General features: G+C 41.0%; 42 protein-coding genes and 1 tRNA gene (2 of these 43 cut by a window edge). 29 read left to right on the forward strand and 14 right to left on the reverse strand.

Going from position 1 to position 57671, the window contains the following annotated elements; genetic code table 11:
- Both EJ995_RS04370 and EJ995_RS04375 read right to left on the reverse strand, forming a co-directional pair.
- Positions 1 to 112: the 5' end (the start) of a 50S ribosomal protein L25/general stress protein Ctc gene (locus EJ995_RS04370; RefSeq protein WP_126445977.1), read on the reverse strand. It extends 539 nt beyond the left edge of the window; 112 of the gene's 651 nt are visible here — the first part of the coding sequence; its start codon is at positions 110 to 112; its stop codon lies beyond the left edge, outside the window.
- 30 nt (positions 113 to 142) lie between these two features.
- Positions 143 to 1084, reverse strand: a complete 942-nt coding sequence (locus tag EJ995_RS04375; protein ID WP_126445979.1) for a ribose-phosphate pyrophosphokinase — start codon at positions 1082 to 1084, stop codon at positions 143 to 145.
- A gap of 132 nt (positions 1085 to 1216) precedes the next feature.
- On the opposite strand from EJ995_RS04375, the gene EJ995_RS04380 reads away from it, so the two are divergent.
- Positions 1217 to 1298 (forward strand) — tRNA-Leu (locus tag EJ995_RS04380).
- A gap of 115 nt (positions 1299 to 1413) precedes the next feature.
- Here EJ995_RS04380 and EJ995_RS04385 read toward each other — a convergent pair.
- On the reverse strand, positions 1414 to 3708 hold the full coding sequence (locus EJ995_RS04385) for a tetratricopeptide repeat-containing hybrid sensor histidine kinase/response regulator (RefSeq protein WP_126445981.1): 2295 nt from the start codon (positions 3706 to 3708) through the stop codon (positions 1414 to 1416).
- A 168-nt stretch (positions 3709 to 3876) separates the two neighbouring features.
- Here EJ995_RS04385 and EJ995_RS04390 point away from each other — a divergent pair, with 168 nt between their 5' ends.
- From EJ995_RS04390 to EJ995_RS04405, 4 genes are all read left to right on the forward strand, one after another.
- Complete coding sequence (locus EJ995_RS04390) at positions 3877 to 5898, forward strand: TonB-dependent receptor family protein (RefSeq protein WP_206482266.1); 2022 nt, start codon at positions 3877 to 3879, stop codon at positions 5896 to 5898.
- 75 nt (positions 5899 to 5973) lie between these two features.
- Entirely contained in the window at positions 5974 to 6561 is a 588-nt protein-coding gene (locus EJ995_RS04395) for a HupE/UreJ family protein (RefSeq protein ID WP_126445985.1), read from the forward strand.
- 76 nt (positions 6562 to 6637) lie between these two features.
- Positions 6638 to 7069, forward strand: a complete 432-nt coding sequence (locus tag EJ995_RS04400) for a deoxycytidylate deaminase (RefSeq protein WP_126448865.1) — start codon at positions 6638 to 6640, stop codon at positions 7067 to 7069.
- Positions 7066 to 8646 (forward strand): S41 family peptidase, encoded by a 1581-nt coding sequence (locus EJ995_RS04405; protein WP_126445987.1) that lies wholly within the window; start codon positions 7066 to 7068, stop codon positions 8644 to 8646. Before EJ995_RS04400 ends, EJ995_RS04405 begins: the two co-directional genes overlap by 4 nt.
- Here EJ995_RS04405 and EJ995_RS04410 read toward each other — a convergent pair.
- Both EJ995_RS04410 and EJ995_RS04415 read right to left on the reverse strand, forming a co-directional pair.
- On the reverse strand, positions 8643 to 8840 hold the full coding sequence (locus EJ995_RS04410; protein WP_126445988.1) for a hypothetical protein: 198 nt from the start codon (positions 8838 to 8840) through the stop codon (positions 8643 to 8645). The genes EJ995_RS04405 and EJ995_RS04410 overlap by 4 nt on opposite strands.
- A 2-nt stretch (positions 8841 to 8842) precedes the next feature.
- Positions 8843 to 9445 carry a MarC family protein gene (locus EJ995_RS04415; protein ID WP_126445990.1) on the reverse strand — a complete coding sequence of 201 codons (603 nt, stop codon included), beginning with the start codon at positions 9443 to 9445 and terminating at the stop codon, positions 8843 to 8845.
- 484 nt (positions 9446 to 9929) lie between these two features.
- Here EJ995_RS04415 and EJ995_RS04420 point away from each other — a divergent pair, with 484 nt between their 5' ends.
- Together EJ995_RS04420 and EJ995_RS04425 are read left to right on the forward strand one after the other, a co-directional pair.
- Complete coding sequence (locus EJ995_RS04420; protein WP_126445992.1) at positions 9930 to 10502, forward strand: DUF3109 family protein; 573 nt, start codon at positions 9930 to 9932, stop codon at positions 10500 to 10502.
- A gap of 72 nt (positions 10503 to 10574) precedes the next feature.
- The gene (locus EJ995_RS04425) at positions 10575 to 11498 is read left to right on the forward strand and encodes a hypothetical protein (protein ID WP_126445994.1); all 924 of its coding nucleotides are present in this window, start codon (positions 10575 to 10577) and stop codon (positions 11496 to 11498) included.
- Between the two features lie 259 nt (positions 11499 to 11757).
- On the opposite strand, the gene EJ995_RS04430 is transcribed toward EJ995_RS04425, so the two are convergent.
- Positions 11758 to 13548: a ribonucleoside-diphosphate reductase subunit alpha gene (locus EJ995_RS04430; RefSeq protein WP_126445996.1), complete on the reverse strand. Its 1791-nt coding sequence runs from the start codon at positions 13546 to 13548 to the stop codon at positions 11758 to 11760.
- 2 nt (positions 13549 to 13550) lie between these two features.
- Positions 13551 to 14825, reverse strand: coding sequence for a ribonucleotide-diphosphate reductase subunit beta (locus EJ995_RS04435; RefSeq protein ID WP_126445998.1), 1275 nt, complete (start codon positions 14823 to 14825; stop codon positions 13551 to 13553).
- A 622-nt stretch (positions 14826 to 15447) separates the two neighbouring features.
- Here EJ995_RS04435 and EJ995_RS04440 point away from each other — a divergent pair.
- The 5 genes from EJ995_RS04440 (at position 15448) to EJ995_RS04460 (ending at position 23778) form a co-directional block, all read left to right on the forward strand.
- On the forward strand, positions 15448 to 15894 hold the full coding sequence (locus EJ995_RS04440; protein ID WP_126446000.1) for a ferritin-like domain-containing protein: 447 nt from the start codon (positions 15448 to 15450) through the stop codon (positions 15892 to 15894).
- 213 nt (positions 15895 to 16107) lie between these two features.
- Positions 16108 to 20460 (forward strand): DNA polymerase III subunit alpha, encoded by a 4353-nt coding sequence (dnaE, locus tag EJ995_RS04445; protein ID WP_126446002.1) that lies wholly within the window; start codon positions 16108 to 16110, stop codon positions 20458 to 20460.
- A gap of 661 nt (positions 20461 to 21121) precedes the next feature.
- Positions 21122 to 21442, forward strand: coding sequence for a thioredoxin (trxA, locus tag EJ995_RS04450; protein ID WP_126446004.1), 321 nt, complete (start codon positions 21122 to 21124; stop codon positions 21440 to 21442).
- A 225-nt stretch (positions 21443 to 21667) separates the two neighbouring features.
- Positions 21668 to 22669 carry an NADP-dependent oxidoreductase gene (locus tag EJ995_RS04455; RefSeq protein ID WP_126446006.1) on the forward strand — a complete coding sequence of 334 codons (1002 nt, stop codon included), beginning with the start codon at positions 21668 to 21670 and terminating at the stop codon, positions 22667 to 22669.
- Positions 22670 to 22851: 182 nt separating this feature from the next.
- A complete protein-coding gene (locus EJ995_RS04460; protein ID WP_126446008.1) occupies positions 22852 to 23778 on the forward strand; it encodes a DUF58 domain-containing protein in 927 nt (308 codons plus the stop codon).
- Positions 23779 to 23827: 49 nt separating this feature from the next.
- Here EJ995_RS04460 and EJ995_RS04465 read toward each other — a convergent pair whose 3' ends face one another.
- From EJ995_RS04465 to EJ995_RS04485, 5 genes are all read right to left on the reverse strand, one after another.
- Positions 23828 to 24061: a hypothetical protein gene (locus EJ995_RS04465; protein WP_126446010.1), complete on the reverse strand. Its 234-nt coding sequence runs from the start codon at positions 24059 to 24061 to the stop codon at positions 23828 to 23830.
- 236 nt (positions 24062 to 24297) lie between these two features.
- Positions 24298 to 27030 (reverse strand): alpha-amylase family glycosyl hydrolase, encoded by a 2733-nt coding sequence (locus tag EJ995_RS04470; RefSeq protein WP_126446012.1) that lies wholly within the window; start codon positions 27028 to 27030, stop codon positions 24298 to 24300.
- Positions 27031 to 27093: 63 nt separating this feature from the next.
- Positions 27094 to 28203, reverse strand: coding sequence for a SusE domain-containing protein (locus EJ995_RS04475; protein WP_126446014.1), 1110 nt, complete (start codon positions 28201 to 28203; stop codon positions 27094 to 27096).
- A 19-nt stretch (positions 28204 to 28222) separates the two neighbouring features.
- Complete coding sequence (locus EJ995_RS04480; RefSeq protein WP_126446016.1) at positions 28223 to 29824, reverse strand: RagB/SusD family nutrient uptake outer membrane protein; 1602 nt, start codon at positions 29822 to 29824, stop codon at positions 28223 to 28225.
- A gap of 12 nt (positions 29825 to 29836) precedes the next feature.
- Positions 29837 to 32749 (reverse strand): SusC/RagA family TonB-linked outer membrane protein, encoded by a 2913-nt coding sequence (locus EJ995_RS04485; RefSeq protein WP_126446018.1) that lies wholly within the window; start codon positions 32747 to 32749, stop codon positions 29837 to 29839.
- 190 nt (positions 32750 to 32939) lie between these two features.
- Here EJ995_RS04485 and EJ995_RS04490 point away from each other — a divergent pair, with 190 nt between their 5' ends.
- From EJ995_RS04490 to EJ995_RS04525, 8 genes are all read left to right on the forward strand, one after another.
- Complete coding sequence (locus EJ995_RS04490; protein WP_126446020.1) at positions 32940 to 33959, forward strand: LacI family DNA-binding transcriptional regulator; 1020 nt, start codon at positions 32940 to 32942, stop codon at positions 33957 to 33959.
- Between the two features lie 116 nt (positions 33960 to 34075).
- Positions 34076 to 35521, forward strand: a complete 1446-nt coding sequence (locus tag EJ995_RS04495; protein WP_126446022.1) for an MFS transporter — start codon at positions 34076 to 34078, stop codon at positions 35519 to 35521.
- A complete protein-coding gene (gene pgmB, locus EJ995_RS04500; RefSeq protein WP_126446024.1) occupies positions 35514 to 36176 on the forward strand; it encodes a beta-phosphoglucomutase in 663 nt (220 codons plus the stop codon). Before EJ995_RS04495 ends, pgmB begins: the two co-directional genes overlap by 8 nt.
- A complete protein-coding gene (locus EJ995_RS04505; protein WP_126446026.1) occupies positions 36176 to 38479 on the forward strand; it encodes a glycoside hydrolase family 65 protein in 2304 nt (767 codons plus the stop codon). Before pgmB ends, EJ995_RS04505 begins: the two co-directional genes overlap by 1 nt.
- A gap of 3 nt (positions 38480 to 38482) precedes the next feature.
- Entirely contained in the window at positions 38483 to 40600 is a 2118-nt protein-coding gene (locus EJ995_RS04510; protein WP_126446028.1) for a glycoside hydrolase family 97 protein, read from the forward strand.
- 23 nt (positions 40601 to 40623) lie between these two features.
- A complete protein-coding gene (locus tag EJ995_RS04515) occupies positions 40624 to 42564 on the forward strand; it encodes an alpha-amylase family glycosyl hydrolase (protein ID WP_317126816.1) in 1941 nt (646 codons plus the stop codon).
- A gap of 2 nt (positions 42565 to 42566) precedes the next feature.
- Positions 42567 to 44912 (forward strand): alpha-amylase family glycosyl hydrolase, encoded by a 2346-nt coding sequence (locus tag EJ995_RS04520; protein ID WP_126446030.1) that lies wholly within the window; start codon positions 42567 to 42569, stop codon positions 44910 to 44912.
- A 43-nt stretch (positions 44913 to 44955) separates the two neighbouring features.
- Entirely contained in the window at positions 44956 to 46386 is a 1431-nt protein-coding gene (locus EJ995_RS04525) for an alpha-amylase family glycosyl hydrolase (protein WP_126446032.1), read from the forward strand.
- A gap of 53 nt (positions 46387 to 46439) precedes the next feature.
- Here the strand turns inward: EJ995_RS04525 and EJ995_RS04530 are convergent, their stop codons facing one another.
- A complete protein-coding gene (locus tag EJ995_RS04530; RefSeq protein WP_126446034.1) occupies positions 46440 to 46628 on the reverse strand; it encodes a hypothetical protein in 189 nt (62 codons plus the stop codon).
- A gap of 172 nt (positions 46629 to 46800) precedes the next feature.
- Between EJ995_RS04530 and EJ995_RS04535 the strand changes: the two genes are divergently transcribed.
- The 9 genes from EJ995_RS04535 to EJ995_RS04575 all read left to right on the forward strand — a co-directional run bounded on the left by EJ995_RS04535 (position 46801) and on the right by EJ995_RS04575 (position 57281).
- A complete protein-coding gene (locus EJ995_RS04535) occupies positions 46801 to 47136 on the forward strand; it encodes an arsenosugar biosynthesis-associated peroxidase-like protein (RefSeq protein WP_126446036.1) in 336 nt (111 codons plus the stop codon).
- A gap of 459 nt (positions 47137 to 47595) precedes the next feature.
- Positions 47596 to 48669, forward strand: coding sequence for an arsenosugar biosynthesis radical SAM (seleno)protein ArsS (arsS, locus tag EJ995_RS04540; protein ID WP_126446038.1), 1074 nt, complete (start codon positions 47596 to 47598; stop codon positions 48667 to 48669).
- Between the two features lie 160 nt (positions 48670 to 48829).
- Positions 48830 to 49423, forward strand: coding sequence for a TIGR04282 family arsenosugar biosynthesis glycosyltransferase (locus EJ995_RS04545; protein ID WP_241234689.1), 594 nt, complete (start codon positions 48830 to 48832; stop codon positions 49421 to 49423).
- Positions 49424 to 49473: 50 nt separating this feature from the next.
- A complete protein-coding gene (locus EJ995_RS04550; RefSeq protein ID WP_126446042.1) occupies positions 49474 to 52686 on the forward strand; it encodes a SusC/RagA family TonB-linked outer membrane protein in 3213 nt (1070 codons plus the stop codon).
- 71 nt (positions 52687 to 52757) lie between these two features.
- Positions 52758 to 54212, forward strand: a complete 1455-nt coding sequence (locus EJ995_RS04555) for a SusD/RagB family nutrient-binding outer membrane lipoprotein (RefSeq protein ID WP_126446044.1) — start codon at positions 52758 to 52760, stop codon at positions 54210 to 54212.
- Between the two features lie 211 nt (positions 54213 to 54423).
- Positions 54424 to 55773 carry a sodium:solute symporter family transporter gene (locus tag EJ995_RS04560; RefSeq protein ID WP_126446046.1) on the forward strand — a complete coding sequence of 450 codons (1350 nt, stop codon included), beginning with the start codon at positions 54424 to 54426 and terminating at the stop codon, positions 55771 to 55773.
- Positions 55755 to 56600: a metallophosphoesterase family protein gene (locus EJ995_RS04565; RefSeq protein ID WP_126446048.1), complete on the forward strand. Its 846-nt coding sequence runs from the start codon at positions 55755 to 55757 to the stop codon at positions 56598 to 56600. The genes EJ995_RS04560 and EJ995_RS04565 overlap by 19 nt, the downstream gene beginning before the upstream one ends.
- Positions 56600 to 57091 carry a rhodanese-like domain-containing protein gene (locus EJ995_RS04570; protein ID WP_126446050.1) on the forward strand — a complete coding sequence of 164 codons (492 nt, stop codon included), beginning with the start codon at positions 56600 to 56602 and terminating at the stop codon, positions 57089 to 57091. The genes EJ995_RS04565 and EJ995_RS04570 overlap by 1 nt, the downstream gene beginning before the upstream one ends.
- 4 nt (positions 57092 to 57095) lie before the next feature.
- The gene (locus EJ995_RS04575) at positions 57096 to 57281 is read left to right on the forward strand and encodes a hypothetical protein (RefSeq protein WP_126446052.1); all 186 of its coding nucleotides are present in this window, start codon (positions 57096 to 57098) and stop codon (positions 57279 to 57281) included.
- Here the strand turns inward: EJ995_RS04575 and EJ995_RS04580 are convergent, their stop codons facing one another.
- Positions 57282 to 57671, reverse strand: partial view of a hypothetical protein gene (locus EJ995_RS04580; protein ID WP_126446054.1) — the 3' portion only. Its footprint extends 1122 nt past the window's final position; the window shows 390 of its 1512 coding nt (coding positions 1123-1512); its start codon lies beyond the right edge, outside the window; its stop codon occupies positions 57282 to 57284. It abuts the gene before it with no gap.

The following is a 57671-nucleotide window of genomic DNA, read 5'->3' on the forward strand; positions in this document are numbered from 1 at the left end:
GCTCGTCTCCTCCGTAGATTACACAAGGTACCAATCCAGCATTACGTAGGGCTTTAGTTGCCTTTTTGCCCACGCTTTCTCTTTTAGATCCTGAGATCGTGATTGATTTCATTTTGGGTTATTTAATTATTAATTGATTTACTTACATTATAAAATTATCGCTGATGCTCTCATTGTTCTGGACGCTCTTCATAACGCCTGCAAATAAGGCTGCACAGCTTAGTACTTTGATTTTTTTGCTCTCTTTCTTGAGCGGTATAGAATCGGTAACGATAAGCTCTTCTAGCTTAGAATTTTCAATGCGCTCATATGCTTTTCCAGAAAGTATCGCGTGTGTACAAATCGCACGTACGCTTTTTGCACCACGCTCCATCATGACATCAGCAGCCTTAGTCAATGTTCCTGCAGTATCTACCATGTCGTCCACGAGCACTACATTCTTTCCAGTCACATCGCCTATCAGTTCCATGTGTGAAATGATGTTAGCCTTTTGACGTTGTTTATAACACACAACTACATCGCTCTCAAGAGTCTTAGAGTAGGCGTAAGCTCTCTTTGAGCCACCCATATCTGGTGACGCAATCGTCAAATCGCTCAGGTTCAAATCTCTTAAATAAGGGATGAATAAAGACGATGCAAATAAGTGATCTACTGGCTTTTCAAAGAAGCCCTGAATTTGATCTGCATGTAAGTCCATAGTCACGATGCGAGTTGCACCAGCTGCTTCAAGAACTTTGGCGATCATCTTGGCACCTATGGGTACACGAGGCTTATCCTTGCGATCCTGTCGTGCCCAACCGAAGTAAGGTATCACAGCTGTGATATGACGAGCGCTAGCCCTTTTTGCCGCATCAATCATGAGCAACAGCTCCATCAAGTTGTCGCTACTAGGATGTGTGGATCCTATTAAAAAAATACGACGACCTCTTATGGATTCCTCAAAACTAGGCTGGAATTCTCCATCACTAAAGGTGGTAAAATTTACCTGACCTAGAGACGCGCCGTACTTATCTGCAATTGCTTGTGCAAGATCCGTGCTTTGACGGCAACCGAATAATTTTGCTTCTGATACGGAGTAAGGCATCTTAAAGATCTTTTAGTGTCCTGATTTTAAGGCTGCAAATGTAAAACTAATTTTAATCACGGCTTTAAAATTGCCTAAGAAATATGCTATTTGAAAAAGATATTTTGTTACTTTTGCCATCCCAATTTTAATGCCTCAGTGGTGGAATTGGTAGACACGTTGGATTCAAAATCCAATGCTTCACGGCGTGCCGGTTCGATTCCGGCCTGAGGTACTTTTTAATTAGAGAACCCTAGCAATATCAATTGATTTGATAGCTAGGGTTTTTTATTGGAAAGAACTGTGGTAAAAAATAATGTGAATAGTCTGATGGTATTAGTTGCGAAACCCTAAGAAGCAGTAAGCGCATTTTTCTTGCGCTCCTTGTATTCTTGTGAATAGCGTATGATCGTTTGTTGAAACTCTTTTAAGTCATAGGGTTTTACAATGATGTCATCCATTCCAGAATCTAATATCTGCGCTCTCATTTCTTCCAATTCTACTGCGGTCAAGGCGACTATCGGGACATCACTGTATTGCCTGATGATGCTTGTTGCTTCTATACCATCCATAATAGGCATGTTTACATCCATTAATATAAGGTCGTATGCTTTATTCTGAGTCATATTGACGGCGATCTCACCGTTTTCGGCAATCTCGCACTTGACATCAAACTTTTCAAGAATTTTTTTAGTAACCATCTGATTGATCTTGTTGTCCTCAACGATCAAAACTTCTAGCTTGTTCAATAATTTTACTGGATATACTTTTTTAACTTCAGTATTCTCAAAAACATGATTTTTTACTTCTTCAAATTCATAGTCGAACCAAAAAGTTGATCCTATACCTAATGTACTCTCTACGTGAATGCGAGAATCTACAGCAGTAAGTAATTTTTTTACAATCGATAATCCTAAACCTGTGCCTTGATAGTTATAGGACTTTTGTTCACCTTGAGTAAACTCCTCAAAAATGCTATCGATCTTTTCTTGACCTATTCCATGACCAGTATCGCTTATGGAAAATCTGATACATGAGTTTTGTATACCCAATGCTGTCTTGACATCTACAGTAATTGTTCCTTGCTCTGTAAACTTGCAGGCATTACCTACTAGATTCATGAGTATTTGAGAAAGAATAGTCATATTTCCTTTGACTAAAAGCGGTAAATCATCTGAGAAGTTGATTTTAATTTCATTACCATTTTGATTCTTAAGATATTCAAAAGTGGACACAATATTTTTGACAAGATCAACCACATTGAATACATCGTCGCTGTTTTCAATCTTAGTTTTAGAATCAATTTTATTGATATGCAATACATCATTTACTAATGCAAGCAAATAGTCTGCACTAAATTTCAGGGATCTAAGATCTTGTGATTGTTCCTTATCCTTATTGCGTTCCATAAGAATGGTACTTAAACCAATAACTCCATATAATGGAGTTCTCAATTCGTGACTCACAGTCGAGAAGAAATCGCTTTTGACTTTAGCCAGTTGTTGGGTTTTTTCTTTCTCTTGTAGGTATTGATCGTTTTTTCTTTCTAAGACTTTGATGAATTGCTTTCGTCGTTTAGATACAAAAATGGTAAATATCAAAAAGCCTATTACTAAAGTTATCAGCGCTGCAAGTAGGTAATTGAGTTCAGTTCTATTTTCAATTGTTGCTTGCTGTTCATCTATTGCCAGATTTTCTTGAGCAATTTCCTTCTGCATTTCATCAAAATTGAATTTAGCAGCAAGGCGTTTGCTTACCTCGTCATTTTTAAATAATTGATTGATTTCAGCTAGGCTGTCGTGTTTAAAAAGGTAGCTATAAGCTTCCTGATATTTCTCTTGTGATTGTAGTGCATTAGCATATTCTTTGTAGGCATTAGCTAGAATCTCGCTGAAGCCATTTCGTCGGGCGATGGCGATGGCATTTTCAAAATAGAGTTGTGCAACTTTGTAATTTCTTGAAGTCATGTTGCGTTTTGCAAGTATTAGATTGGTACTTGCTCTAAAATCTTCGCTCACATTAGGTGAGGTTAGTAGTTGCCTAAGCGGTTCAATAAGACCATCCGCAATTTCTTTATTTTCTTCAGTAGGCTTGTCCATTAGAGCCTGATAATAATTATAATAGGTATTTTCAAGCCCTAAAGTATCATTGATCTTTTTATTGATTTTGATGGCATTCTTGTAATAAAAAACACCTTTGTCAAAAGTGCTGTCTGTTAGCGTGAGTAAACTAGCTAGTGAGGTATAAGAATTTGCGAGTGCTGATGGATCCTTACTTTTTCTCGCATACTCATAAGACTTTAATAAGCTTTCTCTTGCCTTAATGGTATCTTCTAGGACTAGATAATCATACCCTAAATAATTATAGGAATAGTGTAGGGTAAGGTCATCACCAGCTTCTTTGGCAAGTTTTATCGTTTTGATATTATTTTTAAAAGACTCGTCAAACTTACCAATGGTGTATAGGTAATACGATTGATCAAGCATCTCATCAAGCTCAGCTTTACTTACAGTTGTATCTTGCTGTGTACTTACATTATTTACGAACGATACTCCAGCTTTAATGCTATTAACGCTTGCATAAGTATTACCAAAACATGCTATGAGCGCGAGGCAATAAAAAAGGTTTCTGATTATAGAGTGCATAAATGTCAAGGTAGTAAAGAGGTATCTACAATGATTTGATCGCAAAATAGAGAGTAAATTGCTGTATTGCTTGATTTTAGACTGTTTCAGCTGTCATTTTACGATGAATTACATAAAATGATCCATCACAGTAACTATCTTGAGGCTTTTTTACTTCAAATAGTTCTCTTGAAAACAATCCATTTATTTCTGTTTTGTCTCTTTATTTCAGCTTTGGGATGGTCGCAAACAGACTCACTGCAACCTATCGTTATTAAGACTGTGAAAACCGTAGATCTTGATGACTCACTAGAAGATTTGCCGTTCTCGCTTTCGCGAAAGCGGTACCCCAATAAAAATCTCCAACAACAGCTGTCACTGGATGAGTACCTACAAGGCATTCCAGGACTTTTTGTTCTCAATCGCAATAATTATTCTCAAGATCTGCGCATATCTATGCGTGGCTTTGGTGCGCGGTCGGCCTTTGGGATAAGAGGCATCAAGATTGTCGTTGATGGAATACCGGAAACCACGCCCGATGGCCAAGGACAAATTGACAATCTTGCACTAGGGATTATAGACGAGATTACCGTGTTGCGTGGCCCATCATCCTTACTGTATGGGAATGCGGCTGGTGGCGTGATTGATATACGTACCCAACAGGATTTTGAAAATAACTATGTGCAGGCAGGAATTACCACTGGTAGTTTTAACATGACTAATTATGATGTGCAAGCAGGTTTTAGAACGGGAAAAGCCAGTACTGTAATCGCTGCCAATCGCATTACGACGGATGGTTATCGAGACCACAGTGGTTTTGAAAGTTATGGTTTCAATGCAACCACGCGGTTACCACTAAGCGACACAGATGGAGTAAACTTTCAACTCAATTACACCAATAGTCCATTAGCGCTGGATGCTGGCGGTTTGACTATTGAAGAAGTAAATCTTGATAGATCCCAAGCCAGAGCACGTAATGTTGAGTTTGACACACAGGAACAGGTACAGCAGATTAAAACGGGAATTAGCTACAAGAAAGACTGGCAGGATATTGCTCTTAATTCCTATGCGTTTTATACATATCGTGATTTTAATAACAAGCTACCTTTTGAGAATAGTGGCGCAGTTGAATTATACCGCAACTACTATGGTCATGGAACTGATATATCATTTTATAATGAATTAGGTAATTGGAATAACCAATTGCAAGCAGGCTATGCAATCGCTTTGCAGGAAGATCAGCGTTTGCGATTTGACAATGAGATGGGCGATGTTACAAATCAGGTTTTAGGGCAGCTGGAACAATATCACAACTATGGTTTTTATGTAATTGATAAATTGCAAAATAACAACTGGACAATTCTTGCTGGATTGCGATATGATATCAATCGCATAGGTGTAGAAGATAGATTTGCAAATGATGGCAGCGGCGATAGCGATTACCTCAATGCCTTGAGCGGCAGCCTAGGAGTCAACTATAGCCTGGGAAACATCGATCTATTTGCCAATTTCTCTACCAGTTTTGAGACGCCGGCGTTAAGTGAATTATCTGCAAATCCAGACGGCAGTGCAGGTTTTAATCTAGATTTAAAACCGCAAACCGCCCAGAATTATGAGATAGGTATCAAGTCATCAATGCAAAGATTTGATTACAGCGTCGCACTATTTTACATACAATCACAAGATGATCTTGTTCCTTTCCAGATAGAAGAATTTGATGGTAGGACCTTCTACCGCAATGCTGGTGAGATAGATAGGCAAGGACTTGAGCTGTCTGCCGCATATCAATTGAGTACGTCTTTAGGATTTAGCGCGACATACACGTATAGTGATTTCACGTATGAAGATTATGAGATAAATGGTACTGATTTATCAGGAAACAGGCTGCCTGGATTGCCAGAGCATCTCGCGAGTGTAGCGATCAATTACAGCAGGTCAAGATTTGCCGCTCAAACGTCAATGGATTATCGTGGTGAATTGTTTGCAAATGATTCTAATGAGACGCTGGTGGATGATGCCTTTATTGCAAATGCCAGTGTCAATTATGACTTCACTGTAGGTAATGATAGGTTATCGATTTACGGTGGCCTCAATAATTTTTTAGATCAGGATTATTTTGATAATGTAAGGCTCAACGCCTTTGGCAATAGGTTCTATGAGCCAGCGCAAGGAATCAATGGTTACCTGGGTGTTCGTTATCGATTTGAGTAGGCAATAATTACATGTTTCCTCGATCGCGTTAACGTTATTTTATATATTACCGTTTTTATCTAACTCGCTCGCTCAATGGATGATTTAATCACCAACTTTCTTTTTGGTTTCTGGCATGTTCTCGATCTACAGGCCTATGACCACATACTTTTCATCACACTTCTTGCCATGCCATTTTTATTCAACAGTTGGCGCAAATTGTTGCTGCTGGTCACGGCCTTTACCATAGGTCATTCCATCTCCTTGTTATTGGTGGTTTATGGCAAGGTCACGTTTGCAACTGCATACATTGAATTTCTCATTCCAGTGACGATAGCTGTGACTGCTTTGTATAACATTTTTACTGCAGGAAGAAGACATCGCGATAGCACGCCATGGCTCACGGCTATGATTGCCTTGTTTTTTGGTTTGATTCATGGCTTCGGTTTTTCTAGTGCTTTTAAAATGTTGGCGTCTGGTAGTGATCAAAACACCTTGCTGTTGTTGCTTGAATTTGCTTTGGGTATTGAGGCGGCACAGCTGGTAATCGTTCTTATCGTTTTGACGATTACATTTATCTTTACGGGTATCTTCCGTTTCAATAAAAAGGAGTGGACACAGATTATTTCGGCAATTATTCTGGGTATTGTGATCCCTATGTTGATCGACCGCTGGATCTGGTAGATGTGTTTTAATATTGATGGCTGTTACGCTTTCGCGAAAGCAAAATCACCACCATCATAACAACAATTATCAAGCATTGAAAAAGGAAAAACAGCTCAAATATGACATCGCCTACTTGAAAATGGCGACGGAATGGGCGCAGCTGTCCTATTGCAAGCGACGTAAGGTAGGTGCGCTTATCGTGCGCGATCGCATGATTATAAGCGATGGTTATAATGGTACTCCTAGTGGTTTTGAGAACTACTGCGAGGACGATGATGGCTATACAAAATGGTATGTCCTGCATGCCGAGGCTAATGCGATACTCAAAGTCGCTGGCTCTACACAATCCTGTGCTGGCGCAACCTTGTATATTACCATGTCGCCATGCCAGAACTGTAGCAAGCTCATCCACCAGAGTGGCATTAAACGTGTAGTCTATGTAGAGGCTTACAAGGACGATAGTGGGCTGCAATTTTTGCAAAAAGCTGGCGTTCAAGTAGATCAAATCGCTAACCTAGATCAATGAAAAAACGCTACATCTTTTATCCCTTATTCCTAGGACTTTTTATGGCCGCTGGTATCCTGCTAGGTCATTATTTGTCTTATAATGGAATGGATAATAGTTTGATGGCGACCACCAGTGTGCAAAAACGTAAACTCAACAGGCTTATCGATATCATCGACCAGCGATACGTGGATGAGGTCAACACTGATAGCATTGTAGATGTCACAGTAAACGATATTCTAGGAAATCTCGATCCACATAGTGTTTACATACCCAACGATCAGGCAGCCGATGCTGCTACAGATTTGCGCGGGAATTTCGTGGGTATCGGTATAAGGTATTTCGTTAATCAGGATACCATTTCAGTACTCTCAACTATTAAGGATGGACCCAGTCGTGAGGCAGGCATAAAGAGTGGCGACAAGATTCTCTATCTAGACGGGCAACCATTATTTGGAGAAGATAAGCTAAGCACTGATGCGTTAAAAGGTGAAAAAGGAAGCGAGATCACATTAGGTGTATTGCAACCTGGATTTGATGAGATCATCAATGTTCCTGTAACTCGCGGTAATGTTGCTATTGAGAGCATTGACGCTGCCTACATGCTTACCGATAAGTTAGGTTACATAAAGGTCAACCGCTTTGCAGAAACTACTACCGAAGAGTTTGACGTAGCGATTGAGAAATTAAAAAATGAAGGTGCGAGCGAAATCGCGGTAGATTTAAGAGATAATTCTGGTGGTGTTCTAAGTGCAGCACTTAGCATGGCAGATGAATTCCTGCGTGAAGATCAATTGATCCTATTTCAAAAGGATCGAGAAAACCAGCGTAAGAACAGTTATGCTTCTAGCGATGGAGATTTTGAAGATAAGCAGGTTTATATCTTGATAAACGAGAATAGTGCGAGTGCCAGCGAGATTGTTGCCGGTGCGTTGCAGGATAATGATAAGGGCACCATTATAGGTCGCCGCAGCTTTGGTAAAGGTCTTGTACAACAGGAAATGCAATTGGGCGATGGTAGTGCGGTGCGCATCACGGTTGCTAGATATTACACGCCTACGGGTCGCAGCATTCAGCGACCATATGACACAGGTAACGAGGACTATTATAACGAGTACATTGAGCGTTTTGAAAATGGAGAGATGCAGGATGAAAATAATATTGAGGTAAACGATTCTCTAAAATTCACCACGCCAGCTGGTAAGGTCGTTTACGGCGGTGGTGGCATTATTCCAGATGTGTTTGTTCCAGCACCTTCAAGTTTTGCAGAACAAACGTTGGAGTATTTTGCAAGAACAGGTTATGCCGATCGTATCGCTAACGATTTTCTACAAAATGAAGGCAAGGATTTGAGAAAGTTACCAAAAAACGAGTTTATTGAGAACTATAAGATACCACGCAGTTTGATTGATGAGTTCATGGCAAGTGCTAGAAGAAATCAGCGGTCACTGCGCTTGAATAAATACCGGGATTATCTTGCATTATTGCTCAAAGCATCGCTGGCCGAGCAATTATACGGTACTGATGTGAAAATAATGATGCTCAACTCTCAAGACACCATGATTCTTAAACTAAAAGAATTGAGCGCAGCAAACTAAGATTCCTTACGCTCCTTTATTTTATAGGACATCAATAAAATACTGAGTAGAATAATACCACACAGCGCTGCTATAATGCTTATCACAGCAATTTGACTATCACCATATAAGATGTTTGAAAAGTCCAGCTTCAAGGCATTAAAAACAATGCTTGCGACGGCTAGCGCCATCAGAACATAAACGAGGTACTTCATAATTAAAAGAGTTCTTTAATGTTAGTCGCAAATAGCTTTACAGCTATCGCCAGCAAGATAACACCGAAGATTTTTCTAACCACATTGATCCCTTGTTTTCCTAGGACTTTCTCAATTCGTCCAGAGTTCTTGAGTACTATGTACACAAATAAGATGTTGACCAAAATCGCGATTATGATGTTCACCGCGGCATATTCTGATCTCAAGGAAAGTACAGAGGTAAGCGTACCGGCACCAGCAATCAAAGGGAAAGCGATAGGAATGATGGCCGCGGTTTCTGGCTGATCATCCTTGTATAGTTGTACACCTAGAATCATCTCGAGCGCAATAAAAAAGATGATAAAAGCACCAGCTACTGCAAAGGAGTTGACGTCAATCCCAATAAGCGACAGCATGCTCTCACCCACAAACATGAATACAATCATCAATAGTCCAGCAACGACACTAGCTTTTTCACTTTGAATGTGACCTACCTTGCGTCGCAGATCCACTATTATAGGAATACTGCCCACGATATCAATCACGGCAAAGAGTATCATACTTGCAGTAAAGATCTCTTTGAAATCTATGGCAATAAAAAAGTCAGAAATCAGGCTAAAATTCATATCACGCTTTTTTTCGGCGTGCAAAAGTACTGCCTTTAAGTAGATTAGAAACCACCTGTAAAAGTTAAGTTATGATTAAATAACAGATGCCAGTTAGCGTTAATTAGTTGTCAGTTTCCAGTCACCAGTTTTTACTTGTCAAACTCTCATGTCTCTTTGATCATATTCCACAATTACTTGAAAAAGAAAGTCAGAATTATGACGTTTTGGGTTTTGTTGATTGATTTGTTGAAGCTGCAACATTTTTTTATTGAATATCATGGTCGAATTATTCTGGCAATTTTAACTACGAGATAGCTCTCGACTGCGCTCGAGCAAGCATCTTAACTAACTAACTAACTAACTAACTAACTAACTAACTAACTAACTAACTAACTAACTAACTAACTAACTAACTAACTAACTAACTAACTAACTAACTCACCAACTCTCCAACTCACTTACTAAAAACCTACTCGTATCTTTGCTGTATAATTCACAATTCATGTTTCAGCTAGGGAAGACGATAGTTTCTGATGATGTTTTAGAAAAAGACTTTGTTTGCAATCTCACTGCCTGCAAAGGTGTTTGTTGTGTTGCTGGTGAAGCTGGAGCTCCTCTTGATCGCGATGAACTCGATATTCTAGATCGTGAGTACGAGAAAGTTAAGCCATACTTGAGACCTGAAGGAATTGCTGCCATTGAGCAACAAGGAACATGGATCGAGCGTGAGAATGGCGAGCTAGAAACTCCTCTAGTTGATGGTGCAGAATGTGCATATACGCTATTTAAGGAAGATGGAACGGCACTTTGCGGAATTGAAGCAGCCTATCGCGATGGTGCGACTCAATATTACAAACCACTATCCTGCCATTTATATCCAGTAAGATTACAGGAATACACAGATTTTGTAGCCGTCAACTATCATAAATGGCAAATCTGTGACGACGCCTGTGAGCTAGGTGAAGAATTAGGTGTGCCTGTCTATAAATTTTTAAAAGAGCCTTTAATTAGAAAATTTGGTCCAACTTGGTATGCAGAGTTGGAAGAGATTGCGGAGATGAAGAATAATAGTTAGAAATTGAGTGAAATATTTGATTTCGGTATTATAGCCGAAGATTAAATTGATCAACTGTTGAACAATCTTTAAATGAGAAAATTCTTTTTGATATTGGCCTTGTGTCCAATCCTCTTTTCCTGTTCGGATTTCAACGGTAAGAAGAATGGCGAGCCTTTAAGTCAGGTAATTAACTCTTCAAGAACAGATTCTGTAGATTGTAGTGAATTATGGGCGAAGAGATTTTGGGACGATGAGAAGCGAAATCAATTGATTGACAGTATTATTTCAAGCAACGACTTGACGCCTAACAATTCTATACTTCTTAATAGGCTAAGAGCATCCAACAAAAACAATCTAGTATTCAAAAAACCGCTTGCACCTATCTATAGATTATCACCTGATGAACTTGGTATTTTTTCATTTCCTAAGTACAATATGGAAGGAGATGTGATTATATCTTTTTCGCCTGAAATAAGTTTGATGGACAGCCATGGAATAGATTATCCCTTGAATACAGAGAATTACGGAGTTTTACAGTTTTTCCCAAGTATCATGGATTCTATGTACAGCCAGCAAGAACGACCGAAACTATTTTATCACACAGATCAAAAAACAGGAGTCTTTTCAATAGAAAATTTAGGAGTTTATGAGGATGAGTGTTTGACCTACCATCAATATAGCATTGACACAACTAGTATTAGTCTTGAGGATCATTTATTGTTTAGCAGTCCATTCAAAATCGACTTGGTTTTTGAGAACAAAAAAGAAGTAGATTATCTATTCAAAACTGACCCTATTAAAAATTGTGCTGACTGCGGTAACAGTTGGCATTTGCAAAAGACATTTGCAAGACTTGAAGGCACTGAGAATGTGTTTTTCGTTTACGCCGATACGTTCCCATTAAACAATGAATTGGATACACCTTCACGAGCCCTGATTTATGTTACCGACTCTGACGAAGTTATTTACTTATGGTATGAAGAGATCGATTTATTTGGTTGTAGTTGTCTGTAGGTCATACTGATTTGTGTTGCGTTAGGGATTGCAGTGAAAATCCTTTTCATCGTGCGACAGGCATGATGAAAAGACCTGCCTGCCTGCCGGCAGGTTGTTACGTAAAGCCCAATCCCCAAATTTTTGGGAAACGCCCTAATAATGCCATTTATCAATAACCTTTGCGCTTTAGCCTACTCAATATAGATGTTTCATCAAACCAATAAAAAGCCGCCTAATCCATTGGGTTAGACGGCTTATCAACATTATTATAGACTCCTTACGCCTCGCAGCTAGCACATTCTTTCTTCTGCTTGAATTTTTGCGCGGCGTTCATGCTGTGCTGGTAGTACAAGGACTTGAGTCCTAGCTTCCAGGCAGTGATGTGGATTTTGTTCACATCTTTAGTAGCCATTTCTGGGTGCACGATGATATTTACAGACTGTCCTTGATCGATATGATTCTGGCGGTTTGCTGCCTGATAGATGATGTCCATCTGGTCCAGCTCGCTGTAGGTCATAAAAACGGCCTTCTCATTCTCGGTTAAGAAATCGAGGTGCTGCACGCTACCATCATGATCGCGTATGTCGCGCCACACTTCTTGAGTGTTCATGCCTTTTTCTTCCAGCAATTCTACCAGGAATGGATTCTTTATCGTGGTCTTGATTTTGGCAATGTCTTTCACATAGATATTGGACCATATAGGCTCGATACCTTGCGATACTTGACCTAAAATAAAGGCGCTTGATGTTGTAGGTGCCACAGCGTTAAGAGTTGCATTTCTACGGCCATAGCCTTTGAGTAATTCTGGCTCGCCAAATTTCTGTGCCAACTCTTCGCTCGCTTTATAACTTTTCTCTTTAAGCGTCTTGAAGATCTCGCTGTTCAGGTCATAGGCTTCCTTACTGTTAAAGGCATGTCTTCTTGACTGTAATAGTGAGTGCCATCCTAGCGCACCTAATCCTAGGGAACGGTTCTCCTTAGCAAAATTGTAAGCGCGTTCCATAAATAGGAATGTCTGCTGGTCTTCTAGTTTGTCGCTATCACGGTAAGCCTCTAATTTCTCAAGGAACTCCGTAATTACCGCATCTAGGAAATACACCATTGTTTCAACGGCGTCTGTATTCTTCCACTTGTCATAATGCAGTAGGTTGATGCTGGATAATACACAAACAAAAGAGTACTTATCGCTGGACGGCAGCATGATCTCAGTACACAGGTTGCTGGCATAGATAGGCATCTTTTTATCCTGATAGACATCTGCCGCATTGTTGTTGGCATTGTCTGTAAAGAAAATGTATGGATAGCCCATCTCACCACGTGATTGCAGTACGCGTGCCCAGATGGTACGCTTTTTCTCATCACCTTCTATCATTTGCTCCATCCATTCATTGGTCACGGTCACACCGTGCGTTAATTCTTGGATAGGATTACCTTCAGTCCCTATTTCTAGGAATTCATTGATGTCTGGATGCTCAACTGGTAGGTATGGAGAGAAACGGCCACGACGCACAGATCCTTGACTTACTACATCCACCATGGATTCAAATAATCTCATGATGTGAACCGCGCCAGAAGCCTCACCATTGTTTTTAATGGCTGCACCACGATGGCGTATTTTACCAAAGTAACCAGAAGTACCACCACCTAGCTTTGACATCATCCCGACCTCAGACTGTGAGTATAGGATGTTACCTATATCATCATCAATGTGAGAACCAAAACAACTAATAGGCAAGCCACGACGCTTACCAAAGTTGGACCATACTGGCGACGCAAGTGAGTAGAAACCTTCACTCATGTAACCATAGAACTTGTCTGCATAGCCTGGAATACCTAGAATGGTTTCTGCACGCTCTGCGATTTCTCTTATACGACTTTCTGGTGTCGCGCCTGGTGTCAAATATCCAGCTTCTAGAAATTTGCGACTATTCTCATTAAGCCATTTAAAACCGCCATCTTCTTGCGGCTTTGCAGCGTTTAGTGCTGCTTTTCTAGCATCAACTAGTTTCTGGTTGGCATCAACCTTTGCGTCTTGTACTTGTTTTGTCGTGGTATTCTGTTCTTTCATAATTAAAATAGGTCGTCTTTGGTTACACTTTGTGCTCTCTTGGTATAGTTGATGGATCTCTTCACAAAGAAGTCTCCATGTTTTGTTGCAATAATCTCGTCGTCAAACCATTCTGTTTGTGCGACAAGCTCTTCATCGATCTCAAATACTGGCTCGATGCCTATGCTTGATAGGGAATTGTTGAATCTGTTCTTGATGAATTCATTCACGACCGCTTTAGGCAAGAAGTCTAGTTCACCTTCTTCAAATATCCAGTCCACAAGGGCGCTTTCTGCCTCAAAGGATTTGATACACATGTTTTTTATGCGGTCGTGGTATTCTTGAATAAACCATCCTGGTTGCTCCTCACGCAAGATCTTGATCAAGTCGATACCAAAGTCACCGTGGATTTGCTCCTCTTTACTCGTTGCCTCAACCACATTAGAAATTCCCTTCAACATATTCTTGTGCTTGTTAAAGCCCATGATGATTAGGAATTGTGAGAATAGTGATACGTGCTCGATAAATAATGAGAACAGCAGTACAGCTTCTGCATAGCTCTGATTATCGTCTGCCTTTGAGTTGCGCAATGCATTCTCAAGATACTGCACTCGCTTCATGATGACCGGCTTCTTTTTAAGCGCCTTGAACTCTTCATTCAAGCCTAGAATCTCGATGAGGTGTGAGTAGGCATCTGCGTGGCGCACTTCACTTTCTGCAAATGTGCTGCCCACGGCACCTATCTCTGGCTTAGGCATGCGGTGGTACAAATCACCCCAAAATGACTTGACGGCCACTTCAATTTGAGAGATCGCAAGCATGGTGTTCTTAATCGCGCTGCGCTCAACATCAGTCAATTGTGATTTAAAGTCCTGGATATCGCTGGTAAAATTATACTCTGTATGGATCCAGTAGCTGTGTCTTATCGCAGGTACATAATCATATAATTGTGGATACTCATACGGCTTGAGGTTCACGCGCTTCTCAAAGATGTCTGTCTTGCGTTCCAGCGCGCGTTGATTACGGTATAGGATATAGGCTTTGGCAGCTTCATGAAATTCTGTCTCCATGAGTCTGTTCTCGACGATGTCTTGAACCTGCTCGATGGTAGGTATATAATTAGGATCAATATCCTTGCGTTTCATCAAAGTTTTATAAACCGCAAGCGCCACGTTTTGGGCGTCTTCTTGCGTACCTGTATTCACTGCTTGCAAGGCCTTGAACACCGCATTTGTTATGTTGTTGAGGTCAAACGGTTTAACGCTAAAGTCTCTTTTCCTAATCTGTGTAATTTCCATGTCCTAACTTTTTGTTTACTGTGTTATTTAAAAGTCGCAATAGATCAAGGAAATTTTAAGGCGATATGTAGATGGTTGTTCACATGCTTATCAACAGTTATTTGAGCATGTGGCTAGACTGTATTTAGATGGTTTTAGTAGGTTGTTTCCTACTCTTGTATCCTGCATAAGTTCGTTGCCTGTTAATATGATTTTTTGGATTTTGCTTTCGCGAAAGCGTCATTTCCAAACACAGCCGTGACAAAAAAATGTCAACTAGCAGCTCATTTAAGATGTAAACAAGATGCCTTAGGATAATTGATTCAATTCTTGTCAAAATGTGACGATCCAGAAATGATCTCAAAGTTTATGAAGATGTCTCTTATTAGTAAGCGGACTATAGTGACATATTGTTAAATCTTTATAGATTGTTGTAAAAGACCGCTTATTATATGACGATCCTTACTGATTTTTGGTATTATCCTTATCAATAGAGTTAAATAACTTAACATAAGCAAGCTCAAACGCGCTATTCTCGTTAAGATCAAGGTAAGATTACGGTAAACCTATGCTAATAGTGGTTTTGCAGCTATATCGTGCCTGTATATTTGTAACAGAATTAATAACCATACAAACGAATATTATGAATTATACAGATAAAGTAGGAAACAAATTAAACGCATTACTCGAGAAAAACTATGATGCAGAAGCTGGCTATAAACTAGCAGCCGAGAAGGTACAAAACATGAGATTGAAAGAATTTTTCAAGACACAAACTCAAGAGCGTTATAATTTTGGTCATGAATTGAAAGAGGAACTTAAAAGCTTCGGGCAAGAGCCGGATAAAGGAACGAGTATTAAAGGTGATTTACACAGAACGTGGATGAATATCAAATCAACTTTTACGAGTGATAATGAGGAGGCGATTCTTGAGGAAGCTATAAGAGGAGAAAAAGCAGCAATCGAGGAATACAATGAAATTATTAGTGAGACTACATTGCCGCCATCAACTAAAAATGTGTTGACAAAGCATAGAGATAATATCCAGACAGCATTGAATAGAGTAAATGCCATGGAAGAGATGTTCTAGAATTAGTCCAGAACAACCAACTTAAAAACCCTGTTTTTCATTAGAAAAGCAGGGTTTTTTTATGCACTTATTTCAACGTTTCTGTTCATAACTCTATTTGAGTGATACTAGGTATTCCTCTATCTTTAAGGCTGTTGCTGTAACAATGGAGTGAGCCGTCAAAACGCTGATTATCAAGTTTATGCAACTCAATCTCTTGCTTTATTCTTGCCTATGTACCTAATATTTGATACCGAGACTACTGGACTGCCTAAACGTTGGGATCTTCCCTATACTGAAGTTGATAACTGGCCTCGAGTAGTTCAAATTGCATGGCAACTGCATGACGGTCTAGGTAACATGATTGACCACCAAGATTACCTTATAAAACCTGATGGTTATGATATTCCTTACGATTCAGAGCAAATCCATGGTATCTCTACCGCACTAGCTCAAGATCAAGGATTACCCTTGCAAGAAGTGCTGGCAAAATTCAATGATGCACTGGCGATGACCACCTTTGTTGTGGGTCACAACCTAGAATTTGACCTTAACGTCACTGGTGCAGAATTTATACGTGCTAACATTGCAAACGATCTACACAAATTGCCGGTACTTGATACCTGTACTGAAGATACTGCGAGATTATGCCAGATTCCAGGTGGCCGTGGCGGTAAGTTCAAACTGCCTACACTTACTGAGATCTACAAGTTTCTGTTTAATCAGGAATTTAGCGAGGCACACAATGCCACTGCAGATGTTGAGGCGACTACTAGGGTATTCCTAGAGCTCATAAGGCAACAACAATTCTCGCTAGCTAGTTTAAAGCAGGCAGCTGGGTACTTTGTTAGCTTTCGCGAAAGCAACCCAACCACCATCCAACCTGCAGGCATCGAGCATGTGAACTTGAAAAAGGCATCTGCACGCCTGGCAACAAGTTCCTCAAACCAGATTACCGATCAAGAAATTGAAGAGAATCTGGACGAGTTGAGTAGCGCGCCATTTGCCCATTTACACAACCACAGTCAATTCTCGATTTTACAATCTACAGCCAGCGTTCAAGATCTAGTACATGCCGCGGCGGCTAATGATATGCCAGCCGTTGCCATGACGGACCATGCCAATATGATGGGCGCCTTTCATTTTGTAAAGGCGGTGAAATCATATAACGCCAGTCTCACATCAGACGAGAACATGCAAGAAAAGAAACCTATCAAGGCTATCATAGGTTGTGAGTTTCAAGTTTGTGAGGACATGTATGATAAGTCTTTTAAAGACAATGGTTATCAAATAGTGCTGCTTGCCAAAAACAAAAATGGCTACCACAACATTTCCAAAATGTCGAGTCTAGCTTACACAGAAGGCTTTTACTATGTGCCTCGCATTGATAAAAAGTTGATCGAGCAGTACAAGGAAGATATTATTGTGCTGACAGGAAACTTGTACGGCGAGGTACCATCAAAAATCCTAAACATAGGAGAGAAGCAGGCAGAAGAAGCACTCATCTGGTGGAAAGAACAGTTTGCAGATGATTTGTATGTAGAACTCATGCGTCATGATCAAGAAGATGAACAGCGTGCGAATGCGGTTCTCATTGATCTAGCTCGCAAACACGATGTAAAGCTGGTCGCTACAAACAACACCTATTATATACATAAGGAAGATGCCAATGCACACGATATTTTATTATGTGTCAAGGATAATGAGAAGCAGGCCACACCTATAGGTCGCGGTCGCGGTTATCGCTATGGATTGCCCAATCAGGAGTACTACTTCAAGTCCAGCGATGAGATGAAGCAAATTTTCAAGGATCTGCCCGAGGCTATTTTAAACGTTGCTGAGGTAGTAGATAAGATCGAATCCTATGAACTGGCACGCGATGTTTTGCTACCCAAGTTTGATATCCCTGCAGAGTTCATCGATGAGCGCGATGAGCACGATAATGAGAATCGTGGTGAGAATGCCTATTTGAGACATCTTACCTATGAAGGTGCGGCAAAGCGTTATGGCGAGCTGACTGATGAAATAAAGGAACGACTAGATTTTGAGTTACAAACCATCAAGAAAACCGGTTATCCAGGTTATTTCTTGATTACTTGGGACTTTATAAAAGCCGCTAGAGAAATGGATGTGGCCGTAGGTCCAGGTCGTGGATCTGCTGCTGGTAGTGCGGTGGCGTACTGCTTATGGATTACAAATGTTGATCCAATACATTACGATCTACTTTTTGAGCGTTTCTTGAATCCAGATCGTGTATCGATGCCCGATATTGACATTGACTTTGACGATGAGAATCGTGGTAAGGTCATGGATTACGTCATCGAGAAGTATGGTAGCGATCAAGTCGCGCAAATCATCACTTATGGTACCATGGCGGCAAAATCCAGCATACGCGATACTTCTCGCGTACTCGATTTACCTCTAGGCGATGCCGATAGAATCGCAAAGCTGATTCCAGATTTTGCCAAACTCAAAAAGATTTTTGCGTTAGAACCTAACAAGATAAGCGGCGCTTTCCGTAGTGATGATGCAGAGATGGTGCGCGAACTTATCCAGATAAGTGAAGGCACAGATCTTGCTGCCGAGACCTTGAAACAAGCTAGAATCCTAGAAGGATCTGTGCGCAATACAGGCGTGCATGCCTGTGGTGTGATTATCACACCAGATGCGCTGACCAATTTTGTACCTATCGCCACTGCCAAAAACTCTGACCTGTACGTCACGCAGTTTGACAACAACGTTGTGGAAAGCGCTGGCCTGCTTAAAATGGACTTCTTGGGACTCAAAACCTTAAGTCAGATTAAGGATACGGTAGCTATTATAAAAGAGCGCCATGGAATGGAACTCGATATAGAAGCCATACCGCTGGATGATGATAAGACCTATGAGCTATTTCAGCGAGGTGAGACCGTTGGAATATTTCAATATGAAAGTGCTGGTATGCAAAAGTACATGCGTGATCTAAAGCCTACACAGTTTGCCGACTTGATTGCCATGAATGCCTTGTATCGTCCTGGACCACTAGAATACATTCCAGACTTTATTGATCGCAAGCATGGTCGCAAAGAGATCACTTATGACCTGCCAGCGATGGAAGAATACCTTGAGGAAACGTATGGTATCACGGTTTATCAAGAGCAGGTAATGCTACTATCACAAAAGCTGGCAAACTTCTCCAAAGGTGATGCAGATGTTTTGCGTAAAGCCATGGGTAAAAAGCAGATGGCAACACTGCAGAAGATGAAACCACAATTCCTAGATGCTGGTGAAGGCAACGGCCATGATCGCGAGATACTGGAAAAGGTATGGAAAGACTGGGAAGCCTTTGCATCCTATGCCTTTAATAAATCGCACTCGACTTGCTATGCGTGGATAGGTTACCAAACGGCCTATTTAAAGGCCAATTATCCAGCAGAGTTCATGGCGGCAACGCTGTCAAATAACATGAACCAGATCAAGGACGTGACCAAGTTCATGGACGAGTGTCGCCGCATGGGACTGGATGTTTTGGGGCCTGACGTGAATGAGTCAAACTATAAGTTTACTGTAAATAAGAATGGTGCAGTGCGATTTGGAATGGGTGCGGTAAAAGGTCTAGGTCATAGTGCTGTCATGACCATTATTGAGAACAGGAAAGAGGCGCCATACCACAGCATCTTTGATATGGCCAAACGCATTGATTTACGCGCGGCTAATAAAAAGTCTTTTGAAGCACTCGCTTTAAGCGGTGGATTTGATGGTTTAGGTGGTGACAATCGCGCTCAGTTTTTTCATACCAGCGATAATGGTCAGATATTCCTGGAGTCAGTAGTCAAGTATGCACAGCGATTTCAGGAGAATGAGAACAGCGCTCAGGTCAGCCTTTTTGGAGAAGCTAGTGAGGTGCAAATACCAGAGCCGCAATTGCCTATTTGTGAAGAATGGGGCACGATGGAAAAGCTCAAACGAGAGAAAGAGGTTGTGGGCATTTACATATCTGGTCATCCACTAGATGATTATAAAAAGGAGATAGAATTCTTCTGCAATTCTAACCTTGAGAGCTTGCAGGACTTAAATTTAGTCGTGAATCGAGAGCTCAGTTTTTGTGGTGTAATTACAGAGTGCCAGCACCGCATGACCAAGGCCAACAAACCTTGGGGAACGTTTGTTCTCGAGGATTATAAGGATACGTATGAATTCCGCATGTTTAATGAGGAGTATTTAAAATTTAGACACTTTCTCGTTCCTAATACCTTTTTGCATGCACGCATCAAGGTGCAACAAGGCTGGATTGATAAGAACACAGGCAAGCCACGTGATCCACGCATCAACTTCTTGGAGATGCAGCAATTACAGGATGTCATGACGGGCGCTGCGCAATCCTTGACCATCCAGTTACACGCTAGCGAGGTGATGGAGAAACGGGTAGAGATGCTCAAGGAAGTGTTGGAGAAACATCGTGGCGATCACCATTTATATTTTAACCTCAAAGATTATGAGGAGAAAATATCTATCAACATGTCCAGCAAGCTGCAAAAGGTGAACGTCACTGCAGAGTTGCTGGAGATTTTGGATAAAGAAGACATCAGCTATAATGTGAATCAGTAAATATCTGTTCTGTTTAGTCCGATTTAGATTTAATGGTAAACGCAGTTTAGTGATGAATTTAAATAAGTGGATCATTTACGTATTGAAATCCGCAATAGTTTATTCGATTGTGGTTTCCTTATTCTGGATAATTTATTTTTTCTTGGACTCGTTAGCGGGAAATAATCCTCAAAATTCTTTTTTGAATTACTTCTATTTGATATGCAGCAGTTTAGCACTATGCATTCTTTGGATTGAAAACTATACTCCGTCATTTCATACCATTTATAGAAGTACATTCATCTTGTTATCTGTCGTGCTGATGATATACTCTATTCACCTAGTCTCTGATGGAGCAGGATGTAGGTTTTACCAACACATATCAGACTTGTCATTGATGATCTATTTGGGTACTGTTTTGATGAGCTTTATACTATTGTACAAATTCATAAGAAAATCTAAGTCTTCAATTCTAGCATGCATATTGCCTTTATTATTCATTTTAATTGACCTTTACTTGATAAGAGTAAGTTTTACGGCTTTTTGTGAGATGTATTCTTTTGTTCTGCCAGATTAGTTTCAATTACCTAATCAAATATCTCTATAAGTAAGCACGATACTATAAACAACGCCATGGCGCAGGCTTTGCTTATTTTTGTTTATAACATTAAAGTAGAATATTATGGCATTAGAAATAACAGACGCAAATTTTGAAGAGACCGTACTCAAGAGTGATAAGCCAGTATTGGTGGACTTTTGGGCAGCATGGTGTGGACCATGTCGCATGGTAGGACCTATCATTGATGAGGTTTCTGAGGAATACACAGATAAAGCCGTTGTAGGCAAAATGGACGTGGATGCAAACCAAGAGTTTGCTGCAAAATATGGAGTGCGCAACATTCCTACAGTTTTGGTTTTTCAAAATGGTGAGGTTGTAGGACGCCAGGTAGGTGTCGCTCCTAAAAACGCATACACAGACGCATTGGATTCCTTACTCAACTAGAATCTATTATTTATAGCATTGAGCCTGTCCATTTGGACGGGCTTTTTTATGTGGTAAGATCAAACCTTGACACTCTTTATCAGTAAAATTGATCGTAGCTATTTTGCTTTCGCGAAAGCTGAAACGCCACCATCTCCATAACATAATTTAACGCATGCTTGCTGGATATTAGCATTGTCCTAGCAAGGCAGAACGCGCTTACTCTTTATATTGAGAAAAAAAGCGATGAACAAGCAAATATTACTGGTCAATCGACCTAAAGGAAAACCACAGACAAGTGATTTCAAATTTGAGGAAATTGACAAGCCTACCGCCAGGGATGGTGAGGTATTGCTCAAGACTTTGTACGTGTCTGTCGATCCTTATTTGCGCGGTAGGATGAGAGATGAGAAATCATACATTGAACCATTTGAGCTTGACGCGCCTGTAAAATCAAGCATTGTTGCCATAGTTGAGGAAAGCAAGCACGATCAGTATAAAGAAGGTGATCATCTGGTAGGTATGCTGGATTGGAAGATGTATCAAACCAGCGATGCGAGTGAACTGCGCCCTGCAGATCCTGATCAAGCGCCGTTAAGCGCTTATCTGGGAATTCTGGGCATGACAGGTCTTACTGCTTATTTTGGGATGACAGATATAGGTGAGCCGCAGGAAGGCGAGACTTTGCTGGTTTCTGGCGCAGCTGGCGCCGTAGGATCTGTAGCTTCACAGATAGGAAAGATCTATGGGATGAAAGTTATAGGTATAGCAGGAAGCGACGAGAAAATCAACATGATCCAGGAGCAATTTGACGTGGACGCAGGTATCAACTATAAATCAACAGATGATATGACGGCTGCGATTAAGGATTCTACTCCAGACGGTATTGATGTGTATTATGATAATGTAGGTGGCGAGATTCTAGACGCCGCCATGAATAAAATCAATCGCCATGGGCGTGTGATCAATTGTGGTGCGATAGCACTGTATAATGAAACAGGACAACCTACGGGACCGCGACTTGAAGTCACTCTGGTAAAAAAGAGTGTGAAAATGCAGGGATTTATCGTGAGTAACTATCAAGATCGATTTCAAGAAGGTATCAAGCAGCTGGCTCAATGGTTACAAGAAGGTAAACTCAAACATGAGGAAACTATTGTAGATGGTTTTGACGAGATACCACAAGCATTCATCGATTTGTTTGATGGCAAGAATAAAGGGAAAATGGTCGTAAAGGTTGGAGATTGAACATGAACCTGATTCTGAACACGGCTCAACTGGATAAAACTTGAATAGATTGATTCTAGTATTTAATGTTTATCGTTTCCCATCACAATCAATAAGACGTGCTAGCTATTTTATGAGGTCAAGAGACTGTCAACTTATAATTGTTAACTGATAACTGAAAACCGATTGCGTATCTTCACTTTATGAATCTGCAAGACGAACTCAATAAAACTCAAGGTTTTCAAAATCTAGCACTACTGGCCAATCAAGTAGTTGAAGGTTTTATCAGCGGTTTGCACAAATCGCCTTTTCACGGTTTCAGCGCAGAGTTTGCAGAGCACAAGATCTACAATCAAGGTGAGAGCACACGTCATATAGACTGGAAGCTTTATGCTAAGACTGATAAATATTATACTAAGAAGTTTGACGAGGAAACCAATTTGCGATGTCATCTTATAATAGATAATAGTGCAAGTATGCATTATCCCAAAGTGGATAAACAGCAGCTGGGTAGCCTTAATAAGATAGGGTACGCCTCACTTGCAGCCGCCTGTGTCATGAATATCCTAAAAAAGCAGCGCGACGCAGTAGGATTAAGTGTTTATAGCAGTGAATACGAATACTACGCCCCAGAAAAAGGAGGCGAGCGTCATCACCAGATGCTGCTGGATCAGCTATCGCAGATAAGTGTCAATGAAAGCAGTTCATCAACCGACACTTATAAATACCTGCACGAGATTGCTGAAAATCTCAAACGGCGATCACTCGTATTTCTATTCACCGATATGTTTCAGGCAGACAAACACGAGGATGAATTGTTTGAGGCCTTGAGGCATCTTAAATACAACAAGCATGATGTAGTTTTATTTCATGTTCATGACAGCAATACCGAAGTAAATTTTGACTTTGATAATCGCCCCACTAAGTTTGTTGATGTAGAATCAGGTGAGCATATCAACTTGTATGCGGATAATGTAAAGGATGCCTATCGAGAAGCCGTCAAAACATATTTTGATAGACTGAGGTTACGTTCTGGACAGTATAGAATAAAATACATGCCGGTCAATATTCAGCAAGATTTTAATGTGGTACTGACGACGTTTTTATTAGAGCGACAACTCTTTAAATAGAAAAACCGATCTATCAAGATCGGTTTCAATTTTTTGCAATAACTTAAATCTAGTTATCGTCAGTTTTAATTTTCTCAACGTTGCCAGCTTCATCATACTTAATTTTAGTTTCAGAGCCGTCAGCATTCTCGATTTTCACCTTGTCTTCTTTGATCTTGACTTCATCGCCGTTATCGATCATTTCTTGAACTTTTTCATCTTGAGTCTGTTCTTCATCGCGACATGATATAAGTGCTGAACTTAGTGCTAGGCATAAAAGGGTAAGCTGGAAATACTTTTTCATTATAAATTATTTAGACATCAAATGTATGTTATTGAATTAAGAGAAAGTTTTAATTATCTCTTAATGAAATTCTTACAAAATAAAAAACCTGTCCTTGGGGCCGGACAGGTTTTTTGTAACCATATAAATATGAAAAGAGTAAAGGTTACTTACAAGCTTAAAAGTGTTAGGGACTTTTTAAGCTATTGTGAAAATAGCAGCTATTTTAAAGATTTCCAAAAAACCACGTTTAAAATTTATCTTTTGATAAGTTTTAAAGTGCTATTTGAGTCGCTTTTCTCAATATCAACTATGTAAACGCCTGATGACAAAGAGCTTATGTCATAAGTACTTTGATTACCAGTAATCGATAAAACTTGTTGACCGGTTACATTATATATAATCAACCTATCGATATCCTGATTAAAAGATATACTACCGCTAGAAGGATTAGGGTACATCGTTATACTATCAATTGATACTACACTGTCATCAACGGATGCCGTGGTGTCCAGTGGCTGCGTGCTATATACGCGATATCCGCCTGCTTCTAAAGTTATAGGAGCATTAGTGTCAGAAACATTGATGGTCTCATTATTAAAGTAATCATACCATATTCCAGTCTGTGTAAAATTAGGCGCTACACTTTGTGGGACCACATTAAAGTTAGCAATTGTGACCACGTCAAACTCAGGACCATCAAGCGTCACACGCTTGGTCAAATCGCCTAAATCCAGGTTGTTATTTCTAGTGTTAAACGTTTCAGGATATTTCACTTTCAGGCTTATCATTTCACTAGTAACGTTATAAAGAGCATTGCGATCTTCATTATCAAGATATCCTTCTTCAAACGGTATAGGCTTTCTGCCTGTACGACCATTCTGATCTATGTCTATCTCATATCCTATCTCACCAAATTGCCACAGCATTTTAGGTCCAGGTATACTATAAAGTATTGCAGCGATAGCCTCTTGCCTTTCTATGGCTGTATCAAGCTCTGACGCGTCATGATTGTTGCGTGTATCGTTACCAAATTCAAGATTCTTCCAAACCATACGTGGTTCGTCGTGACTCTCTGCATAAGCTACAAGGTGTTGATCTTGAAAATTACGTGATGTAAAGTAAGATCTGAATACATTAGAGTTTTCAGCATAACCCATACTATTTTGACCGAATTGGGTATTCATATTACCCCATAACATAAAGCCATCATTAGCAAGTCTTGTCTCTTCTGGCGCGTCTGATAAATGTTCTAGAATCATATAGATATCATCGTCAGTAGCGGCTAGGATATCATTTTTATACTCGTTCAAAATATCTACCCGTGACTGGTCATATTGTCCCCATGCACCTACATTTGTGCCAGAATTAGTTTGCGTGAAACCTTTAGATAAATCCCATCTAAAGCCATCTAATCTATATTCATTGATGAAGTATATAGATGTTTGTTTGACGTACTCTTTGGTCCACGGGCTCTCATGATTAAAGTCTGTACCTACATTAAAAGGGTGTCTAGGCGTTTGATTTAAATAAGGATTGTCTGGTCCAGCGTTGAAGCCGCTACCATCAGGCCACATTTGTACCAATGGGCTTTGTCCAAAGGCGTGATTGTAAACTACATCAAGAATTACAGCTATACCTTTAGAGTGTAGCAAATCAACCAGTTCTTTAAATTTTTCTGGCGGGCCGTACGCTTTATCAATAGCGCCATGAAATTTTGGGTTGTAACCCCAACTATCAGTTCCTTCAAATTCATTAAGTGGCATGAATTCAACAGCGTTGACACCTAGATCTTCTATGTAATCAATTCGGTCAATAATTGCTTGATAACTATCCTCATCGGAAAAATCTCTTACTAGCAACTCATAGATGACCAGGTTTTCTTGATCTGGTCGTTCAAAATCATTAACGGTCCAATTATACTCTTCCTTGTCATAAGTATGTAATGATACGTCACCTTCAGTTTGACCTTCTGGGTATTCTGGAAGGTTAGGATAATTACCATCCTTGATAAATGGATCACTTCCTGGATCTAGGATAAGGGTGCTAAATGGATCAGCAATTTTAATGTCAAAATCTACTAGATATTGATAACCAAAGGTCTCACCACTCTCAAATTCATCAGAAGGAACGGTGATCCAAAAATACTCACCATCTTTTTTCATTTGATACTGAGTGCTCAAGTTCCAGTCCGTAAAACTACCTATTAAATTGACATCGCTTTTTCCTGGAGCGGCAAGTAAAAATGTCACACTTCCGTCTTCATTTTCGTTGACACCATTTTGCAATCCAACAGGTCTGGCCTCATTGACAGTGGCTCCTGGGACAAAAACAGTTATACTATTAGATGCAGTTTCATTTGATGTACTTCCATTCAATTGAATGGTATAATCTCCTGTGGTACTAAAAGTATAGCTTTGCGATATGCTACTGCCATTAGCGGTGGCAATAGATATACCGTTTACTAGTAGATCTAAATCTGCACTTGACGAGCTACTATCTCCTTCTATGTCTAGGGTGGTACCAGCAGTAATAATCTCATTGTTGTCAGGTGCCGTAATCAAAACATTCAAGCCAGCTTCAAAAACAGGTAGGAATATATCTGGTCTTGTTTGTTGCGATGCACTCGCGTTACGTACGACAAGACATATCTCACTTATTACATCATTTGGATTTACTCCGTAAAAACTCTCTAGGCTTGAGCCTAAATTAAGTCTATAGATATTGCCTCCTGTATTTACAAACTGCGGCGCTCCACTATTTTGATTAAAATCAGGTACAATGATGTTTTGCCAGCGCTCACCGTTTACGGTAACACCAGTATAGGCATAAAGCGTACCTGTCTCATTTTCTAGAGCAGTACCCGTCGCGTCAAATACAAGTGTAACCTGATCTGTTTGAGTAGGCGTGGATGGTTCTGTAGTTACAGGTTGTTGCGCTTTCGCGAAAGCAAAAACAAATAAACACACTGCAAGTAATCTATATTTCATAACAAATAAGGTTTTAAGCAAAAAAAAGGGCTGCGAACAGCCCTCTTTAAAGTTTTATTGAAATTATTGAGCAATCAATTCGTAAGAATAATTGCGTGGAGTACTCAAATCTAAAACTGCTCTATAGCTGCCAGGATTTTCTACAGCTAGATTACCAGCATTAAATTCTAGATCATTATCACCGTCGTCACCTTGACCAAAGTTTGCAGTTGGGAAGTCCCAAGTTTGCGCTCTGAATTTAAACTCACCAGCTTCCATATCTAGGTTAACACTCCATTGTTTAGAATCTGGATCATACGTCATATCCAATTCATCACCCCAACCAGCAGAATTTGTTGGAGTTGTTGCTTGTCCAATGATACCCCATTGACGATCTGCGGCGCTCCAAGTTGCGTCAGAGAAATCACCATCACCATTAGGATCTGTGTTTACTGTGATGTAATAGTATCCAGGTCCATCAACGCTAAGGTTGCCACCATCTGTACTCAATGAATCATCGTCGTCACCTTCACCAAAAGCGTCATCAAACGTACGACCTGGAGTGAATTTGAATTCTGGAGATTCATTTGCCATAAAGATAAAGCCTTCATATTCTGTACTACCAAATTCTACTGCTTCAAGAAATGGAGTTTCATCATCACCTGGATTCCAGTTGGACCCGTAACCACTAGCTTCTGCATAATTTCCTGGAACATAAAGTCTAGGTGAATCTGTCGTGTAAGGAGTAACTGGTAAGATTAGAACGTCAGATACTAATGGATCCATGTCATTATCCGCCGTCGTTCCAACAATTCTCATGGCTATAACACCTTCAGAGAATGGAGTAAGACCTAACTCTGCAGATAATTCATTAAGTCTTTCAACAGACAAATCTGCGCTATCACCATTAGTTGTTGTTACAGTAACTGCATCATCAAAATTATTAGGATCTGCAGATGCCTGCACCTCATAATTAACCGATATTGGAGTGTCAAATGATGGAGTGTTCCATACGAGACGCTCGGCAAGATTAGCACGGGTATCAAACGTTAATATATAAGAAGACGCTGCTTGAGATCTAAAGCTCAATTGTGAATCTGGTTGATCTATGAACAATTGCTCATCATCATCGCTACAGGAGATAGCTGCCGTGATCGCTAGAAAAGACCACAAAAGGATTGAAAACTTTTTCATTTTTTTACAGTTTATAATATTAGTATCCAGGATTCTGGACAAGATTTGAATTTAAGTTAAGTTCTGTCGTAGGAATAGGAAATAGGTTTCTAAATGCTGGAGTGGTAACACCATTTTGTACGTTTCCTTTCCATTCCCATACACCATTAGTAGTAAATTGATTGAATCTCTTGAGATCCTGTCTTCTATGTGCTTCCCAGTGCAATTCACGTGATCTCTCATCAAGAATAAATTCTAGGGACAAGTCATCCTCATCAATTTCATAGTCATCCTCATCATCATCGCCAAAGGCTCTTTCTCTAATAATATTAATGTAATCAACTGCAGTATCTTCATCACCACCTGCACCTCTTACAACAAGTTCTGCATACATTAAGTAAGCATCAGCAAGCCTAAATACTGGAAAATCAGTGCTCACAAAGGTCGGATTCACACCAGGTGTGCCATCTAGATTCACATTTTGAAATTTCACAATAGCAAAGCCATCTTGGAAGTCTCCTACATTTTCAATACTCTTGTCTTGACCACTGGTGAAGAAATTTGCTCTACCATCTTCTGAATCCTCTTCATCATCGAACAGTTCAACAAATTCTGGAGTCGTTCTAATTCCACCCCAACCAAAGTCAAGACCATAATCAGCTGGATCCATTTGCCCACCTACTGGAGCATGTGATAGGAACGTGGTACCACCAAAAGTCTGGGTATTGTTACCGTCATAGTTCAGTGTCCATATAAACTCGTCTTGAGCACCATTTGAATCATTATCTGCTAAGAAAAGGGCTTCATAACCTAGATCTGTGTCAATGCTGTATCCTTGATCTATTACAGCGTTTGTAAATCTCAAAGCATCTTCATAACGCTCTTGACCAGTGTATACTTCTGCATTCAAATACAATTTAGCCAGTAACATCTGTGCGGCTGCTTCACTTACTCTACCATATTCATCGCCTTTACCGCTAGGTAACTCGTCAACTACGTCCAACAACTCAGATTCTATGTAATTGAAAAGGTCTGTACCTGAAATGAATTCTGGCAATTCAGAACCATCTTCAGCAGTATCCTCTGTAGTAAAAGGCAATGTGCCGAAGAGGTCAAGTCCATGGTAATAAGAATATGCTCTTAAGAATCGTGCATCAGCGACATAGCCGCGCACTATTTCCTGCTCGCCATTTGATAGAGATGATGCAGCGAGTGCGTCCTCATTGGCTTCTCTAATAAATGCATTTGCAAGGGTTACCTGGTAACTCAATCTTGCAAACATGGCGCCGATAAATTCATTTTCTGGAGTCCACACCTGCCAGTGCAAGTCTTTTATAGTACCATCGTTCCATGCAATAATTGCCTCGTCCGTAGTAAGTTGCTGTAGTTTCCAATAAAGACGGCTGTAGTTTGAAAAACCACCGTCGATACCTTGGATATCTGCAGCGCCATCACCACCTTGTTGACCGCCTATAATAAGACCGGCATACAATTTTGCCCATCTACCTTCAAAGTCTTCCAGACTTTCAAGAGCACCCGATGCAGAAGTGTTTCCTTCCGGCTCTAGTGTTAATGCTTCTTCACACGCAACAAACGTTGCAGCTGCGAAAAACAGGATAATAATTGATTTATATATTTTCATTTGCGTTTTATTTTAAAATTCAAAATTCAAGCCAAAAATGATACCTCTACTACGTGGGAAAATCGCACCATCAACACCATTTCCTATTTCTGGATCTAGTCCACTATAGTCAGTGATAACAAAGAGGTTAGTTCCAGTGACTGAGGCTCTTATGCTTCTAAGTGTGTCGGTATTAAACGTATAACCTAACGATAGATTATCCAGTCTAACAAAGTCTGATTTTTCCACATATTCACTAGAGAATAGTAGAGGTAAAGGAGCACTACTAAATCGATCGTCTAAAATACCATCAGTTGAGTTATTTAGCCAGTTACCTGGATTCTCTGTGATGGCGTCTGCGTTTTCTCTAGCCGCGCGCACGTTATTATAGTTATATCCACCTACTGCACCTCTCAATGTAAAACTCATGTCAAAGTTGTTGTAGCTCATATTAGAAGTAAAACCAAAGAACGCGTCAGGGTTACCTTTCTTGTAACGTACTCTGTCTTCGCTATTTATAACGTTGTCTCCATTTCTATCTACGAAAACACCGTCTAATGGGTTTCCATCTGCATCATAAACTTGTCTGTAAACAAGGAAAGCTGTTGGATCTGCTCCTACAGCCCATTCTTGGATAAAGTTGTTAAAGCCTGCACCACCTACCGGCGTTTGTGGTACTGGTGCATCATTATCGCCTAGAGACAGGTCAGTAATCTCGATTTCATTGAACGTTAAGTTTCCACCAACGGTCCAGTTAAAACCTTCACCTCTAAATAGATCCACGTTAGCATCAATCTCGATACCGCGACTATTTGTTGCACCTACGTTTTGCAAAGCAAAGTTGCCCAGCGATCCTGCTGCAAGCGGGCCGAATTGTAATAAGTCCTCTGTATCACGAGTGTATGCATCAACAGACCCATAGAGCCTATCATCAAAGAAACCGTAGTCAATACCAACGTTCCATTGGCTAGTTTCTTCCCATTTAAGGTCAGTTACTAGCTCCGGACGCACTGTTCTAAAAAAGCGCTCTCCTATTTGCACACGAGCCTGATCAGTACTAGGTGTTGATCTCGGGATGAATAGGAAGTCTTCTCCAATATCCTGCTGTCCAGTTACACCGTAACCACCTCTTAATTTCAATTGAGAAATGATATTACTATTTTGAATAATGTCGAGATTAGTCAATTTTAAACCTGCACTGGCACCTCCAAATGTACCCCAGCGATTATCTGGTGAAAATCGGGAAGTTCCATCTCTAGAAATACTTGCTGATAATACTAATAAGTCTGAAATATCAATAGATGCACGTCCAAAGAAGGAAATCAAAATGTTTTCATTGAAACCGTCAATTTCAATAGGATTTCTATCAGCATCAAAATTTAAGCTTGTGTTCTCTCTTCTAAATCCTTGGTAGCTACTACCAACAGTTAATTCTAATGAAGAGTCAATACCAGATAGATCCGTTTTATAATCAAATCGTCCGTTCAACAATTGGTTTACCCTAAATCCATCATTGAAACTGTTAAGAAATGGATTGCTGCTAGCTTCCAATACGCCTGAACCAGCTGTTCTGCCAGAGAATGACTCAAACTCATTGTAATCGATACCTGCAGTACCGTTGAATGACAACCCAGGAACTCCTGGTATTTTATAATCCGCTTGAAGGGTAGTTCTTATTTGATTGTTTTCTGTTTCTGCAATTAAGCTTTCCAGTAATCCAACAGGGTTTCTTGGGGCAAGACCATCTACATTCCCATTATTTAGTCTATACTCAAAGAATCCATTCGGGCCATTAGTAGCAAATACTGGTTGAGTAGGGTCAAAATCAATGGCAGATCCTATGGCACCTTCATCTGCGTTGCGTATACCTTCCATAGCTCCCTGTACAGATAAGGTCAGTTTTAGATCATTATTCAGCAATCTTTGTATGACACTTGCATTTATACTCGCACGTTCATAACCTGATCTTTTCAGTGTCCCGTTTTGGTTAGTGTAACCTATGTTAGCTCGTAGAGCGGTAGTTTCATAACCTTTGGCAACAGTAAAATTATGTATAACCTGCGTTCCTGTTTGGTAAATCTCATCTTGCCAGTCAGTATTTGCGTTTCCTAATAACGCGATGTCCTCTGGACTGCCAATTTCATTGATTAAGGCTCTAAATTCATCTCCTGTCAAAACGTCTACCTCATCTGTGTTTTGGTTTGCAGCAAATTGAACATTGTAACCTACCTGTAAGTCACTGTTTAATTTACCCTTCTTAGTCGTGATCAGGATGACACCATTAGATGCTCTATTACCATAAATAGCTGTTGCACTCGCATCTTTTAAAATAGTGAATGATTCAATGTCTGCTGGGTTTATGGTATTTAAATTGGCATTTCTTGAGTCCAGCGGTATACCATCAACAACATATAGAGGATCTGCATTGGCACTTAGCGTAGAACCGGCCCTTACTCTAATACGTGGCCCATCACCAGGACGACCAGTCGCAGCAGTTACCTGGACTCCAGCAGCCTTACCAGCCAGCAATTGTCCTGGAGAAACGATGGCTCCTTTATTAAATTCCTCGTCACTTACTGTGGTTTGTGCCGCAGTAACATTCTCTTGAGTAGTGCTACCGTAACCAATCAATACGATAGCATCCAGTTGATCAGCACTCTCTTCTAGAGTTACATTTATCACTGATTGACCAGTATAAACTATTTCTTGAGGTGTGAATCCTAAATAAGAAAACACAAGGGTCGCACCATCAGGCACATTATTAAGCGTGTATTTTCCATCAAAGTCGGTAGAAGTACCGTTTGAAGTTCCCTTGACAACCACTGAAGCTCCTAGTACAGGAAGATTTGCTGCGGTATCGGTAACAGTACCAGTGACCACATTTTGCGCCATCGCTATTGCTGGAAGCACCAGTAATATCAAGGCAAATTTAATTTTTTGAATCATTTCTGAAGTTTGAATTAAACGATTAGAGATTATCTTCTTCTCACACGGCATAAAAGTATGTAAATTTAATGTTAAGGTTATCTAATAGCTACTGATTCTACGAAAACGTTTTCGGTTTTTATAGTAGATTTAGTTTTTCTATATTACGCTTTCGCGAAAGCGGTATCCTTACCAACATATTGCAGCACACATGCCTCAAAAACTGACCCTCAAGAAAATAGCACAGGACTTAAAAGTGTCCATATCTACCGTGTCTAAAGCCTTGCGCGACTCGCACGAGATAAGTGTAGAGACGCGAGACAAAATCAAGGATTATGCTAAAAAGTATAATTATAAGCCCAACAATATCGCCCTAAGTCTTAAGAACCAAAAGACTAAAAAAATAGGGGTGATCATTCCAGAAATTGTTCACCATTTCTTTGCTACCGTTATCTCAGGTATAGAGAAAGTCGCTAATGACAAAGGTTATCAAGTGATTATTTGCTTGTCAGGTGAGAGTTTTGATAAGGAAGTTGTGAATATGGATATGCTAGCAAATGGTAGTATAGATGGCTTTATCATGAGTCTATCTAAGGAAACCCTTGAACGCCAGGACTACCATCACTTGCGCGAGGTGCTCAATCAAGGTATGCCTATCGTGATGTTTGACCGTGCGGTAGAAGGTATTCCTTGTGATAAGATTATTATCGATGATGTGGCTGCTGCACAAAGCGCAACAGAGTTTTTACTACGTAAGGGTAAGAGTAAACTAGCTATTATATCAACCGTAGATTATGTAAATGTGGGTCGATTGCGCACTCAAGGCTTTAAAGAAGCTTTACTTAAACGAGGTATTGAAGTAAGTGATAAGGATGTCTTAAAAATCGAGGATACCGAAAATTCTACGACAATTATCGAAAACTTTTTAAAGGATACGGACTATGACGGTATCATCGCGGTGAATGAACTGTTTGCCGTGACCGCTAGCAAGGCCTTGCAAAAACTAGGTAAATCCATTCCTGATGATGCAAGCATCATTGCTTTTACAGATGGTATGTTGAGCAAGTATGCCAGTCCTACACTTACAACCATAGGACAAAAAGGTGAAGACATGGGTGGTCTAGCCGCTGCAAAGCTCATTGAGAGACTAGAGGCGCCTCAAACTATTGAAGAAAGCTACGAAACCGTTATCGTAAAAACTTCGCTCGTAGAACGTGAAAGCACGCCATAATCTTAATATATTTACATCGCTACATTAAGTTGTAGTTATCAAAACTTATCTTCTTTCACACACATTGATTGAGTTTTGATAAGTCATAAGGCTTATCGTCATTTAAAAATAACGATATGCAAAAGCCCAAGTTAGGTTTTTGGGACATCTGGAACATGAGTTTTGGATTCCTAGGTATTCAATTCGGTTTTGCCCTACAGGGTTCTACCATGTCACGCATTTTTGAGACGTTAGGAGCAAATAAGGATGAGATCCCATTATTGTGGATTGCAGCACCTCTTGCTGGACTTATCGTACAACCTATTATAGGTTATATGAGTGATAATACCTGGCACAAGCGTCTAGGGCGACGTCGTCCTTTCTTTCTAGTTGGCGCTGTGCTTAGTTCTATTGCGCTTCTTTTTATGCCATACTCAAGTGAGGTATGGATCGCTGCTGGATTATTGCTAGTGCTCGATGCTTCAATTAATATAAGTATGGAGCCCTTCCGTGCCTTGGTGGCAGATAAATTGCCAGAATCACAACGCAGTTACGGGTTTGTAGTACAAACCTTAATAATAGGTGTAGGTACCTGGATCGCCAGTAACCTGCCTAAATTCATGAATAATACGCTAGAAATCTCAAACGAGGCCGCGCCTGGTGTGGTTCCAGATTCGGTTAAAGTAGCCTTCGGTGTTGGTGCTTTTGTTTTTATGGCTTCTATTCTAGTAACCATATTTACTACAAAGGAATACTCGCCAGAACAGATGGCAGCGTTTGATGATGCTGACGAGCATGAGGAGAAAAAAGGAATGTGGGCGACCATACTATCCACCTATGCGCTCATGCCTACCATCATGAAAAAATTGGGAGTTGTTCAGTTCTTCTCATGGTTCGCATTTTTTGCCATGTGGACACTGGCTAACCCAGCACTTACCGAGCATGTATATAACGCGCCTAAACCTGATGTCAAAGATTTCGCACAATTAGATGACAATGATGAAGTGTTGTTAGATGCAAATCAGGCTACACTATTTCTAAATCAAGCAGCACAAGACGATTATAAAACACAAGACAAAGCCTACAATGACGCATCAGATGATGTAGGTTCAAAAATGGGAATCTACGGTTTGTCTTCCATGATATTTGCACTTGCCCTTACCTTTTATACGGCTTATAACAGTATCAATAGAAAGTTTGTACACATGGCCAGTTTGACACTAGGAGCAGCAGGATTTTTGCTCATGCTGTACATTCCAGGACAACCTGATTACCTTATTTTATCCTTTACTTTAATAGGTATCGCTTGGGGCAGCATATTGTCAATGCCGTATGCCATGCTATCCAGTAGTGTCAAGGCTTCAAAAATGGGCTTGATGATGGGTGTTTTCAACATGTTTATAGTGATACCACAAATCGTGGCAGCTTTAAGTGGTGTAGTATTCTTGAGCAGTCTTATAGGCGAGGAATCTATCCATGCTATGACCATCGCAGGAATTTTCTTGTTACTCAGTGCAGTATCAAACCTATTAATCACCAATAAAAACGCAATAACCTATCAACCCTCAATAGATAATGAGTAAGAAAGGATTCATATTTGATCTAGACGGCGTCGTCGTCGATACGGCAAAGTTTCATTTTGTCGCATGGCAGCGACTGGCCAAAAGTCTAGACATCAATTTTACAGAAAAGGAAAACGAGCAACTCAAAGGAGTGTCACGCGTTAGATCACTAGAAAAGATTCTAGAATGGGGCAATAAAACCATCGATCAAGAAACCTTTGACGAGAAACTAGTCCAGAAGAATGAGGAATATCTCGAGATGGTTGAGACGCTTACTCAAGATGATATTCTACCAGGAGTACATGATTTTTTATTACGCTTACGCGAAAGCGAACAACCCATAGCCCTAGGAAGTGCGAGTAAGAATGCTCGTCCTATTCTAGAAAAACTCGGGATTATCGACTTATTTGACGCCATCGTGGATGGAACAGACGTCAGCAATGCAAAACCAGATCCAGAGGTTTTTCTGCAGGCTGCAGACTTGCTGCATATGAATAAAAGAAAGTGTGTCGTTTTTGAAGACAGTATTGCAGGAATCCAGGCGGCAAACGCCGCAGGAATGATCAGCATAGGAATAGGAAAAGAAGAAAATTTAAAAGAAGCCGATGAAGTTTTTGCAGGATTTAATGAAATGCCAGCAGACTACATCGATCAACTATTGAAGAAAGAGAAGTAATGAATCAAGAATATATCATACCCAACGCATGGTCGATCATCGAGAAGGGATGGCGACCAGAATTTGTCAAATCTAGCGAGAGTCTATTCTCAATTGGTAATGGCGCGATGGGTCAGCGAGCAAATTTTGAAGAAACATACACTGGTGATACGTTTCAAGGAAGCTACGTTGCTGGCGTTTATTACCCTGATAAAACCAAAGTAGGCTGGTGGAAAAACGGTTATCCAGAATATTTTGCCAAGGTTTTGAACGCTCCTAATTTTATAGGTATCGATGTTTTTATCGATGGCGAGGCATTAGACCTTGCAACTTACGACCAGGTACATCATTACAAGCAAGAACTCAACATGAAAGAAGGCTGGCTAGAGCGCAGCTTTAACATTGAGCTTACTGATGATAAAGAGATAGCCATCAAGACACGCAGATTTTTGAGTCTTGACAAGGACGAGTTGGGTGTTATAAATTACAGTATTACCGCAGTAAAAGGTGATATGCGTATTTCATTTCAGCCATATATTGATGCAGGAATCACCAATGAGGATTCAAATTGGGATGATGCCTTTTGGGAAGTAGAAGAGCTCACTTCAAAAGATCATCAAGCATTTATACGCAGTCGTACCAATAAAACAAACTTCTACGTCTGCACCTATATGCAATCAGAACTATACAAGGACGGCGAGCATGTCCAGTATGCAGACCCATTTGATCAAAACGATACTGTAATACGTCACAAGGTAGCCACCCAGCTTGAAGAAGGCGAGACGGCAACATTACTCAAATATGCAGGTTACACCAGCAGTTTGAATCACGAGCATTTTGAATTGATGGACGCTGCCAAAGCTGCCATTAGCCACGCCGTAAATAAAGGCTACCAGCAATTACTACAGGACCAGATAGACGCATGGGCAGATATATGGGCAATGGCAGATATCACTATTGAAGGTGACTTGAAAGCGCAACAAGGAATACGTTTTAATATCTTCCAGCTCAATCAAACTTATTTGGGTAAAGACGCCAGACTCAATATCGGGCCCAAAGGATTTACTGGTGAGAAATACGGTGGGTCCACCTATTGGGATACTGAGGCTTATTGTATTCCATTTTACATGGCGACCAAAGATCAACATGTCGCAAGAAATTTATTGACCTATAGGTATGAGCAGCTAGACAAGGCCATTGAGAATGCCGAGAAGTTGGGATTCTCTAATGGAGCTGCTCTGTATCCTATGGTAACAATGAATGGCGAGGAATCTCACAACGAGTGGGAAATTACTTTTGAAGAAATACACCGCAACGGTGCGATGGTTTTTGCTATTTATAACTATGTACGATATACTGGTGACTACGACTACATACCAGAAATGGGTCTCGAGGTCATGATTGCCATCGCTAGATTCTGGCACCAGCGTTCGACCTATTCATCTCGCGTCGATAAATACATGATACTAGGTGTGACTGGTCCTAATGAATATGAGAATAATGTCAACAACAACTGGTACACGAACTATATAGCCAAATGGTGTATTGAGCAATGCGTTGAGCATATAAAGAAAGTAAAGAGCGGTCATGAAGACGATTATCATCGAGTGATTGGCTTGACCTCGTTAACAGATGGTGAGATTTCCTCATGGCTGGAAGTCGCACATAATATGTACATGCCTTATGATAAGGAGTTAGGAATATATCTGCAACAAGACGGATTCCTGGACAAGGAATTAATTCCAGTGTCAGAACTCAAGGCTGTCCACAGACCGATCAATCAAAAATGGTCTTGGGACCGCATCCTACGCAGCTGCTACATCAAGCAAGCAGATGTTTTACAGGGTTTCTACTTTTTTGAGGATCATTTTTCTAAAGAACAACTTGAGAAACACTTTGATTTCTATGAACCGTTGACCGTTCACGAGAGTTCACTGTCACCATGTGTTCACAGTATTCAAGCCGCTAAGCTAGATCGCATGGATCAAGCCTATGAATTCTATTTGCGCACATCTCGATTAGATCTGGATGATTACAATAAAGAGGTAGAAGAAGGTTGCCACATCACCAGTATGGCGGGTACCTGGATGAGCATTGTAGAAGGTTTTGGCGGTTTCAAGATCGTCAACGATATGCCTAGTTTTGAGACTAGACTACCTAAACAATGGAAATCTTTCAGCTTCAAGATCAACTTTAGGGATCAGATTTTGACGGTTAATGTATCAGACAGTGCAACCACGGTACAGCTTCAGGGCTACCAGTCGCAGGATATTATTTTGAACGGCAAGAAACTCACACTCGAGCCACTTGCAGTAAACGCTTAGACTATGAAAAGGCTTTCTTTTATCTGGTTGATTGTTGTGTATTACGCTTTCGCGAAAGCGTGCCCAGCACAAACCATTACATCGCCCAACAAGGCATTTGAACTCAAGGTGTCATTGTCACAAGAGGGCACACCGCAATACCAGTTGGATTATAAGGGTGATGCGGTTGTTGAGACCAGCTCATTGGGATTTGAGATAAAAGACGACGAGAAGTCCTTGAAGAATGATTTTGAAATGGTGGGTACCGCAACCAGCACATTTGATGAGACCTGGGAACCTGTTTGGGGTGAGGAATCTGAAATACGAAACCATTACAACGAGCTAGAAGTCGATTTGAAACAAAAGGAAACCAATCGCTTGATGACCTTGCGATTCAGGCTTTTTGATGATGGGTTAGGATTCAGATATGAGTTCCCGCAACAAGAGTTTACCTACTTTATCATCAAGGAAGAGCTTACCGAATTTGCCATGACAGGCGATCATACCGCTTACTGGATTGCAGGAGATTATGACACGCAGGAGTACGATTACACAACTTCAAAACTCTCAGAAATTAGAGGATTGCACGAGAGTTCCATTTCAGGCAACGCTTCCCAAACGCCTATCAAACCTACAGGCGTTCAAACGGCACTCATGATGAAAACAGACGATGGGTTGTACATCAACATTCACGAGGCGGCGCTTATCGATTACAGCGCCATGCATTTGATGCTGTACGACGAGAACATGGTTTTTACCTCGCACTTGACACCAGATGTGAACGGTGACAAGGCCTATATGCAAGCGCCAACGACTACACCATGGCGTACGGTAATTGTGGGCGACGATGCTACCGATATTCTCGCATCTCGCATGACCTATAATTTGAACGATCCAGTCGCAATTGAGGATACCTCATGGATCAAGCCAGTCAAATATGTAGGTGTCTGGTGGGAAATGATCACAGGAAAAAGCTCATGGTCTTACACAGACGAGCTTCCTGCTATCCAATTAGGAAAAACAGATTATAGCAAGCTAGAGCCTAACAGCACACATGCTGCCACCACAGAGCATGTCAAAGAATATATAGACTTTGCTGCAAAGCATGGTTTTGACGCTGTCTTAGTTGAAGGCTGGAATGTAGGTTGGGAAGATTGGTTTGGTAATTCAAAGGATTATGTTTTTGATTTTGTCACACCTTATCCAGATTTTGATGTAGAAGAGGTCCATGAGTATGCGCAGGCAAACGATGTCAAAATGATCATGCATCACGAGACAAGCGGTGCGACCCGCAATTATGAACGCCATCTAGACACCGCTTTTCAGTTCATGAAAAAGTACGATTATGATGCAGTAAAAACTGGTTATGTAGGTAATGTAATGCCGCGTGGTGAGCATCATTATGGACAGTGGTTGGTCAATCACTATCAATATGTTCTGGAAAAAGCAGCAGATTATGAGATTATGATCAACGCTCATGAAGCAGTAAGGCCTACTGGAATAGCTCGTACGTACCCTAACTTAATAGGTAACGAGTCCGCTCGCGGTACAGAGTTTCAGGCATTTGGCGGTTCAAAACCTAATCACACGACCATTTTACCATTCACACGATTGATAGGCGGTCCTATGGATTACACACCTGGGATTTTTGAGATGGACATTTCAAAGCTCAATCCTCTAAATGACTCACACGGAAATTTCACTATCGCCAATCAACTAGGATTATATGTCGTGATGTACAGTCCGCTGCAAATGGCAGCAGACTTGCCAGAGAATTATAACAGGTTTCTTGATGCCTTTCAGTTTATCAAGGATGTTCCAGTGGACTGGTCAAAAAGCGTCTATCTAGAAGCAGAGCCTGGCGAGTATATCACTACAGCACGCAAGGATAAAAACAGTGACAATTGGTTTGTGGGTAATAGCAACGGTACAACACCTAGAACAGCTTTAGTCGATCTCGATTTCTTAGAAAAAGGCAAGAAGTACATTGCTACCATCTATGCAGATGCGGCTGATGCGCACTATAAGACAAATCCGCAAGCGTATAAGATCACTACCAAAAAGGTAACGAGTAAATCCGACCTTAAGATTTACACGGCACCTGGTGGTGGCTTTGGGATCAGTATTGTTGAGGTCGATTAGAATTCATTTTTAAAATTGATATTATGAGAATTGTACTTCTTTCATTGATTGTTTTTGTTTCAGCTTTCGCGAAAGCGGAATCTCATAATACTTTTTCAAAAAAGCTTTCACAGACCAATCAGCTTTCACTTCAAGAAAATCCAGGAAAAGATTACATGCCGAATCGTGTTGAACCGCCCAATTGGTGGGCTGATATGGAACATTCTCAGGTAGAAGTAATGCTTTATGGAGAATATATGGGGCAGGTTGATTTTGAAAGTGATCTTCCTATAGTAAAGGTGCGTAGAACTGAGAATCCCAATTATGCATTTGTAACGCTTGAAACTAAAGGAAAAGGACCTGGGACTTATTCGATCAGTTACAATATTTATGACACGTATTACGTCTTGGAATATGAATTATTAGAACGCAATCCGAATTCCAAACTACGTAAAGGCTTTAATTCTAGCGATGCTATCTATTTGATCATGCCAGATCGATTTGCTAATGGTGATCCTAGCAACGATATCGTTGATGAAATGGCTGAAAAATCAGACCGATCATTCAAAGGCGGCCGTCACGGCGGTGATATTCAGGGTGTGATCGATCATTTGGATTATTTGGAGGATTTAGGCGTCACAGCTCTGTGGAGCACTCCACTGCTTGAAGATAACGACCAGCGTTATTCCTACCACGGCTATGCAGCGAGCGATGTGTACCGCATCGATCCACGTTATGGCTCAAACGAGTCATACAGAGAACTGGCAGATCAAATGCAGCAGCGAGACATGAAACTCATCATGGATTATGTAACCAACCATTGGGGTGCAACGCACTGGATGATGGATGATTTACCCACGCAAACCTGGATACATCAATTTGATGATAATAAGGATCGTGATTTTCCTGTCGCTGGTTATGCCAACAGTAGTTATAGACAAACTACACAATTAGATCCGTATGCAAGTGATCGTGACGAGACCTATGCAGAAAAGGGCTGGTTTGTAAGTAGCATGCCAGACTTAAATCAAAGTGAGCCACTAGTCTTGAACTACTTGATTCAAAATGCTATCTGGTGGATTGAATATGCAGGACTCGGCGGTTTGAGAGTGGATACCTATGCTTATAACGAGAAAGAAGGAATCGCCAAATGGACTAAGGCAATCATGGATGAATATCCCAATTTTACTATCGTGGGCGAGACGTGGATGCATGATCAGGCGCAAATCGCTTTCTGGCAAAAGGATAGTCCAGTAGCTGCCATTCAAAGTTATAATACCCATTTACCCAGCGTGATGGATTTTACACTGCACGATGCTGTCTTGACTGCTTTTAATGAGAAAGATCAGCAATGGGATAAAGGAATGGTTAAGGTCTATGAGAATTTTGTCAATGACTTTCTATATGCTGATGTCAATAACATTATGGTAATGGCAGGTAATCACGATACCAATAGGTTGAGTGGCAACGGTGTTCTGGATGGAGATCTAGAGAAATTCAAACTCGCCATGACACTGATCCTAACAACTCGTGGTATACCACAAATCTATTATGGTGATGAGATAGGTATGGCTGGTAATCGTGATACAGTTGGTGATGGCGACATACGACGAGATTTCCCAGGCGGTTGGAAAGGTGATAAGATTAATGCCTTTACAAAGCCAACCAAAGAACAAAAGGCCTATCAGGATTTTACCAAAAAGCTATTGAATTACCGAAAGAACAAAGAGGTACTTCACACAGGTAAGCTACTTCACTTTGTGCCAGAGAATAATTGCTATGTCTATTTTAGACACAATGATAAAGATCGCGTGATGGTCATCATTAATAACAATGACAAACCTGTCACGCTAGACATGAGCCGATTTAAAGAAGGTTTCAACGGCGCAACGCATGGAACTGATATCATCGACGATTCTAGATTACCGCTTTCAGGAAAATTGGTCATCGGTGCAGAGCACAGTATGATTATCGATATCGAGTAAGCATGAAAATCATTTCATTTTTTTCTTGGCGATATATTCCAGCCTTAGGTTTATTAATTCTTTTATCTGCTTGTTCAGATGATCAAACAAAGCCATCAAAAGCTAGTATAATTCAAGGTCAAACCTTGCCAGTTTATGCAAATAATGCTGGAGTTCAAATTGACGTGCGTGATTTTTTGGTGGAGACTTCTCAGCTAGACAGTATTACAGCAACTCATGGCCTGGTTATCGAGAAGAGATCAGAATTTCTCTACGGCGTTCTGTTTGGTAGTAATGACCCATTCGTAAATCTGGTAACGCTGTGGACTGACGGCGTACGCAACGACATTCCGTTTATCAAGAAAGACGAGATGACCGCTTCTCTAATTTATGATGGAGACGCAGAAAATGTGCAGATCAAAGGTGAGTTTACCAACTGGTCACTTCAAGATCTCAAGGAAGAAGATGGCGAGCGTTATTATCTGGCTACCATTCCTAAAGGTAATTTTCAGTATCTGTTTGTTGAAAATGGAGTTGAAGAGCAATTAGATCCCAACGATCTTGACGTCGTGAGCAACGGCATGGGCGGCTATAACAGATTGCTTAGAAATACACCTAGCAAAAAAGCACCACGTCTCAGCTTGGGTCAAATCACTGAGGACGGTTTTACATTCAAGGCCAATGAAAAACTCGATCAGCTGTATGTTCTGTATGCCAATCAGAAGATAGAAGTACAGCAAGACAGTTTGAGTTATAAAGTTGATCTGCCTAAAGTTGATTTTACCAACCGTAATAATAAGACGCAGCTAGTGCGTGTCTATGGTGGTAATCTATCAGGGATTGCAAACGACTTGTTGATTCCCGTACAGGATGGAAAAGTCGTTACGGATCCAGATCAATTATCACGTACAGATCATCATGCTCAAGTGCTATATTTCATGATGGTAGATCGTTTCTTGGACGGCGATCCATCAAACTCAAGCAAGGTGGATGATCCTGAGGTCTTGCCACAAGCCAATTACATGGGTGGCGATCTTGCTGGCGTACTGCAAAAAATTAATGACGGCTATTTTGAAGAATTGGGTATCAATACCATCTGGTTATCGCCCATCACTCAAAACCCTGAAGGAGCCTACGGTCTTTGGCCAGAACCTCGTACAAAATTCAGCGGTTATCATGGTTACTGGCCTGTTTCAAATACCAAGATTGACGACCGATTTGGCGATCGACAGCTTATGCAGAACATCATCGCCGCGGCACACGAGCGAGACATCAATGTCATCTTAGATTATGTCGCAAACCATGTGCATGAAGAGCATCCAGTATATCAAAACAACCCAGATTGGGCTACAGATTTGTACTTGCCAGACGGCTCGCTAAATACAGAGCGTTGGGACGATCATCGCTTGACCACCTGGTTTGACACGTTCATGCCCACGCTGGATTTCTCAAAGCCAGAGGTAGTTGAAAAAATGACTGATTCTGCACTTTACTGGATGACAGAGTATGATCTGGACGGTTTCCGTCATGATGCGACAAAGCATGTTCCTGAGGTTTACTGGAAAACGCTCACGAGAAAAATACGCCAGAATACTGATCGACCTTTCTACCAGATTGGCGAGACTTACGGCTCGTACGACCTCATACGCAGCTACCTGAGTACTGGGATGCTAGATGCTCAGTTTGATTTTAATATGTATGATAGTGGTGTTTCCGCTTTCGCGAAAGCGGACAAATCATACAGCAATCTAACACAAACACTAGCCAAAGGACTGGATTACTACGGTCATCACCACTTGATGGGCAACATATCAGGAAACCAAGATCGTGCGAGATTCATAAGCTATGCCAGCGGCGACGTGTCATTTGATGAAGATGCCAAAGCAGCTGGGTGGACTAGAGATGTCATGATGAGCGACTCTACTGCTTATGATCGATTGGGAATGTTGCACGCTTTCAACATGACGATTCCTGGCGTTCCCGTGATTTATTATGGTGATGAGTATGGCAGCATAGGAGCAAACGATCCTGACAACAGGCGCATGATGAAGTTTGATGATTTGAGTGAGCGCGAGCTTAAGTTGAAAGAACTCACAAAGCAATTGGTTGACTTGCGTCGCAATTCCATTTCCTTGATCTATGGCACCACAGAAATTGTGAGTGAAAGCAATGGTATGCTTTTCTTAAGAAGGACTTATTTTGACGAGGTCACCATGATCTTTTTCAATGAAAATCCTATATCTTTTAATGTAGTGAAAAAGCCAGGCGATGATGTTGCCGTAAAAACAGTAAATGCCATTGAGAGCAAAACGCACTACCAAGTACCAGCAAAGAATTTTGCCATGGTCCAATTGAAAAACAAAAAATAATATTCAATCCAGTAGGATTGCCAACCATCTTAAATTTTAAATTATGAAAAAATGTATTTGGTCTTTATTTGTGCTAGCGATGCTGGTGGCATGTAAAGAAGAAAAACCAGTAACAGAAGAAACACCAGAGCAACAAAAGGAACTGGCCGCAACTCAAGAAGATTTGCATGCTGATATGGAAAATGCCATTATCTATGAGGCAAATATACGTCAGTACTCACCAGAAGGTACTTTTGCAGAATTCACAAAGGACATTCCGCAACTTAAGGAGCTGGGTGTTGAGGTGATCTGGTTGATGCCAATTTTTCCAATATCAGAAAAGAATAGAAAGGCAGAAGGAAACTTGTTGGTAGAAGATATCAAAGATCCAGAAGAGCGTAAAAAATACTTAGGTAGTTATTATGCCGTGGCTGATTATGAAAAGATCAATCCGGATCTAGGAACTGATGAGGATTTGCAACAGCTTATTGATACTGCTCATGAGAATGGTATGTATGTGATCCTGGATTGGGTGGCAAACCATACTGGTTGGGATAACTGGTGGATCAATGAACATCCAGAATACTATACCAAAAATGATGCTGGCGAGGTGATACATCCAGCAGGCACTGATTGGACGGATACGGCTGATTTGAATTATGAGAACCAAGAATTGAGAACAGCCATGAGCAACGCCATGAAATATTGGGTATCTAAATTTAATATTGACGGCTACCGCTGTGATGTGGCAAACATGGTTCCTACCGACTTTTGGAATAAAAATAATGCCGAGCTGAGAGAAATGAAACCAGTCTTCATGCTAGCAGAAAGCAACCAAGCTGATCTATTTGAAGAAGCATTTGATATGGGCTATAATTGGGGCTTGCATCACATCATGAACGATTTAGCTCAAGGTGAGACTGATGTTAATGAATTAGATGAATACATGATGGCTATGGATACTACATACCAGAAAGATGACTACTTCATGAATTTCGTCACCAACCACGATGAGAACTCGTGGAATGGTAGCGTCAAAGAGCGCATGGGTAATGCCAGCGAGGCAATGCTAGCTATGTCTTATGCTGTTCCAGGAATGCCTTTGATCTATTCAGGTCAGGAATATGGTATGGACAAGCGCTTGAAGTTTTTTGAAAAAGACTCTATTCCTAAGCAAAAGGGAAAGGTTTGGGAAAGTATGAAAAAACTAACTGAATTAAAGTCGAATAATCCAGCCTTACACGGTGGTAGAAATGCTGCAGATTATCAGCGACTAGAAACCAACGATGATGATAATATCTATGCCTTCCAGCGATCTAAAGATGGTAATAAAATCATGTATGTCGCTAACCTTTCAGAAGAGCCTGTCTCTGTTGGACTAATGTCTGTGTCAGGAGAGTTTGTCAATGTGATGACCGATCAGCCGGTAACGTTGAAAGAAAATCAAAAGGTCACTCTGGCACCATTTGAGTTCCTGTTGCTACAACCTAAATAATTGAAAAGTGTTAATGATAGAAAAGCCGCTATTGTTGAATAGCGGCTTTTTTATTAAGATTCCTGATTTCCTTGAGCTTGATACTTCATGATAGAAACTCCAGCAAAAAAGAAAATTACTCCTAGAATAATACACGGCCAGGTGCCGCTACCCATTTCCATAGTTCCAAATGCGCCCAGCACTCCTAATACAAGCGCTATAGCACCACCTACGGTCATAATACCTCCTAATATCTTTGTCATAATATGTGTTTTGGTTATACCAAATCTAAAAGAATCCTGCAGGATAAGTGTTTGTTTAACTTGTATTTAAATGATGGGAGCAGTTTAATTCCCATGATCATCAATTTAAATAATGCCCTGTTGATTTGATTGAGAGGTGGCTATCGTATTTTGCTCACTTAAAATCAAAATGATGCAAAAGACTTATTACGATCCCAAAGACCTTAAGAAATTTGGCAAAATCACAGAATGGAGCGAAGAATTAGGAACAAAGTTCTTTGACTACTATGGTAAAGTATTTGAAGAAGGTGCGCTCACAGCCCGTGAGAAATCATTGATCGCATTAGCAGTGTCACACACGGTTCACTGTCCGTACTGTATCGATGCCTACACTAGTGATGGATTAAAAAGAGGTATCACCAAGGAAGAAATGATGGAAGCCGTGCACGTCGCAGGAGCCATACAAGGTGGTGCCACACTAGTTCATGGCGTTCAAATGATGAACAAAGTCAATAAGCTTGAGATGTGAGCAATTTGTTAGCGTTGTAAACAACGCTTTACAAATGCTCATCCCAAAAAGTCGCGCAACGACTTATTTGGGATCTAGATTTTATTACCGCAGTAATCTGTATGAAGTAGCGAGCTAGAACCTACCACAGACTTCTGCCTAAGCAGAAACGTAGAAGTTGCTATCCCAGAAAATCGCGAGAGCGATTTATCTGGGATCTACCTAGTCGCTATCCCAAAAATCTGTAAAATGTACTGAGCTACAACCTACCACAAACCTCTGCCTAAGCAGAAACGTAGAACTGCTATCCTGGAAAATTGCGAGAGCGACTTGCCTAAGATTTAAAATACTGATTTCTATCACCATAGATAAGAGTGATCACGTTGTGAAACTTTTGTTAACTATTTATCGTAAATATGCATTACGATTGGCGTGCTCATAAAGGATGAGCCGTCATTTATTAAACCGAGAAATGCCTGTATGAGTGTTGCTGTGAATACCAAGAAGAGTCTCAAAAAAAGAGATTCTGACCTAGCTAATATTAACAAACAAATGGAGATCCTTAACGGTGAACCATTTTCAGATGGCGAGTTGCCGTCTTTTGCCATGAAGATCAAGGAGACTAATCAGTTTCCGCTCAGGCCTAAAAAACTCGAGATACTGCAGGTCAATGTAGGTTATATGTGTAATCAGGTTTGCGCGCACTGTCATGTGGATGCTGGACCTGACCGCAAAGAGATCATGACGCGCGACACCATGCAGCAAATTCTGGACGTGATCAAAACTACCGAGGCACACACGCTTGACCTGACAGGTGGCGCACCAGAGATGAATCCTGATTTCCGATGGTTTGTAGAAGAAGCTGCCAAAGCTGGTATCCAAGACTTCATCGTGCGATCCAACTTGACGATCATACGCGCCAATCCTAAATATTACGATCTGCCTGATTTTTTCAAGAAGCACAATATCCACGTGGTATCATCCATGCCACACTGGACTAAGGGTAAGACTGACAAACAACGCGGCGATGGTGTTTTTGACAAGTCCATCAAGGCACTTCAAGAATTGAACGATCGCGGTTACGGTATGCCTGACAGCGATCTACGTTTAGATCTAGTTTATAATCCTAGTGGTGCTTACCTGCCAGGCGATCAGGCCAGTATGGAAAAGGAAATGAAAGCTGCTTTGTTAGAAGATTTCGGCATCCAGTTTCACAATCTATTTGCTATCACCAATCTGCCTATTGCTAGATTTTTGGATTATCTAGTGGCTAGCGAAAACTATGAAGATTATATGTATGCGCTTGTAGAGGCCTACAATCCTGCTGCGGTTGCTAACGTGATGTGTACCAATACCATTTCCATTTCCTGGGATGGCTGGTTGTACGACTGCGACTTTAACCAGATGTTGGATTTAAAAGTTGATAACAAGATCCAGCACATCAGCGATTACAACGAGGATTTATTGAATGATCGTAAGATCCAGATATCTCAACACTGCTATGGTTGTACCGCTGGTGCAGGTAGTAGTTGTCAAGGTGTCGTTGCAGAGTAAATAAGAAATTATGGATTACGCTTTCGCGGAAGCGGACTTGAAACCAATTATATAACAAGTAACCATCAACAACCAACCATCAAATACAGCCATACTAGTCTTCGCGCAAACCGCGCAGGCTGATGCTGTGCATAAATCTATCGCATATCATCAAAAGTTGATGGCAGAATTGAATGGTCATGTCCTCAAGACTGTCCGAAAGAGCGGTCTGGACTATTTTCATATCACCGAAAGCGATCAACATGGAGACAGTTTTGGCGCTCGATTTTCAAATGCTATTCAGAGCGTTTTTGAAAAAGGGTATGAGCAAGTCATTTGTGTTGGTAACGATACGCCACAATTAACAACGCTACACATATTTACCGCAGTTGATTCTTTAGCTACAGGTCATGCAGTTAATGGTCCGTCGATCGATGGTGGTTATTATCTCATGGGAATTCATGCTCATGAATTCGACGCTGGTTCTTTTGAGAGCTTGCCATGGCAAACTGAAAATCTTGCTACCGCTTATCGAGAGCTTCAAGAAGATATAGGTATCATCTCTGACAATCTAGAACCGTTGATGGATCTCGATTCTGCAAGCGATTTGTATCAGTTTGTAAAAGGGAAAGATTCACGTAAATGTCTGATCAATATCATCAAGCATATTTTTGATGAGAATTCACAGGTGTATGCAACGCAATCAGATCGTATATATCAAATCGTTTTCTCAAGTCCTTTAAACAAAGGATCGCCTACTGCGCTAGCAGCATAGAAATCTGGCTTATTCTAGCCAACCCATTTTATCAATCTTATTAATTTTTCATGAAGAGAATTTCTCTACTCATGCTTCTCTTGTGCTGTGTCACAGGTTGGGCACAAATTACCATTACTGGAACAGTCAAGGACGCTGGCGGCGAGTCCATACCTTTTGTCAATATTGTCGAGCGCGGCACTAGTAACGGAACTACATCATCCATAGATGGAACCTACTCGATCACTGTTCAACAAAATGCGGTATTGTCATTTTCATATATAGGTTACCAACCGCAAAATTTATCCGTAGGAAGTGATAGTCGCGTACTGGATGTCACATTGCTAGAAGGTGATTCTTTGAACGAAGTCGTAGTAACAGCTTTAGGAGTCAAGCGTCAAGAACGCGAGTTAGGCTATGCCGTTCAAACGCTGGAAGAGCAAGATATTCAAGAAGTAAAAGCGGTCAACCTTATCGATAACATCGCTGGTAAAGTGGCTGGTGTGACGGTCACGCCAGGTGCAACAGGCGTTGGTTCTTCTTCTAAAATCACCATACGCGGTGAGGCCAGTTTTTCAAATAATAATCCGCTGTTTATTGTGGATGGGACGCCAGTAAATAACAACACAGTATTCAATTTTACTAATGAAGCCGCAGCAGGTTTCCAGGAAGTAGATTTTGGGAATGGTGCAGGCGAGATCAATCAAGATGACATAGCCAGTATTTCAGTGCTTAAAGGTCCAGCCGCAGCAGCCCTTTATGGTACAAGAGCAGCTAATGGCGCAGTGATCATAGAAACCAAAAGTGGTGGCAGGCAACCTGGATTGGGTATTTCATACAACACCAGCTTTTTTGTGGATACGGCTTTCAAATTACCAGAATTCCAAAACGAATACGGTCAAGGAAACAGTGGCCAGTTTGAATATGTCGATGGTCTTGGCGGTGGTATCAACGACAATATTTCCTATTCTTGGGGTCCGCGGTTGGATCAAGGATTGCTCATCCCGCAATTTGATAGTCCTGTGACCTTGCCAGATGGTACGGTCGTGCGCGGTGGCGATACCTCACTTTATAGTGGCTTGCCTATCACGGCGACACCTTTTGTGAGTAATCCAGATAATCTCAAGAACTTCTATGAGACTGGTTACACGGCAATCAATAATATCGCTGTGAGCAATGGTTTTAACGGTGGCGACTATCGTTTAAGCTTTACAGATTTACGCAGCGAAAGCATCATTCCTGGTGTGAATCTGGATCGACAGACTATTTCAACAAAACTGAACTTTACACCCAATACTAAGACGCGCATCAACGCCAGTATCAACTATGTCAACAGCGGCTCAGACAATAGGCCGTCTAACGGTTACGGTAGTGAGAACGTGAACTATTCATTGGTCGCTTGGGGTCCACGATCACTGAATATTGAAAATTTACGTGACTACTGGCAGCCAGGTCTGGAAGGCGTGCAGCAGTACTCGTTTAACTATACCTTTTTTGACAATCCGTATTTTATACTGCGTGAGAACCGCAACAGTTTTGGCCGTGATCGTGTTTTTGGGAATGTTTCTTTGACCAGAGAATTGACGCCAGAACTTACCGCGACCGTGCGTACAGGAATGGATTACAGCAATGAGAAGCGACGCTTTTTACGCAACTATTCTACCAACCGATTCCGCAATGGTGCTTATGCTGAGCATGATGTTTTTTATCGTGAGGTCAACACAGACTTTTTGCTCAATTACAAGAAGCAATTTGGTGATATCAGTCTTGACGCTAGTGCTGGTGCAAATCGTTTGTCACAATCTGCCCAGACAACGCAAATTCAGACTACTAGTCTTGCGCAGCCTGGTATTTTCTCATTGAACAATGCAGCGAGCCCGATTGAGACCTTTGGCTTTACTTCTAGGAAAAGGATTAATAGTGTTTACGCTTTCGCGAAAGCGGGATACAAAAATGTCTTATATCTAGATATTACAGCCCGTAACGACTGGTCCAGCGCCCTTGCAACGCCGTTCACTGCAGATAACACCTCATTTTTCTACCCATCGGTATCCACCAGTTTTATCTTCAGCAACGTGGTAGATTTACCGCGAGTAGTGGATTTTGCAAAAATACGAGCCAGTTATGCGCAGGTAGGAAACGACACAGACCCATACCAGACGCAAGGGACATTCTTGTCGCAAACGCCCGTAAACTCGCAGCCTACCTTTACCAATCAGGACTTTATTCCCAATGCCAACTTGAGACCAGAAACAACATCCAGTGTGGAGTTAGGCTTTGACTTGAGATTATTGAAACAGCGTTTGAACATTGACTTTACCTACTACAATGCTGTGACTGACGATCAAATCTTATCGTTACCTATCGCCCTTTCTTCAGGATTTAGCCAGCAAGTTGTGAATGGTGGATCGGTAAGAAATCAAGGTGTGGAAATCATATTGAACGCGATACCCGTACAAACTGCAGATTTTCAATGGAGCACAACGGCAAATTTTGCCAGTAGCAGAGCTGTCGTTGAAGACCTGCCACAAGATGAAGGGCGATTGACGCTAGGATTTTCAAGAGTGTACAATAGCGCAGACCAGACGGTTTTCCATCAAGTAGAAGAAGGTGGCAGAGTAGGCGACTTGTACGGTACAGGATATCTGCGCAATGAAGACGGCGATTTTATCCTGACCGATGAAGGACGCTTTATTGCAGATCCTGAATTGAGAAAATTAGGTAATTACAATGCAGACTTCACGCTGGGATTGACCAACTCATTCCGTTACAAAAACTTTGATGCGTCCTTTTTACTAGACTGGAGACAAGGCGGCATTCTGGTGTCTAGAACTCTTTCATTAGGCGCCGTTGGTGGCCAGCTGGAAGAAACAGCAAATCGACCAGAAGAAGGCATCGTTGCTGATGGTGTTGTGAATACTGGAACTGCAGATAATCCAGTTTTTACCAGAAACACCACAGCAGTAACTGCCGAAAGTTACTACCGTCAATTCTACGACCGCAACCATGAGGAAAACAATGTATATGATGCCAGTTATTTAAAGCTGCGTCAGTTTTCTGTAGGCTACAATTTTGATTTGAAAAAAGGTGCGTTAGGTCTTTTCACTGAAGGCGCGACCATGCGTGTTTCCTTGATAGGTAGAAACCTATTTGCTTTTAGTGAGATACCACATTTTGATCCAGAACAACTTGCCGTGCAAGGTCAAGGCTTTGTAAACGGAGTTGAAGACATGTCGTATGCATCAACCCGTAGCATAGGAATCAAGGCTGGAATTAATTTTTAGAACTAGGAATTATAAGTAAAAGTGAGGACTGAGGCACTCGAAGTCCGACTCAATAACTTGAAACAAATAAAATGAAACACATATATAAATACAATATAATACTGCTTGCCATCATTAGCGCCATTGCAGTGTCCTGTACGGATGATTTTGAAGAAATCAATACTAATCCCAACGCACCTGTAAGCGTGCAGCCTAGTTTGCTGCTGCGTCAAGTGATTTATGATTATGGGGAGCAAATGTCTTATGAGGGTTTTGTGGCTGGTGGCTTGCTGAGTCAGCATTTGACGGCACTGGATTTTAATCTATTCGATAGGCATGCATTGAAGAGCCCGCAATTGGGCGGTGATCCATGGCCTATTTTTTACAGAAACTTGAGAGACAATGAGATCATTCTAGAGCAAGCGCAAACTACTCCAGCCTTTGCGGTTTATGAAGGTCCATCGCTCATATTCAAAGCTTACATGACTGCTGCGCTGACTGATATTTTTGGTGACGTCCCTTACTTTGAAGCGTTCCGTGGATTGGATGGTACTGTGCAAGCACCTTATGATTTGCAGGAAGACATATACTTACAGCCTGGCGGAATCTTAGACAACCTCGATCAAGGAATTGCCGCAATCGAGAATTATGAAGGATCCATACCGCTTGAAGGTGACGTTTTGTTCAACGGTGATCTGGATGGTTGGGTGCGATTTGCAAACAGTTTGAAGATCAAAGCACTGATGCGTATTTCAAATAAGGTAGATGTAAGCGACCAGCTGCAGGAACTGTTTGATGAGGGAAATTACATCAGCGATAATTCTGAAAATGCAGTATTTAACTTTACTGATGGCGAGCCTAATAACTTCCGTTTGGCGCGATTGAGAGCTGGTGACTTCAATAACTTTGTAATGAGCGAGACCATGGAAGAAGTGCTGGACGATCAAGACGACGCTCGTGTAGAAGTGCTTTTTAGACCTAGAGCCAACAACGATGACGGCGATGACTATGAAGGTTTGATTAATGGTATAGACGCATCTTCAACATCGGTCAGTCTGGCAGATTTCTCGCTGGCTGGAACTATTTTCCGTGAGAATACAGGTATGCTGGACGCCAACTACATGACCGCATGGGAAACCAACTTCCTACTTGCAGAGGCCGCTCAACGTGACCTGATTGAAGCTGATGCCGAAGATCTCTATGAAACCGCTGTAGAGCAAGCCTATGAATACTGGAATACGGAATTGCCAGAGGATTACCTCGATGAAGAAGGCGCTTTTGATGATAACGACAACGACCCAATCGAGCAAATCATTACTCAAAAATGGATCGCCAGCATGATCAATGGTTATGAGGGTTGGATCGAGTGGCGACGTACTGGATTTCCAGAGCTTAAAAATGTATCGGCTAGTTTAAACAACGGCATCATACCAGTAAGAATGCCTTATCCAACTGAAGAAGCAGCACTCAACGCAGACAATTACAATGTAGCAGCTAGCGCCACTGATGGTAATAGTATTAATGCACCTGTTTGGTGGGATGAATAGGGATTAACGATTAATGATTTGAGATTTTTGATTGAAGATTAAGAATGCCTGGTTGAGCGTAGTCGAGACCTACATTAAAAGTCAAAAGCTGATAATAAACTTCATACGTGTCAAAATATATAGGTGCAACAATAATATGATTAACATCGAGATAGCTCTCGACTGCGCTCGAGCAAGCATATTCTTGTAAACGAAAATTAATAACAAACACTTGGATTTTCTAACCCAAACATCAACCTTACAGTGGTTGCTCATCATCGCGAGTAGTGTGATCTTTTTCATACTGGCACCCTATGCCAAAGATGTAGCTACGTTCTTCAAGGCGCAGCATCGCGGTAAAGCTCCCAGCATGATGATGTTGACGGGTAGCTTGATTATCTCATGGATTTTTGCCAAAAGCATTACCAATGCAGCCAATCTGGGATTAGAATTTGGTCTGGTAGGTGGCGTGGCCTATGCTGGATATTATTTGTCATTTGCGGTAGCTGGCGTTATTATTTATCAGCTGCGCACCAGTGGTGGTTATAATAGCATACATCATTTTCTGACTGATAAATTCGATAAACAAGCGGTGGCGCTTTTTTCTATTTTGATCAGCTTCAGATTGTTTAATGAAGTCTGGTCTAACACTATGGTTATTGGGACCTATTTTGGCGACATAGGTAGCACACCTTACTACGCAGCTATATTAGTATTCACAGTTCTCACACTTGCCTACACATTGAAAGGTGGTCTGAGCAGTTCAATATTTACTGATGTGATCCAGATGGTGCTATTCTCCGTATTATTGGTAATCATTCTGAGTGTTATTTTCTCAAAACCTGAAATCTCGACCACCAGCGTATTGAATAGCGGTACCTGGTCAATGGAGCTTGGATTGAACTTGTTTTTTGCAGCTATTCTTCAAAGTTTCAGCTACCCATTTCACGATCCAGTATTGACAGATCGCGGATTTATCACCAGCCCAAAAGTCATGCGTAAAAGCTTTTTATGGGCAGCACTATTGGGTGGAGTTTGTATTGTGTTATTCAGCTTGGTTGGCGTGTATGCACAGCAAGCAGGTTTGCAAGGTCAGGCCGCTGTTGAGGTCGCAAAAAAGCTAGGCGTTGTCCTGCTGCTCATTATCAATTTCATCATGATTACCAGTGCAGCCAGCACGCTAGACAGCACATTCAGCAGTTTTTCAAAATTGCTGACGATTGATTTGAATCTGGGAAAGACGGTCACTTTTGGACGTGTTATGATGGTTTTGGTCGCCGTCTTAGGAACCATTCCTGTATTCCTTGATGCCGAGATCCTAAGCGCCACCACCATCAGCGGTACCATGGTTATTGGGCTTACTCCAGTCTTCCTGCTATGGAAAATGAACGCACCTAAAATCAGCTATTTTTTATCGGTCATTTGCGGTCTGGTTTTTGGAATTCTACTCGTGTTTCAATGGTATCCACAAGAGCTTATCTTTACCACTGGAAAGTACGCAGATTTACTATGGCTCAACGTTTACGGCATCGCTATCAGTTTCCTATTATTCCTCATACCATCATGGATAAAAACATCATAGACTTAGGTAAAAAGAGCGGTAAGATGCTCCTTTTTGGTGGTGTTTATAGTAATCTACAAGCGTTGGAGAGCCTAATAGATCTTGCCCAAAAAGAGGGCATTGCACCAGAAAACTGCCTTTGCACAGGTGATATTATCGGTTACTGCGGTCAACCTCAAGAGACGCTCGAGTTGTTCAAAAATTGGGGTGTGCACAGCATTTTGGGCAATGTAGAAATCCAGTTGCGCGATGACGAGGATCACTGCGGCTGCGATTTTACCACAGGCTCTCGATGTGATAATTTTAGTGAGATCTGGTACGCTTTCGCGAAAGCAAACTTACCAACAGCATCCAAACAATATTTTCAATCCTTATCAGACCACATACTTTTTGAGTTCGCTGGTAAGAAGGTAGGCGTCGTACATGGCAGCTATGATCACGTGTCGCAGTTCATATTCAATTCAACGAATTGGTATGAAAAGCAAGCTAGCCTTGATGCTCTCAACGCAGACGTAGTTGTTGCTGGCCACTGCGGTTTGCCTTTTCATGATTCTCAAAATGGTCAATTATGGCTCAATCCAGGTGTCATAGGTATGCCTGCCAATGATGGGACGACAAGAACCTGGGCGATGATTCTAGATGATGCTGATGGTTTAAATTTTGAGCACGTTACTTTGCAGTATGACTTTAATACAGCTGCTGATTTTATGAAAAAGCATCACCTACCGCAGGAATATGCGCACACCCTGAAAACTGGTATTTGGGATAATATGGAAATTTTACCTGATTCAGAAAAGTTGGAGCAAGGCAAGACCATCGAACTTGATGTTCAAAAAGCTGTAGTTTGATGAGAAGTCTTTTAGTTCTTACAGTGATGTTGATATGTTCCGCTTTCGCGAAAGCGCAATCCATAAAATCAGTACTTGAAAAGTATAACCAGCACAGTGTTCCCTACATCACAGTTCAGGAAGTCAAAATGGATTATGAAAACTACGTAATCCTTGATACGCGCAAAAAAGAAGAGTTTGAGGTAAGTCACCTGCCAGGTGCTTATTGGGTGGACGCTAATTTTGATCAGAATAATTTACCAAAATCGTTGAGAGATAATCCTAAGAAGCTTGTAATCGTTTACTGCACGATAGGTGTGCGTAGTGAGGATTTTGGCGAGCGACTTGTTGAGGCTGGTTACAAGAATGTGAGAAACTTATACGGTAGCATTTTCTCTTGGAAAGATGCTGGATATGAATTGGTTGACGACTTAGGTCAACCGACTGATAGCGTACATACTTATTCAAAAACTTGGAGCAAATACCTCAAAACTGGAATTCCTATAAATTAGTCTTATGAACGATCTCAAAATCCCCAAGTGGTTTTGGCAACTTATGATTCTGTGTTGTCTAGTTGGCGCTGGTTTTGCTGGATATTACCTGATAATTGATAAAAACGAAGAAACAGGATACGTATGGTACGTGTTCCTGTTTCTTATGGCTTTATGGTATGCATTGCGACAAATGCGCAAGGCAGATTAATTATTTGATACTCAAATTTTCACTGAAGATTGCTACGGTAGAATTAACAACGTTTCCACCACCATCTGTATTTCCCGTGATACGTTGAAGATATAATTCGATATAATCTCCAGGTTTTAAGGTAACTATAGTGTTAAGCGCTACATTCTGGATATCTGATGGGTTATCGACCCTGAAAATTGAATTTGATTCGGTAACAACTTCGTCGTTTACGGCAACCAAGAAGCCGTAGAACTCGCCAGTTTGATTTACACGTACTGATAACGAGGCATTTAATTGAAAATTTCTGGTTTTGATACCTTCATAGACAAGTCTGTTGTCAGTTGGATAAGCAAATCTGAAAAGATTGTTGGATTCCGTTGTATAGGCTGTTGATGTGCTAGTCAACTT

It is taken from the genome of Nonlabens ponticola, assembly GCF_003966335.1.
Taxonomy (GTDB): domain Bacteria; phylum Bacteroidota; class Bacteroidia; order Flavobacteriales; family Flavobacteriaceae; genus Nonlabens; species Nonlabens ponticola.

Coding starts and splice junctions, on each gene's coding strand:
- EJ995_RS04505 (WP_126446026.1), top strand. CDS start 36,176: ATGAATCAAGAATATATCATACCCAACGCATGGTCGATCATCGAGAAG.
- EJ995_RS04415 (WP_126445990.1), bottom strand. CDS start 9,445: ATGAATTTTAGCCTGATTTCTGACTTTTTTATTGCCATAGATTTCAAA.
- EJ995_RS04475 (WP_126446014.1), bottom strand. CDS start 28,203: ATGAAAAAGTTTTCAATCCTTTTGTGGTCTTTTCTAGCGATCACGGCA.
- EJ995_RS04545 (WP_241234689.1), top strand. CDS start 48,830: ATGGCAGAATTGAATGGTCATGTCCTCAAGACTGTCCGAAAGAGCGGT.
- EJ995_RS04455 (WP_126446006.1), top strand. CDS start 21,668: ATGAACAAGCAAATATTACTGGTCAATCGACCTAAAGGAAAACCACAG.
- EJ995_RS04405 (WP_126445987.1), top strand. CDS start 7,066: ATGAAAAAACGCTACATCTTTTATCCCTTATTCCTAGGACTTTTTATG.
- EJ995_RS04485 (WP_126446018.1), bottom strand. CDS start 32,749: ATGATTCAAAAAATTAAATTTGCCTTGATATTACTGGTGCTTCCAGCA.
- EJ995_RS04460 (WP_126446008.1), top strand. CDS start 22,852: ATGAATCTGCAAGACGAACTCAATAAAACTCAAGGTTTTCAAAATCTA.
- EJ995_RS04510 (WP_126446028.1), top strand. CDS start 38,483: ATGAAAAGGCTTTCTTTTATCTGGTTGATTGTTGTGTATTACGCTTTC.
- dnaE (WP_126446002.1), top strand. CDS start 16,108: ATGTACCTAATATTTGATACCGAGACTACTGGACTGCCTAAACGTTGG.
- EJ995_RS04375 (WP_126445979.1), bottom strand. CDS start 1,084: ATGCCTTACTCCGTATCAGAAGCAAAATTATTCGGTTGCCGTCAAAGC.
- EJ995_RS04525 (WP_126446032.1), top strand. CDS start 44,956: ATGAAAAAATGTATTTGGTCTTTATTTGTGCTAGCGATGCTGGTGGCA.
- EJ995_RS04570 (WP_126446050.1), top strand. CDS start 56,600: ATGAGAAGTCTTTTAGTTCTTACAGTGATGTTGATATGTTCCGCTTTC.
- EJ995_RS04465 (WP_126446010.1), bottom strand. CDS start 24,061: ATGAAAAAGTATTTCCAGCTTACCCTTTTATGCCTAGCACTAAGTTCA.
- EJ995_RS04470 (WP_126446012.1), bottom strand. CDS start 27,030: ATGAAATATAGATTACTTGCAGTGTGTTTATTTGTTTTTGCTTTCGCG.
- EJ995_RS04495 (WP_126446022.1), top strand. CDS start 34,076: ATGCAAAAGCCCAAGTTAGGTTTTTGGGACATCTGGAACATGAGTTTT.
- EJ995_RS04420 (WP_126445992.1), top strand. CDS start 9,930: ATGTTTCAGCTAGGGAAGACGATAGTTTCTGATGATGTTTTAGAAAAA.
- EJ995_RS04535 (WP_126446036.1), top strand. CDS start 46,801: ATGCAAAAGACTTATTACGATCCCAAAGACCTTAAGAAATTTGGCAAA.
- EJ995_RS04575 (WP_126446052.1), top strand. CDS start 57,096: ATGAACGATCTCAAAATCCCCAAGTGGTTTTGGCAACTTATGATTCTG.
- EJ995_RS04425 (WP_126445994.1), top strand. CDS start 10,575: ATGAGAAAATTCTTTTTGATATTGGCCTTGTGTCCAATCCTCTTTTCC.
- trxA (WP_126446004.1), top strand. CDS start 21,122: ATGGCATTAGAAATAACAGACGCAAATTTTGAAGAGACCGTACTCAAG.
- EJ995_RS04490 (WP_126446020.1), top strand. CDS start 32,940: ATGCCTCAAAAACTGACCCTCAAGAAAATAGCACAGGACTTAAAAGTG.
- EJ995_RS04430 (WP_126445996.1), bottom strand. CDS start 13,548: ATGAAAGAACAGAATACCACGACAAAACAAGTACAAGACGCAAAGGTT.
- arsS (WP_126446038.1), top strand. CDS start 47,596: ATGAGTGTTGCTGTGAATACCAAGAAGAGTCTCAAAAAAAGAGATTCT.
- EJ995_RS04480 (WP_126446016.1), bottom strand. CDS start 29,824: ATGAAAATATATAAATCAATTATTATCCTGTTTTTCGCAGCTGCAACG.
- EJ995_RS04395 (WP_126445985.1), top strand. CDS start 5,974: ATGGATGATTTAATCACCAACTTTCTTTTTGGTTTCTGGCATGTTCTC.
- EJ995_RS04440 (WP_126446000.1), top strand. CDS start 15,448: ATGAATTATACAGATAAAGTAGGAAACAAATTAAACGCATTACTCGAG.
- EJ995_RS04385 (WP_126445981.1), bottom strand. CDS start 3,708: ATGCACTCTATAATCAGAAACCTTTTTTATTGCCTCGCGCTCATAGCA.
- pgmB (WP_126446024.1), top strand. CDS start 35,514: ATGAGTAAGAAAGGATTCATATTTGATCTAGACGGCGTCGTCGTCGAT.
- EJ995_RS04515 (WP_317126816.1), top strand. CDS start 40,624: ATGAGAATTGTACTTCTTTCATTGATTGTTTTTGTTTCAGCTTTCGCG.
- EJ995_RS04550 (WP_126446042.1), top strand. CDS start 49,474: ATGAAGAGAATTTCTCTACTCATGCTTCTCTTGTGCTGTGTCACAGGT.
- EJ995_RS04565 (WP_126446048.1), top strand. CDS start 55,755: ATGGATAAAAACATCATAGACTTAGGTAAAAAGAGCGGTAAGATGCTC.
- EJ995_RS04530 (WP_126446034.1), bottom strand. CDS start 46,628: ATGACAAAGATATTAGGAGGTATTATGACCGTAGGTGGTGCTATAGCG.
- EJ995_RS04435 (WP_126445998.1), bottom strand. CDS start 14,825: ATGGAAATTACACAGATTAGGAAAAGAGACTTTAGCGTTAAACCGTTT.
- EJ995_RS04520 (WP_126446030.1), top strand. CDS start 42,567: ATGAAAATCATTTCATTTTTTTCTTGGCGATATATTCCAGCCTTAGGT.
- EJ995_RS04410 (WP_126445988.1), bottom strand. CDS start 8,840: ATGAAGTACCTCGTTTATGTTCTGATGGCGCTAGCCGTCGCAAGCATT.
- EJ995_RS04555 (WP_126446044.1), top strand. CDS start 52,758: ATGAAACACATATATAAATACAATATAATACTGCTTGCCATCATTAGC.